This is a genomic window from Helicobacter sp. MIT 01-3238, from assembly GCF_003364135.1.
Classification (GTDB): Bacteria; Campylobacterota; Campylobacteria; order Campylobacterales; family Helicobacteraceae; genus Helicobacter_B.
This window is the reverse complement of the sequence record NZ_NXLN01000020.1, coordinates 1-52,899: the sequence shown is the minus strand read 5'-3', so window position 1 is coordinate 52,899 and position 52,899 is coordinate 1. Positions and strand designations below refer to the sequence as shown.

Annotated in this window: 48 protein-coding genes; 15 read left to right on the top strand and 33 right to left on the bottom strand. The window is 40.7% G+C overall.

The window, feature by feature from the left end; genetic code table 11:
* The first annotated feature begins 133 nt into the window (after positions 1-133).
* Positions 134-688, top strand: a complete 555-nt coding sequence (locus CQA40_RS07755) for a hypothetical protein (RefSeq protein WP_115520311.1) — start codon at positions 134-136, stop codon at positions 686-688.
* Here CQA40_RS07755 and CQA40_RS07750 read toward each other — a convergent pair whose 3' ends face one another.
* The 5 genes from CQA40_RS07750 to CQA40_RS07730 all read right to left on the bottom strand — a co-directional run bounded on the left by CQA40_RS07750 (position 689) and on the right by CQA40_RS07730 (position 6,623).
* Entirely contained in the window at positions 689-1,696 is a 1,008-nt protein-coding gene (locus CQA40_RS07750; RefSeq protein ID WP_115520310.1) for a DNA adenine methylase, read from the bottom strand. It lies immediately after the preceding gene.
* 61 nt (positions 1,697-1,757) lie between these two features.
* A complete protein-coding gene (locus CQA40_RS07745; protein WP_115520309.1) occupies positions 1,758-3,380 on the bottom strand; it encodes an ABC-F family ATP-binding cassette domain-containing protein in 1,623 nt (540 codons plus the stop codon).
* Positions 3,381-3,493: 113 nt separating this feature from the next.
* The gene (locus CQA40_RS07740; protein ID WP_115520308.1) at positions 3,494-4,282 is read right to left on the bottom strand and encodes a methyltransferase domain-containing protein; all 789 of its coding nucleotides are present in this window, start codon (positions 4,280-4,282) and stop codon (positions 3,494-3,496) included.
* A gap of 62 nt (positions 4,283-4,344) precedes the next feature.
* Positions 4,345-5,193, bottom strand: coding sequence for a pimeloyl-ACP methyl esterase BioG family protein (locus tag CQA40_RS07735; protein WP_115520307.1), 849 nt, complete (start codon positions 5,191-5,193; stop codon positions 4,345-4,347).
* A 71-nt stretch (positions 5,194-5,264) separates the two neighbouring features.
* Positions 5,265-6,623 carry an aminotransferase class I/II-fold pyridoxal phosphate-dependent enzyme gene (locus CQA40_RS07730; RefSeq protein ID WP_115520306.1) on the bottom strand — a complete coding sequence of 453 codons (1,359 nt, stop codon included), beginning with the start codon at positions 6,621-6,623 and terminating at the stop codon, positions 5,265-5,267.
* 102 nt (positions 6,624-6,725) lie between these two features.
* On the opposite strand from CQA40_RS07730, the gene CQA40_RS07725 reads away from it, so the two are divergent.
* On the top strand, positions 6,726-8,144 hold the full coding sequence (locus tag CQA40_RS07725) for an adenosylmethionine--8-amino-7-oxononanoate transaminase (protein WP_115520305.1): 1,419 nt from the start codon (positions 6,726-6,728) through the stop codon (positions 8,142-8,144).
* A gap of 711 nt (positions 8,145-8,855) precedes the next feature.
* On the opposite strand, the gene CQA40_RS07720 is transcribed toward CQA40_RS07725, so the two are convergent.
* From CQA40_RS07720 to CQA40_RS07635, 18 genes are all read right to left on the bottom strand, one after another.
* Positions 8,856-9,716 carry a hypothetical protein gene (locus tag CQA40_RS07720; protein ID WP_115520304.1) on the bottom strand — a complete coding sequence of 287 codons (861 nt, stop codon included), beginning with the start codon at positions 9,714-9,716 and terminating at the stop codon, positions 8,856-8,858.
* Entirely contained in the window at positions 9,713-10,252 is a 540-nt protein-coding gene (locus CQA40_RS07715; RefSeq protein ID WP_115520303.1) for a hypothetical protein, read from the bottom strand. The genes CQA40_RS07720 and CQA40_RS07715 overlap by 4 nt, the downstream gene beginning before the upstream one ends.
* A 606-nt stretch (positions 10,253-10,858) precedes the next feature.
* Complete coding sequence (locus tag CQA40_RS07705) at positions 10,859-11,824, bottom strand: thiamine pyrophosphate-dependent enzyme (protein ID WP_115520301.1); 966 nt, start codon at positions 11,822-11,824, stop codon at positions 10,859-10,861.
* A 199-nt stretch (positions 11,825-12,023) separates the two neighbouring features.
* Positions 12,024-13,253 carry a 2-oxoacid:ferredoxin oxidoreductase subunit alpha gene (locus tag CQA40_RS07700; RefSeq protein WP_115520300.1) on the bottom strand — a complete coding sequence of 410 codons (1,230 nt, stop codon included), beginning with the start codon at positions 13,251-13,253 and terminating at the stop codon, positions 12,024-12,026.
* Positions 13,254-13,287: 34 nt separating this feature from the next.
* Positions 13,288-13,686 carry a 4Fe-4S dicluster-binding protein gene (locus tag CQA40_RS07695; protein WP_023928002.1) on the bottom strand — a complete coding sequence of 133 codons (399 nt, stop codon included), beginning with the start codon at positions 13,684-13,686 and terminating at the stop codon, positions 13,288-13,290.
* A gap of 269 nt (positions 13,687-13,955) precedes the next feature.
* Entirely contained in the window at positions 13,956-14,516 is a 561-nt protein-coding gene (locus tag CQA40_RS07690; RefSeq protein ID WP_023928003.1) for a pyruvate flavodoxin oxidoreductase subunit gamma, read from the bottom strand.
* A gap of 395 nt (positions 14,517-14,911) precedes the next feature.
* A complete protein-coding gene (gene truD / locus CQA40_RS07685) occupies positions 14,912-16,243 on the bottom strand; it encodes a tRNA pseudouridine(13) synthase TruD (RefSeq protein ID WP_115520299.1) in 1,332 nt (443 codons plus the stop codon).
* A 4-nt stretch (positions 16,244-16,247) separates the two neighbouring features.
* The gene (locus CQA40_RS07680; RefSeq protein WP_115520298.1) at positions 16,248-17,492 is read right to left on the bottom strand and encodes an alanine racemase; all 1,245 of its coding nucleotides are present in this window, start codon (positions 17,490-17,492) and stop codon (positions 16,248-16,250) included.
* Positions 17,493-17,537: 45 nt separating this feature from the next.
* Positions 17,538-18,122 (bottom strand): c-type cytochrome, encoded by a 585-nt coding sequence (locus CQA40_RS07675; protein ID WP_115520297.1) that lies wholly within the window; start codon positions 18,120-18,122, stop codon positions 17,538-17,540.
* A gap of 231 nt (positions 18,123-18,353) precedes the next feature.
* Complete coding sequence (mrdA, locus tag CQA40_RS07670) at positions 18,354-20,168, bottom strand: penicillin-binding protein 2 (RefSeq protein WP_115520296.1); 1,815 nt, start codon at positions 20,166-20,168, stop codon at positions 18,354-18,356.
* A 107-nt stretch (positions 20,169-20,275) separates the two neighbouring features.
* Entirely contained in the window at positions 20,276-20,776 is a 501-nt protein-coding gene (locus CQA40_RS07665) for a hypothetical protein (protein WP_115520295.1), read from the bottom strand.
* Between the two features lie 242 nt (positions 20,777-21,018).
* Positions 21,019-21,909 (bottom strand): GTP-binding protein, encoded by an 891-nt coding sequence (locus CQA40_RS07660; protein WP_220271904.1) that lies wholly within the window; start codon positions 21,907-21,909, stop codon positions 21,019-21,021.
* 104 nt (positions 21,910-22,013) lie between these two features.
* Positions 22,014-22,541 carry a lipopolysaccharide transport periplasmic protein LptA gene (gene lptA / locus CQA40_RS07655; protein ID WP_115520293.1) on the bottom strand — a complete coding sequence of 176 codons (528 nt, stop codon included), beginning with the start codon at positions 22,539-22,541 and terminating at the stop codon, positions 22,014-22,016.
* A gap of 78 nt (positions 22,542-22,619) precedes the next feature.
* Complete coding sequence (locus CQA40_RS07650; protein WP_115520292.1) at positions 22,620-23,342, bottom strand: hypothetical protein; 723 nt, start codon at positions 23,340-23,342, stop codon at positions 22,620-22,622.
* 15 nt (positions 23,343-23,357) lie between these two features.
* On the bottom strand, positions 23,358-23,876 hold the full coding sequence (locus tag CQA40_RS07645; RefSeq protein WP_023928013.1) for an HAD family hydrolase: 519 nt from the start codon (positions 23,874-23,876) through the stop codon (positions 23,358-23,360).
* A gap of 178 nt (positions 23,877-24,054) precedes the next feature.
* Positions 24,055-24,645, bottom strand: a complete 591-nt coding sequence (gene hisB, locus CQA40_RS07640; RefSeq protein ID WP_115520291.1) for an imidazoleglycerol-phosphate dehydratase HisB — start codon at positions 24,643-24,645, stop codon at positions 24,055-24,057.
* A 297-nt stretch (positions 24,646-24,942) separates the two neighbouring features.
* On the bottom strand, positions 24,943-25,065 hold the full coding sequence (locus tag CQA40_RS11660) for a hypothetical protein (protein WP_258864500.1): 123 nt from the start codon (positions 25,063-25,065) through the stop codon (positions 24,943-24,945).
* A gap of 69 nt (positions 25,066-25,134) precedes the next feature.
* The gene (locus CQA40_RS07635) at positions 25,135-25,461 is read right to left on the bottom strand and encodes a cytochrome c (RefSeq protein WP_115520290.1); all 327 of its coding nucleotides are present in this window, start codon (positions 25,459-25,461) and stop codon (positions 25,135-25,137) included.
* 334 nt (positions 25,462-25,795) lie between these two features.
* On the opposite strand from CQA40_RS07635, the gene CQA40_RS07630 reads away from it, so the two are divergent.
* From CQA40_RS07630 to CQA40_RS11205, 6 genes are all read left to right on the top strand, one after another.
* Positions 25,796-26,977: a flagellar basal body P-ring protein FlgI gene (locus CQA40_RS07630; protein ID WP_023928016.1), complete on the top strand. Its 1,182-nt coding sequence runs from the start codon at positions 25,796-25,798 to the stop codon at positions 26,975-26,977.
* A 50-nt stretch (positions 26,978-27,027) separates the two neighbouring features.
* Positions 27,028-27,408, top strand: coding sequence for a hypothetical protein (locus CQA40_RS07625; protein ID WP_115520289.1), 381 nt, complete (start codon positions 27,028-27,030; stop codon positions 27,406-27,408).
* Between the two features lie 40 nt (positions 27,409-27,448).
* On the top strand, positions 27,449-28,621 hold the full coding sequence (locus CQA40_RS07620; protein ID WP_115520288.1) for a PAS domain-containing sensor histidine kinase: 1,173 nt from the start codon (positions 27,449-27,451) through the stop codon (positions 28,619-28,621).
* 79 nt (positions 28,622-28,700) lie between these two features.
* Entirely contained in the window at positions 28,701-29,915 is a 1,215-nt protein-coding gene (locus CQA40_RS11210; protein WP_181882884.1) for a hypothetical protein, read from the top strand.
* A gap of 416 nt (positions 29,916-30,331) precedes the next feature.
* Positions 30,332-32,824 (top strand): TonB-dependent receptor domain-containing protein, encoded by a 2,493-nt coding sequence (locus CQA40_RS07610; RefSeq protein WP_115520287.1) that lies wholly within the window; start codon positions 30,332-30,334, stop codon positions 32,822-32,824.
* A 93-nt stretch (positions 32,825-32,917) separates the two neighbouring features.
* Entirely contained in the window at positions 32,918-33,058 is a 141-nt protein-coding gene (locus CQA40_RS11205) for a hypothetical protein (RefSeq protein ID WP_181882883.1), read from the top strand.
* A 709-nt stretch (positions 33,059-33,767) separates the two neighbouring features.
* Here CQA40_RS11205 and truA read toward each other — a convergent pair.
* From truA to CQA40_RS07570, 7 genes are all read right to left on the bottom strand, one after another.
* Positions 33,768-34,538, bottom strand: a complete 771-nt coding sequence (gene truA / locus CQA40_RS07600; protein WP_181882882.1) for a tRNA pseudouridine(38-40) synthase TruA — start codon at positions 34,536-34,538, stop codon at positions 33,768-33,770.
* Positions 34,539-34,542: 4 nt separating this feature from the next.
* Positions 34,543-35,559 carry an LptF/LptG family permease gene (locus CQA40_RS07595; protein ID WP_115520284.1) on the bottom strand — a complete coding sequence of 339 codons (1,017 nt, stop codon included), beginning with the start codon at positions 35,557-35,559 and terminating at the stop codon, positions 34,543-34,545.
* A gap of 9 nt (positions 35,560-35,568) precedes the next feature.
* Entirely contained in the window at positions 35,569-36,669 is a 1,101-nt protein-coding gene (locus tag CQA40_RS07590) for a prepilin peptidase (RefSeq protein WP_115520283.1), read from the bottom strand.
* Positions 36,670-36,706: 37 nt separating this feature from the next.
* Complete coding sequence (locus CQA40_RS07585) at positions 36,707-37,477, bottom strand: hypothetical protein (RefSeq protein WP_115520282.1); 771 nt, start codon at positions 37,475-37,477, stop codon at positions 36,707-36,709.
* Positions 37,478-37,871: 394 nt separating this feature from the next.
* On the bottom strand, positions 37,872-38,519 hold the full coding sequence (locus tag CQA40_RS07580; RefSeq protein WP_115520312.1) for a protein-L-isoaspartate(D-aspartate) O-methyltransferase: 648 nt from the start codon (positions 38,517-38,519) through the stop codon (positions 37,872-37,874).
* A gap of 35 nt (positions 38,520-38,554) precedes the next feature.
* Positions 38,555-39,286 carry a carbon-nitrogen hydrolase family protein gene (locus tag CQA40_RS07575; RefSeq protein ID WP_115520281.1) on the bottom strand — a complete coding sequence of 244 codons (732 nt, stop codon included), beginning with the start codon at positions 39,284-39,286 and terminating at the stop codon, positions 38,555-38,557.
* Positions 39,276-40,340 (bottom strand): ribonucleotide-diphosphate reductase subunit beta, encoded by a 1,065-nt coding sequence (locus CQA40_RS07570; protein WP_023928027.1) that lies wholly within the window; start codon positions 40,338-40,340, stop codon positions 39,276-39,278. The genes CQA40_RS07575 and CQA40_RS07570 overlap by 11 nt, the downstream gene beginning before the upstream one ends.
* A gap of 400 nt (positions 40,341-40,740) precedes the next feature.
* Here CQA40_RS07570 and rpmE point away from each other — a divergent pair, with 400 nt between their 5' ends.
* The 5 genes from rpmE to CQA40_RS07545 all read left to right on the top strand — a co-directional run bounded on the left by rpmE (position 40,741) and on the right by CQA40_RS07545 (position 45,215).
* Positions 40,741-40,944: a 50S ribosomal protein L31 gene (gene rpmE, locus CQA40_RS07565; protein WP_023928028.1), complete on the top strand. Its 204-nt coding sequence runs from the start codon at positions 40,741-40,743 to the stop codon at positions 40,942-40,944.
* 22 nt (positions 40,945-40,966) lie between these two features.
* A complete protein-coding gene (gene rsmI, locus CQA40_RS07560; RefSeq protein ID WP_115520280.1) occupies positions 40,967-41,911 on the top strand; it encodes a 16S rRNA (cytidine(1402)-2'-O)-methyltransferase in 945 nt (314 codons plus the stop codon).
* Positions 41,912-41,972: 61 nt separating this feature from the next.
* Positions 41,973-42,878 (top strand): 23S rRNA (guanosine(2251)-2'-O)-methyltransferase RlmB, encoded by a 906-nt coding sequence (gene rlmB, locus CQA40_RS07555; RefSeq protein ID WP_115520279.1) that lies wholly within the window; start codon positions 41,973-41,975, stop codon positions 42,876-42,878.
* A gap of 9 nt (positions 42,879-42,887) precedes the next feature.
* The gene (locus CQA40_RS07550; protein WP_115520278.1) at positions 42,888-44,189 is read left to right on the top strand and encodes a hypothetical protein; all 1,302 of its coding nucleotides are present in this window, start codon (positions 42,888-42,890) and stop codon (positions 44,187-44,189) included.
* Positions 44,190-44,384: 195 nt separating this feature from the next.
* Positions 44,385-45,215 carry a hypothetical protein gene (locus CQA40_RS07545; RefSeq protein ID WP_115520277.1) on the top strand — a complete coding sequence of 277 codons (831 nt, stop codon included), beginning with the start codon at positions 44,385-44,387 and terminating at the stop codon, positions 45,213-45,215.
* A gap of 271 nt (positions 45,216-45,486) precedes the next feature.
* Here CQA40_RS07545 and dnaB read toward each other — a convergent pair whose 3' ends face one another.
* A complete protein-coding gene (gene dnaB / locus CQA40_RS07540) occupies positions 45,487-46,974 on the bottom strand; it encodes a replicative DNA helicase (protein WP_115520276.1) in 1,488 nt (495 codons plus the stop codon).
* Positions 46,975-47,280: 306 nt separating this feature from the next.
* Between dnaB and CQA40_RS07530 the strand changes: the two genes are divergently transcribed.
* Positions 47,281-48,243, top strand: coding sequence for a hypothetical protein (locus tag CQA40_RS07530; RefSeq protein ID WP_147290183.1), 963 nt, complete (start codon positions 47,281-47,283; stop codon positions 48,241-48,243).
* 28 nt (positions 48,244-48,271) lie between these two features.
* Positions 48,272-48,790: a hypothetical protein gene (locus CQA40_RS07525; protein WP_115520273.1), complete on the top strand. Its 519-nt coding sequence runs from the start codon at positions 48,272-48,274 to the stop codon at positions 48,788-48,790.
* 137 nt (positions 48,791-48,927) lie between these two features.
* Here the strand turns inward: CQA40_RS07525 and CQA40_RS07520 are convergent, their stop codons facing one another.
* On the bottom strand, positions 48,928-49,707 hold the full coding sequence (locus CQA40_RS07520) for a UbiX family flavin prenyltransferase (RefSeq protein WP_220271903.1): 780 nt from the start codon (positions 49,705-49,707) through the stop codon (positions 48,928-48,930).
* Positions 49,708-49,832: 125 nt separating this feature from the next.
* Positions 49,833-52,727, bottom strand: a complete 2,895-nt coding sequence (locus CQA40_RS07515) for a phosphoenolpyruvate carboxylase (RefSeq protein WP_115520271.1) — start codon at positions 52,725-52,727, stop codon at positions 49,833-49,835.
* Between the last annotated feature and the right edge of the window lie 172 nt (positions 52,728-52,899).

The following is a 52,899-nucleotide window of genomic DNA, read 5'->3' as shown; positions in this document are numbered from 1 at the left end:
AAGAGATGCTTTGAAATCGATTGATTGGGTAAAGGTTAGCTTTTTAGGCACAAATTCTAGCTTGAATTTGCGAACTTCGCTAATTGAGGAGGCGTTAATTGAAAAAGGGTTTTGTGATAAGGGGCTTTTATAAATGGATATTTTAGAGATTGCAAACGCCGTATTTAGCGAGATAGAGCGCGAAGTAAATGCCACTTCAAAATGGAAAAGCACGAGCAAATACGCGCGGATTCGCCACCTACAAATTGATAAGCGCGGTAGCTTTGGAGAGCGATTGTTGCGTGATATTTTTAGCAAAGAGCGCAATATCTCACTTGCCTATCAGGACGGCGACCAAGGCGATTGGGATATAAAGATTAACGACATTAAGGTTGAGGTAAAAACTTCTAGCCTTGATGTGAATGATAAGTTTCAGAATGAGCATATTAAGGATACGCCAAATTGTGATTTTATCTGCTTTATCGGCGTTGCGCCCGATAATTTATATATGCGACTTGAAAAAATTAGTGAGATTGATTTTAGCAAGTTGCATAATCGTGGTGAGCGTGGCACGGGCGCGGGATACAAATGGGACTTTAAAAAAGAGCAAATGATTGAAGTAAAGACGCGCGAGGAAGTTGTAGCACTTTTTTACACCAAAATGGGAATCGACAAAAAGAGTATAAAGAAAAATTTAAAGAGTAAATAATCAACTTTTCCTCAAAATATGCAAATACTCGATTGTATAGTGTTGCTTTTGGGTGCGGGTAGAATCAGCTTTAAACCGCTGATAGTTTTTATTCACACAGCGATATGTGCCATTTGCCTTAAAAATCCGCTCTATCTCATCAAGCCCCAAAATCCCCTCATCATTATAGCTTAGGAAAATCCACTCAAAATCCGCGCGTTTGATAAGACTCTCTAGCTCATCTGCCACGCGCCCTTTCTTACAAAACGCGCTTTTTTCATACTCGCGTAATCCTGTTTTGCCCTGCGGAGCGAAGTCATCATACAGCGCAATAGTGTTTAGCAAATGATAATTTGCGCCATATTCCCTAGCATTATAGGGTGGGTCAAGGTAGAGTATATCGCCCTTTATGCGCCCTATTAGCTCACTTGCATCGCAGTTATACACCTCATTTGCGTTGTTGCCTACCTCACATTTTGCACCCCTAAACTCCATAGTCTTTAACGCACTCTTTTTAAGTCGCTTCAAAAACGCACCATACACAGAAGCTACATTTGCGACTTTATCAGCGCATTCTAGTAACGAAGCAAGGAGGAAATAATACGCACCCAAATCTATTTCTTTATCGCGCTTTAAATTCTCGATTTTTACACGAATGCTATCGATTTTCATCGCATTTTCATCGCTAAAATATAGCCTTTGGTAGGGCTTATCTTGCGTCCCACCCAAAGAGTAGTGAGAATAAATTTTGCCCATTACGCCTTGCAGACTATCTAGCATAGCCACAAGCGCGTCTAGATTCGCGATTTGTGTGTGATTGGCTATGTAGTTTTGGTTTAGGACAAAGCTATAAAATTCCTTGTCATTTGCGATAATTTTTTTCACTTTGCTTTTAAACGCCCTGCCAACCGCGCCCGTGCCTGCAAACAAATCGCACAGCACGCACTCGCTTAGTGGCTTTTGCACAGCGTTTGTGATATTGCCCACGATAAAATCACACAGCTTTAGCTTCGAGCCTATGTAGTTCATTGATTGAGTATTTTTCTACTGTTAGCCATAATTCCCATCTTAGCTTGCTTGTTTTTGGTCATCACTCGCCCTTGCTTTCCAAATACTCCTCGTAAGTTCCGCGAAAGTCAATGATTTGCGCGGGGAGATTCGCCCCGTTTTTGTCAAATTGTGGCACAAGCTCGATTATGCGGTTTGCGTAGGCGTCTATTAGCTCTCTATCGTGGCTTACGCATATCACATTCCCGCCAAATTTATACAACGCCTCGCCAAGCGCGATGATAGACTCCAAGTCCAAGTGATTTGTAGGCTCATCAAGCACGAGGAAATTCCCACCCTCAAGCATTAGCCGACTTAGCACCATTCGGTGTTTTTCGCCCCCGCTAAGTTTGCTTACCTGCTTTTCTTGCTCCTCCCCGCTAAAAAGCATTCGCCCAAGCGCGTTGCGGATTTCGCCTGCTTCTTTGCGCTTATCAAACGCCCTTAGCCACTCAAAGAGTGTCTCTTCGCCCTTGATTTCCTCGCTCACATTTTGCGGGAAATATCCGCGCTCTATGGTAGCTCCCCACTTCACGCTTCCTGAATCTGGACTTAGGACTTCGACTAAAATCTGCAACAAAGTGCTTTTGCCCACGCCATTTGGTCCGATTAGCGCGATTTTGTCATTTGGCAGGATTTTTAGGCTGACATTTTCTAGCACTTTTTTATCGCCATAGGATTTGGAAATCCCCTCACATTCTAGAGCTTCGTTGCCTATGGTGCGATTGGGCTTAAAGACTATGCTTGGGTCGCGCCGTGAGCTAACTTTGAGCGCGGAAATATCGAGCTTTTCAAGTTGCTTTTGTCGGCTGGTGGCTTGTTTTGCCTTACTCGCATTGGCTGAAAAACGCGCGATAAAGTTCTCTAACTCCTCTTTTTCTTTAAGTTTTTTGTTGCGCTCGGCTTCTTGCTGCTTGGCAATGAGTGTGCTAGCGATATACCAATCATCATAATTCCCGCTAAACTCGCGCACAGAGCCAAAATCCATATCCAAAATGTGCGTGCAAATGGAGTTCAAAAAGTGCCTATCGTGGCTAATGACAACAATTACGCCCTCATAGTGCTTGAGGTTGTTTTCTAGCCACGCGATTGAGGGTAAGTCAAGGTTGTTTGTCGGCTCATCAAGGAGCAAAATCTCTGGCTTTGGGAAAAGCACTTGGGCAAGCAAAATCTTAAACTTATCCCCGCCTGTAAGGCTACTCATAAGGTTTTCGTGCGTGTTTGCGGGGAATCCCAAATCCTCTAAAATCTTTTCAATCACCACTTCGCACTCATAAGTAGGGTCTTCCTCCGCGCAAATCATCTCCAAATCGCCTAGCTCGTTATTGACTTTTTCATCGCTTAAATCGCCGTTTTCATACAGCCATTCTTTGCGTTTCAATGCGTCATAAAGTCGCTTATTGCCGATAAGCACGGCATCTTTTAGGCTTAGGCTCTCATAAGCGTATTGGTCTTGCTTTAGCACACCAAGCCTTGCATTTGGTGCGATGATGACTTCCCCGCTACTTGATTCTGCCTCGCCACTTAGGATTTTTAGCAGTGTGGATTTCCCCGCGCCATTTGCGCCGATAAGCCCGTAGCGTTTGCCACTATCAAGTTTGAGATTGACATTTTCAAAGAGTTTTTTGGTGGGGTAGCGCATCGCTAGATTTATGGTTTGGAGCATTTTTTTGTCCTTTTTTAGAGTTTTGCAGAAAATCTGCTTTTTGGATTTATGAAGTGTGTAGACAAATCAAAAGCCCTATTTTACACTATTTTTTTGAGTTCTTTACAAATGAACTACGCCCTTTTGCGTGCCAAAATATAGATTGGGTGGTAGCTTATACGCCCTCCAAATCGCGCTTGATACTCGCTTAGAAGTTTTTTATTTAGCTTGCTTTGATGAGATTTTAGCCCATTTGCACCACTTTTTTTTATATGCCTAAACACACCAATACTAGAACCAAAATCCAAAGTCTCAATATCCTCTTTTAGCTCCAAAATATCTAGAGATTCTCTTAAGTTTTTTTCTATATCTTTTAGTGTGAGATACTCTAGTGAGATACTAGCTAGTTGGGCTAGCTCGCGCAAGTTTTGCTTACCAAAAGTGCTAAGGCAAAGCAGTGCATTTGGCTTTAGCATTTGGCTTAGTTGTGTCAATATTTGTGGCGTATCTAGCCATTGCAAGCAAGCGTTTGAAGCGATTAAATCAAATCGTTTTTTAAAAATTTCTTGCTTTTGTAAATCGTTCATATCAAAAATTTCCACGCTATCAAATTTTGCAAGTTTTGTAAAATTTATAGCTTGCTTAAAAAGTGTCGATTTTTTTGGATTTGGCAAGCATTGCAGTGGGTTTATATCATTTGCGATATATGTTTTATATGAAAAATTTGCTTGCAAAATCTCGCTAAACTCTCCATTTCCTACGCCAAATTCAAACACTTCACTAAAATGTTTTTGCCCATATTTTTTAAGCATTTCTATAAGGACAAAGCGCATTTTTTCTTGGATAATAGCATTTTGCTTATAAGTGTTTTTTGCTCTTGCAAAGCTACTTGCCACTTGAGTGCTATTTAGGCTATTTTGCATAGATTTTACCTTTTATTTTTGCCTTGATTTTGTTTTTTATTTTGCTTAAAAAATTTTTGATTTTAAGCAATGATTTCTTGCCAATTTCTAAAGCCGACAAAAGCAAAATGTGGCGCGTCTGTATATGCGATTTTGGTGTGATTTTTGTGCGGACTTTGAGTGAAAAACGCTTCACACGCTTGAGGTGGGAAAACCTTATCCGTGCGCGAAATGATAGCTTTATCCCACAAAAAATTATTTGCAAAATCTCGCCCAAAATCTTGCAAGCGATTTTGCATAAGATTTTTAGCAAAAAGCTGCAAGGATTCTAGCTCGTTTTGCATATTTTTTAAATTTGGCAAAGCAAAATCTAAAGAAAAGCGCGAAATAATATCGCGCATAATTTCTAAATTTTCTCCCTGTATTTTAGTATCAAAAAGAGCGTTTCTAAAGGCGTGTGGTTGTATATTTTTTGCTGTGTAGGCAAAGACTTTAGGTGGGATTCCTAGCACTCTATCTATGCCGATATTTGTGCCATTTATAGCCACCTTTTTAGCAAAGATTTTATCACGCTCACCACCTGCTTGATAAGCAAAATCACTTAGCAATGCAGAAGCGACAAAAACCCCCATAGACCACGCAATTAAATAGACATTTTTATACTTTTTGCTAGCATTTATTATCTCTTTTATCTGTGCTTGATGCTGGCTAAAATCGCAATAATCATAAACCATAATCATATCAAAATCCTGCAAAAAAATCTTATCTGTGAATCTATAAAAATGACTAGGCAAGCTAGCAAATCCACTAAAAAATACGACTAAATTCTGGCTAGATTGTTTGCCAAAATCCTCTTGCAAATTTTGCAAAGTAAAATCTGCAAAATCCACTTTAGAATCTTGTGGCAAAATCTTAAAAAAACATATTTTCATATTTTTGCCCTTTTTTATCGCTTTTTGTAGCTATGTTTTTTATGTTTTCTTGCAGTGCTTAGATATTTTTCTTAAGACTTTTTTAGGATAGTTTTTAGGTGTTTTTCTAGCTCCTCTATGACAAATCTTGCTTCATCTAGGGACATACTTGCACTAAGCGAAAAACGGATTCTAGCACTTCCTTTTGGCACGGTTGGAGATTTTATCGCAGGGGCGTATATACCGCTAGATTCTAGCTTTTTGGCAAGGCTTATAGCTAGAGAGTTTTCGCCCAAAATAAGCGAAAAAATATGGCTTTTTCCAAGTGATTTTAGGCAATATTTTTGCGCTATTTGCTCTAATGAAGTTTTAAAAAATTCGCTTAAAAGAGCTAGATTTTCCCTGCGTTTTGTGAAAGATTTTGCAAGTTTTTTCTCTTCTTTACAGCCACCCAAAATCTCAAACACAAAGTAGCTAAACGCCACATTTATCGGTGGCAAAGCACTAGAGTAGATAAGTCCTCGCGCACTATTGACAAAAAAGTCTCTAAAATCCTTGTGGCAAATCACGCACGCCCCCACAGAGCCAATCGCCTTGCCAAATGTAAAAACCAAAAAATCTACACAAGACTCCACCCCCAAAGCCCTCGCTAGCCCAAGCCCGTCATTTTCTATCCCAAAACCACTTAAGTCTTTGCTATATCGCACGCCCTCACTTCTGCCAAACACCCCTACACTATGAGCTTCATCAAGGTATATATACACATTTTTTCCGCGCTTTTTGTGCTCCTCTTTTAGCGCGATGATTTGCTCCAAAAACGCAAAATCCCCCTCCATACTAAACACCCCCTCACTCACAATGAAAATATGCTTATAATTTTTACCCCTAGATTCTAGCAGTTCGCTTAAGTGAGAAATGTCATTATGCCTAAACCGCTTAAAATCCGCACCACCAAGTCGCACGCCATCTATCACGCTAGCGTGTGAATAAAAATCAAGCAAAAATAACGAGCGCGGAAGCTGACTAAGGGCTTGTAAAGTTGATATATTTAGATGATAGCCACTATTAAATAGCAGTGATTTTTTTGGAGAAAATGCAGAATCCAAGTGCGCTTCAAATGCCTCATACACAGGAAATCCCCCGCTAAGTAAGCGCGAAGAAGATGAGCTAAAACGCAAAAATTTTGCAAAATCTTTGTGTGGTGGTTTTGACTTTTTGTTAGATTTTGCGCTCTCTTTAGGTGCTAGAAAACCCTTTTTTTCACACCATTTATAAAACTTCTCCACGATTTTTTCATCACTAGCGATACCTAGATAATCATTGCTTGCTAGATTTAGTAGCTTTACTTCCTTGCTATCTATCAAATACGCACCACAATGCCTAAAATCACGCAATACGCGGTAATTATCCTGCGCTTTTAGAGAGTCTAAAATCTGCTTTATGTGCTGCATTTATTGCCTTTTTTACCTCATAAATATATTTATTTTGTTGGAGTGAAATTGTAGATTTTGGTGTAGTATTTTGCCATAATTTATCGATACAAAGGCACACAAATGGCACAAAAATCACACCAAAAATCAAAATCCTTGAAAGCCCTTGATTTAGCACATATATGGCATCCCTGCACACAGATGAAAGACCACGCTAGCAAAAAAGACAATGGCGAAAATATCCCGCTAATCCCCATAAAAAAAGCAAAAGGCGTGTATTTATACGATTTCGATGGGAAGCGATATATCGACTGCGTAAGCAGCTGGTGGGTAAATCTTTTTGGACATCAAAATCCACTCATAAACAACGCCATAAAAAAGCAGCTAAACACCCTAGAGCATATCATTTTGGCTGGCTTCTCTCATAAGCAAATTATTAGGCTTTCGCACAGGCTTACTAGCCTTTTGCCTAGCAAACTTAGCAAGTGCTTTTATGCAGATAATGGCTCAAGTGCGATAGAAGTCGCCCTAAAAATGAGCTACCAATATCATCAAAATCTAGCGCAAAAGTCCGCACAAAATTTGACAAAATCTAGCCCAAAATCGCTTGCAAAATCAAATAAAAAAACCAAGTTTTTAACCCTAGAAAATGCCTATCACGGAGAGACTTTAGGCGCACTAAGCGTGGGAGATGTCGGGCTTTATAAAGACATTTATAAGCCACTTTTGCTAGAGTGTATCACCACACCTGTGCCAATCCATAGAGCAAAATCTCGCACCTGCCAAAATCCCACAAAATCTAACGACTACCAAAAAGAGCTAGACGCCCTAGAAGCGATTTTGCAAAAAGAGGGGGGGAATATTTGTGCGTTTATTTTGGAGCCACTTATTCAGTGCGCAGGTGGAATGAATATCTATCCTAGCGGGTTTGTCAAAGAAGCGTGTGAAATGGTAAGAAAGCAGGGCATTTTAATAATATTTGATGAAATCGCGGTGGGATTTGGGCGAAGCGGGAGTATGTTTGCATTTCAGCAGTGCGACATAGTGCCTGATTTTTTGTGCCTTAGCAAAGGCATTAGCGGGGGGTATTTGCCACTATCTGTGGTGATAACAAGTGATAAAATCTATAAGGCTTTTTATGATACTTATGAGAGCAATCTAGGATTTTTGCACTCTCATAGCTACACGGGCAATGCCCTTGCTTGCGCGGCTGCAAACGCAGTGCTAGATATTTTTGAGTCTCAAAGCATACTAAGAAAAAACAAAAACTTAAGCGATTTTATAGCCTCACTCTGGGGCAATCTCTCAAAGCTAGAAAATGTCTGCAATGTCCGCTACTGCGGTATGATTTTCGCACTAGATATTGCAAGTAGCAGACACAAGAGGACTGGACTAGAAGTATTTAAGCGTGGGCTAAAAAAGGGGCTACTGCTCCGTCCGCTTGGCAACACAATATACTTTATGCCTCCATATATCATCAGCAAAAAACAAGCGCGATTTGTAGTAGAAAATCTGCGCGAAATCCTAAAAAATCTTGGCTAAAAAAACTAATGCACAAAAACTTCATAATAGAAATATTTAGCTTAAGTATGACAAGAGATAGATTCTCTAGAGATACTTTGCTTAAGTATGGCAAACTACGAAGTTTGCTTCTTTTGAAATCCCTTCCCAAATGATAGAAATGTGGCGGAGGAGTGTTTTTGCCACTTCAAAAAACCCCTCCCTTTGCGGAGGGGGTTTATGGGTTGGTAAGTTTTTGCATAAAAACACATTTTTTCTTGCCTCGCAAAACCAATCACTTATCATACTAAACTAACCACTTGCCATACCGAATGAATCGCTAGCCATACTTAAAGGCTTTTTAGCCTAAAGTATCAAAAACATTTTGTCATACTGAGGTTTGGCACAAACCGAAGTATCTCAAAAAAATATTTTCTAACAACTTGTATTACAACTTGAGATATTTCGCTTACGCTTAATATGACAATAAAAAAAACACAACCACTTGTCATACTGAGGGCGTAGCCCGAAGTATCTCAAAAGATTCTGCAAAACAATGTAAAACAAAAAGAGATATTTCGGTTTCTTACGAAACCTCAATATGACAAATCTACATTGAGATATTTCGCTTTTTGCAAAAGCTCAATATGACAAGTTTGCGTTATTATTGAGATATTTCGCTTACGCTTAAGTATGACAAAAGTAGGTTTAATATTATAAAAATAAAATCTTTAGCACAAGGTGTATTAAATTTTATGGGCGATTAGCGATTATAGATTGAATATAAGATATGATTTGTTTTTCTTCCAAATCTCTCCAACCCCAAATATATTCAAAATCAAAGTCTTTCATATCCTTATCTGCAGGAAAAGTTATCCCTCTACACTCTGCTTCATACTCTTTGACTTCTTGTGAGTTTCTAAAAGCTGTTTGTAGAGGCTCTAATGCTTTTTCTGCAGCTTCTAATGCTTTGCGATATTCTGCCATATACTTATCAAAAGCAGTAGCATATCCTTTCTCGCAACGGTCAAAGTTAACGCAAGAAGGTGGTCTATTAAGAGGTTTTTTTGGTGGTAGACTTGCTAATTTTTTCTTCCTTCTCTCTTCAAATCGTCTTTCAAATTCATACTCTGCTCTTGCTATTCTCTCAAATGCTTTATCGATATCATATACCCCATCTAAGAATAATACACAAGTAGCATCCATTTCTATGTAAAATGGTTTTCTTGCTTCTTTAATATCATTATTAAAATCTTTCATAGCTTCACCTGCATCCGCGTCTTTACATTCTGTTGGCAGATAATCACATTCTCCGTATATTCTCTCTGCTTCTTTATATTCTTTTGAGTTTTTCCATTCTAACCGAATCATTGTATCTTGCCGTCCAATTGCCAAATACTCTTTGTATTCCACACTATTCTTGTATGTATCAGCTAATCTCTTTACATTTTCTAGGAGTGGTTTACATTTATTTTTTAGCTTGATAAATTCCGCAGAGTGTGCTTTGTATTTCTCATATAGTCCCTCCCTGCAATCAACTGCATATCCAACTGTATATCCTACTTCAAGCATTGATACAAATACTATCAATGCGATTTTTACTATATCTCTCATTTTTTCACTCCTTGCGTTTGTTTAAACTGCTTAAAAGTTTGATAGTCCTCTTGTAAGATTTTTTCTTTGATAGTGTTTTCTAAATCTGTTTGTGCATTTTGCAATATATCAAAAACTCTTTTTTGACGCTTAGGACTAGCCTTTTTAAAACCACCTTTTTGAAATTTATCAAATAGAGAGATAAAATTTTGCAACGCCATTTGAAGTGAAAGTGAGTCATCGCGATATGATTTGTATCCATTGTCTATCTTGCTGGTAATACTTTTTAACAACTTTCTATCACAAGAGTTTTTATCGCTATTTTTTGCTATAAACTCTTTTGCTCCGTAGTAGCAAGCAATATGCTGCCATAGCAGATAACAAAAATTTTTACCAGTGCCATTTTTTGTGTTGTATGCTTTTATGCACTCCTTGCAGATTTCAAACCTTAGATTTTCTATCCCCTCTATGCCTAGTCCTCCATCTACGAGGTAAAACTCATTTTGTGGTTTGGACTTTTTGCAGCCTTTGCATTGTAATTTGTCGCTATTTTGCATTTATCGCTCCTAGTTTTTATATGTATTATGCAAGCGATACTACAAAAAAAAAAAAAAAAAACAGAATACTAATGTGGGGAAGCACGAGTGGATTTTGTGAGAATATGTCAAATTGCAAGAGTTTTGAAATGTTTGAAATGTTGTATAGGTAGATTTTGTGCAGAGTATGCTTTGAAGTCTTAGTGCGATGATTTGCAATAGACTTGTGAGATTTTATTAGTTTTTGTGGGTTTTGTCTTGCTTTGCTTTTTATTGTCATACTGAGGCTTTAGCCGAAGTATCTCAAAAAAAAAAAAAAATGCAAATTTACAAGAAGTGCTTTTTTTTTGATATTTCGCTTTTTACAAAAGCTTAATATGACAAATCTGCATTGAGGTATTTCGCTTGCGCTTAAATATGGCAATGAATTTTTTATGCTTTTGAAAGCCCCCTCCCTTGCGGAGGGGGTTTGGGGGTGGGTTCTTTTCCGTCATTGCGAGATTTTGCGTAGCAAAATCGTGGCAATCTACGCCCCCATCGTCATTACTAAAGAAACTTTACTTCGTTCACTAGCAATGACGAAAACATACCCACCCTCAATCCCCTCCACATTATGCCTTGCAGATTCTACCCATTTACCCCTAGCACGATATTGTTTGCTTCCTCAAGCCGTTGGAGGTGCTCCCACCGCTCATCGACTTCTTTTTGAAAAAGCTCGATGATATGGGCATTTTCTGGCTTAAAGAGGTGCTTAAACCGCCCTTGCGCCCCTAGATAGTCCCGCACGGGGATTACATTTTTGGGACGATAAGTGATACGCACTTCACGCCCGCTAATGATTTCAAAAAGCGGGAACACAAGGCTATCCACCGCCAAATCCGAAGTATCAATGGTTTTGTGTGATTCAAACTTCCACTCTGTCGTGCAAGCACTCATCGCGTTGATAAATGTCGGTCCCTCTGTGTCGATTGCTTGCTTGATTTTTTTGTTCATATCTTTCCATTTGTTTGGCGCGACTTGCGCGACATAGGGGCTTCCGTGCGCCGCCATAACAAAGAGAATGTCTTTTTTGCGCTCTTTTTTGCCATAGCTCACACTCCCTGCGGGCGTGGTAGTCGTGCTAGAGCCTATGGGCGTGGAGCTTGACCTCTGCCCCCCTGTGTTTGCATACACTTCGTTATCAAGGCAGATATAAGTCATATCGTGCCCACGCTCAAAGCACCCGCTGATGAACTGAAAGCCAATGTCATAAGTGCTTCCATCGCCACCAAATGCTACAAATTTTGGCTTCTCGCCCTGATATTTGCCCTTTTTGGCAAGCGCGCGATACATCGTCTCCGCGCCCGCTGCGGCGGTGCTTCCGTTTTCAAACCCTATGTGAATCCACGGCACATCCCAGCTCGTGTGCGGATACACGGCGGTGGAGACTTCTAGGCAACCTGTGGAGTTGCCTATCACTAGGGGACCATCGACTGCGTTTAGCACTTCGCGGATAATGATTCCGTGTGCGCAGCCCGGACAGAGGATATGCGCACCTTCAAATTTCTCGGCGGATTTTGAGAATTGTTTGAGGTTTTTGACTTCTTTTACCATTGTTGCTCTCCTATCTTTAATGTTTTTTTCAGAATTTAAATTCTAGAATCCCACGCCCGCAAAATCTAAATTCTAGCATTTGCAGTGGTGCTTTGCGCAATCGCTCCGCTTTGCGAATGAGGTGTATTAGACATACACCGCAGTAAAGCAAGGCGGAGGGATTGCGCGAATTGATTACCCAAAGACGAATTTCCTTGTCTTAAAAAAAGCTCATCTTTGGACCACGCAACCCTACAAACTGCTGCACCGCGTGCGTAATCCTCCCCTCCTTTGCGTCCTTATCAATTTCAGCAAAAATCTCGCCCAAATCCTTTTGCGTCATATCACGCTCGCCCAGCCCATAGATATAGTTGCTAAGCAATGGGCTAGCACCGCCTTTCGCGCTTGCATTATACAACGCCGCGCTTACTTCATTATAAAGCGCGCCCATAGCCCCAGCAGGCAGGCTTTTATCAAGGATTGCTACTGCTTTGCAGTGCTTGAGGGCTTCGCCTACCTCGATGAAAGGAAATGGACGAAAGACTTTTAGGCTTACCACGCCCGCTTTTATGCCATTTTTGCGAGCGTTGCTTGCCGCTACACGCGCGGACTCCACAGTCGTGCCAAGTGCGAGGATTGCCACTTGCGCATCTTGCATATCATAGCATTCTACGATATTGTGCTCCCTGCCTGTGAGGGCTTTAAATTCTGAAAACACGCGCCCTATCACTTCGCTAGATTTCATTAGGGCGTTGTGAAGCTGTGCTTTGTGCTCATAGTGCCACTCCTCCTCTGCCTGCGCTCCGTAAGTAACGGGGTGGGCAAAATCAAAAAGCGGATTTTTGCTCTTATACTCGCCGATAAATTTATACGCCTCCTCATCGCTTAGCGGGCGGACATTTTGGGCGGTGTGGGAGCAGAGGAATCCGTCTTGATTGACTATCACGGGCAAGCGCACGGACATATCTTCGGCGATTTTGAACGCCATTAAATTCAAGTCATACGCATCTTGTGGATTATACGCGCAGAGGTTTATCCAGCCCGCATCGCGCCCTAGATACATATCGCTATGGTCGCCGTGAATGTTTAGAGGCGAAGCAAGTGCGCGATTTACGAGATTTAGCACGATAGGCAAGCGCATACCAGAGGCTTGATAAAGCACCTCCACCATAAGCGCAAACCCCTGCGAGCTAGTCGCAGTCGCCACGCGCCCGCCAGCCGCCGCAGCCCCCACGCACGCACTCATCGCGGCGTGCTCTGATTCGACAAGCAAAAACTCCCCATCAATGTAGCCATTGCTTGTGAAAGTCCCATAGTTTTGCACGATAGGCGTGGAGGGCGTGATAGGATAGGCTGCGACTACATCGATTTGGGCTTGGCGCATAGCTTGGCAGGCTGCCATATTGCCATCCCACACGACTACTTTGTCTAGTTCCATTACTTTTGGCATATTCTCTCCTTATGTTGTATTCTAGTCGCTAGATTTACTCGCTAGCGGGCTTTTTGGGCTCTTTTTGGGGCCAGTTTCCTAGCGCGACTTCGTTGCTTTCGTTGTTATCAAACATTAGCAGGGATTTTGGGTTTGTGGGGCACACGCTCACGCACACGCCACAGCCTTTGCAGTGCTGATAATCCACGCCACGCATTTTTTCCTCGCGCACAAGTATGGCAGCATCGGGGCAATACACCCAGCAGTTAAAGCAGTTTATGCAAATATCCACATTATGCACGGGCTTATCCACGCGCCAATGCGCCACGCTCGTGCCATAAGAGCTTTCTTTGGTGTAGCTTCGCTCGTTGTTGTGCTCCCTTAGGGCTTCTCTGCCATCCTCTGCAAATGGGAAAAGCACCGAGCCGATTTCAAGTTCGCTCCAATCTTTCATTGTCGCCTCCTTTGTTGTTGATTTTTGGCTTTGCATTCTAGAATCTAGAGTGCTAAAGCATTTTTTTTGGCTAAAATCCGCGTTTTGGATTTCTCTTAAACTTTTCTTACACTTCCTTGCGCTTTTGTTTATTCTTTTTTGCGCTTCCTTTGTGCTTCCTTAAGGCTTTTTTTTATACTTTCTCGCGCCTTCCTCACACTTTTACACTTTTTCGCGCTTTCTCACGCTTTCTTAAAGCCCTTAAAAAGTGCCGTGTTTTTTGCGCTTGCCTACCTCACTTCGTTATACGCACGCTCAATAGCCTGCATATTTGCATCGATGATATTTTGCGGGAGCTTTTTGCCAAGTACTTTTGTAAAAGCCTTTTTGAAATACTCCAACTCTAGACTTTGAGAGATTTTGATAAACGCCCCTAGCATCGGTGTATTTGGGATAGGCTTGCCGATAGTGTTGAGCGCGATTTTTATGCAATCAAGCACATAGAGCTCTTTGCCCGCTAGCTCGGGCTTTTTTGCCACGAGTTCATCTTTGCTTAAGTGCGTGGTGATGATATACTTGGTGTCAGGCTTGTCATTGGCGCAAATATCGGTGATAAAGACAATCCCGGGGTCAATCACAAGCACATAATCTGGTTCCATATACTTCTCGTGATTGAGGATAGGCGTATCATCGATTCTATCATACGCACTCATCGCCGCACCGCGCTTAGCAGAGCCATACAGCGCAAAGGCTTGGACTTCTTTGCCCGTGCTAGCAAAGACATCTGCTAGCCCTTTTGCACCCGTTACCGCACCCTGCCCCGCACGAGAATGCCATCTAATCTCTAGCATCGTTTCTCCTTATTTTTAATTTTTCTTTATGTAAACTGACTTACCAAAGATTAAAAAAAATTTTACCATTTTTTTATTAAAAAGATGATTAACTTGAGAACCTAAGCAAGCAAGAATGCACCAAAAATTGACATTTACGACAAAAAAGAGACAAAAAGAGTGTATTTTCTTTTTATTTTTTGTGTAGATTTTGTAGATTTTTTATATATTGTCGCACATTAGGCGATTTTGGAAGTCATAGATTTTAAATTTGTGCTAGATTTGTGAGGGATTTTTTAAGCATTTTGACAAAAGTTTTGATAAAAATTTTATCGCTTTTTAGCAAGACCTTTTAGCATTGTAAAGTCGATTTAACGCAAGAAAATATCACGCAAATTATTACAAAAATATGTCGCTTATAGCTCTTTGCCTGCGATTTGCTCAAGCATTGTGGTGGCATACGCCCCACTTGGCAAGCTAAAGTGTAGCTCCATTTGTGCTTTGCTCTCCTTGTAGCTAGACTCACACTCGCTAGCCCACACCCACGCATATCGCCTGCTCCCACCACTACGACAATCCACCTCCAAAAACGGCGATTCTAGCAAGGAAGCTATGCCTGTGGCTTGCTTTAGATTTTCTCCATTTAGCGCACCTGTGGGGGCAAACTCCCCTGCTTGAAATCTATCTATCTGCTTAGAATCCACCCCCTCTAGCACAAAAAATCTACCATACGGATAGTGGCAGCAAATATCTCCATTTAGTAGCCCAAAAGGCATTTTTTGATTTTGTAGATTTTCATAGATTTCACGCAGATTTTGCCTAGATAAACTAAAAAGATTTGCAAAAGCCTTGTTTTGTAGCGTGTCCAAAAAATCTAACTCACTAGATTGCTCTTTTGATTCTTGCTCTTTAGATTTTTGCCATATATGTTTTCGCTCTTTTACTTCCCTGATAGCCTCTATAAATTCGCCAAACCCAAACTCCCCAAATCGCCCTAGAAGTAATCGCACACAAAGCCATTCATTGAAAAGATAGCTTTGCAAACTTGAGCGCAAAAAATCCCGCATTTTTTTATTTTTTGGTATTTTTGTTTGGATTTTTGGTTTGCAAGACTTAAGCGCAAAATCATTCAAATCCTCCCCTTTCAAATCCCCATTTTCAAAACTCTCTCTTGCCAAACTCCCCCTTGTCAAATCCACATTTGCCAAATCAAATCCAAGTTTGTAATTATCCCCACCAAGCCCAAATCTCTGAAATCCAAAAAAATTTGCAAAACCAAAATTTTGCATTATTTTTAGGCTAGATTCTATCTTTTTGGCATTTATAGGCGTTACCTTTTTTAGACGGATAAAAAAGCGATTGCCCTTTAGGTGTCCTATTTTTATTTTATTGTTGTGCAGTGTTGTAGAAAGTAGTTTTATGTCATATTGCTTAGATATTGCCTCAAAGCAAGATTGTATATCTTTTTGCTTGAAGTAGATTTTTGGGATTGAGAGGTATTGGGTGGTGGTGGCGTTTTTGTCTTTTAGCCCTGCATAGCCTATGCTTTTGGCCGGGCAAGCGATATACGAGCTCAAAATTTTGACTAGCTCAAATGTGCTTAAGCCTTTTTTGCGAATTTGCAAGATTTGGTGCTCTCCACTTCCGCTAAACTCATAAAGTGGGATTTCACTCACTACAAAATCTCTAGGCGAGTGGGCGAAGTGAAAATCCGCACTTAAGTTTGGATAGCTAAAGATTTTTGGCATTTTTTTAGCGCGTAATCACGCGCGGGATAAATGGCGATAAATGAGTCAAAATCACATAAGGTATCGTCCCAAACACTCGCGCAAACTCGCCCACATCGCTAAACACGCAGATTTCATCCCTCTCACTCTCACAGCTAAAGCAATCCATACTCATCACAGGCAATATCTCCTCCCCACTAGCGCAATGCAGTTTTGGCATATCTTTGCCAAGCCGAAACAGCCCATCTCCATAGCCCACATCATAGGTGCTAAACGCACTATCTTTGCCTACCACACTTACCCCACCATAGCCGATTTTATCGCCTTTGTGCAGATTTTGCGTAGCGATTTTGGACGCCCAAAGACTTAGCACGGGTTTTAGATGAATCTCAAGCGGAATTTCAGCGGTATGGTAGCCATACGCACCAATACCAATCCGCACGATTGTATCGCACAATTCTAACTCGCATTTTTCTAGGCTAGATTTTTGTGTTTTGTTTCGCAAAGCCCCTGTGGTGCTAAGAGAGTGGAATCTAGGCAAAGGGATTTGCAAAGTATTACAAAAATCCATCACTTGCCTTTTTATCTCATAAAAATTTGCTTGAGATTTTGCAAAATCTAGTGCTTCTTCTCCTCCATTGTCACCATAACCATTATGCGCAAAAATTCCAATAAGCCTGATTTCCCCCTCCCTTATAAGTCGTGCCAAAATCTCAAATGCTTTATCTAAATCGCTTTTTTGGATTCCATTGCGATTCATTCCTATGTTGCATTTTAGCTCAATCCCTAGTGGCAAATTTTTCTTTTTAGGAAAATCTTGTAAATCTTTCTCTAGCTTTTTTAAAGACTCTAGCGAAGCAATAGAGCGATAAATATTGCTAGGACAATCAAGCGGGGCTTCGCCATAAAGAATGGTAATATGTGAAAAAATCCCTTGCAAAGCCAACGCTTCATCATAGTTTTTGACAAACACACAATCTATGTCATTCTCTTTTGCAAGCTGTGCGATTTGTAGCAGTCCGTGCCCATAGGCATTGTCTTTCATCACAAGGGCGATTTGTGGCAAGATAGATTTTGCAGTAGGTTCGGGGGTAGATTTGTGTGATGATTTTGCTAGGGATTCTAGTGTAGATTCTGCAGTGGATTTGGGAGTAGATTTAGGAAGTTGCTTTGTAGAGTTTGGGATAAAATTTATGTTGTTTTTTAGAGCTTGTGCTATTGCGTTTATATTATGACAAAAAGCCTTAGAATCTAGGCGAATCTGTGCCATTTTTGCTCTTTTGGCTTAATTAGCAGGATTTATTGGCAAAATCAATTATTTAGGTAGTTTTGAAATATATTCTGCTAAGGCTTGTATGTCATTTTGACTTAGACTTTTTGCTTGTTCCTGCATAATGGCTTTTGTCCCGCCTTTGTTGCCTACTTGGCGTTTGTAGGCTTGCAAGTCGCCAATGATTTTGTATCGTGGAAGCCCTGCGATAGTTATATCCCCACGCGCACCGGGCGCGGACTTTTTGCCGTCATTTCCGTGGCAAGCAGCACATTTTTTGTAAGTCTTTGATGAGGGGCTTTGTGCAAAATGCTCTAAATCTTTAGTAGAACTTTGCGTAGAATCTTGTGCTAAAAAATCGGGCAAATCCTCCCACAAAAAGCGTTTTTGCGTGGATTTTGATGAAGTGCTCGCATAAGCGTTTGTAGAAATTTTTGTCGCTTTGTCTGCCAAACTTTGCGCTAAGGCTTGGCTAAAAAACAAACTTACAAATAAGCAAAAAACACCCAATACCAAACAAAATCCAGCGCAAAACCTAGCATAAGATATTTTGTTTTTGGTAGCGATTTTTTGGGCTGTGCTAATAGCTTTGTAAATCGCGGTAGAAACGACTAAAGTGGCTGTTTTCATTTATACTCTCCTAAATGTGTTTTGCCTAATGTGTGTTGCGCATTTTGGCTATTTGATTTTATGACTTTGCCTTGCTATCTTTCTTTTTACTTTTCTCTAACTTTCTCTAGCTTTAGGACTTAAATTGACTTAAAAATTTACTAGAGAGATTCTACATATTTAAAGTTTATAAATGGATAAAATATGCAAAAACTTATATCAAAATCTTATGCCAAATTTTTGCACCAAAATCTAGCGACTAATATAGCCTAGCTTTAGCAATTCATTTACGATACGAACCATTATAGGACCAGCATTCCCGCCACTTTGTCCGTGCTCTACTAGAATCGTTACTGCGTATTTTGGATTTTCTGCAGGGACAAATCCCGTCATCCAGCCGTGAGAGCGTCTAAAATAATCTAGCTCACTCTCTTTTATCCGCGTCTTTACATCTTGGGCGATAGCTGTTACTTGGGCAGTGCCTGTTTTGCAGCCTATCTTTGCTTTTGCTGCTAGTAAGCGCATATAGCCCGTGCCACCGGGGACATTGCAGGCTTCTACCATTCCTTTTTGTAGCACCCATAGTTTTCCTTTTTGAAAATCATTTAGCACATCTTTTGACTCAAAGGTAATATTTGCCACACTTTGTTGATTGGCGTTTTGCTGCTTGATAAAATGTGGTGTAGGTAGCTTACCAGAAGCGATAAGCGCGGTATATCTCACAATCTGCATAGGTGTAGTAAGGAAATATCCCTGCCCGATAGAAGTCTGCACCGTATCCCCAGCATACCACGCTGCGCCGTGTCGCTGCGCTTTCCAATACGGAGTTGGCAAAATCCCGCTAGATTCGCCCGGGAAATCTAGCCCACTTTTTTGTCCAAATCCCATTTGGGCAAGCACTTGCCCCATTCGCTCTATGCCTACGACTTGAGATAGTTTATAAAAATACACATCCACAGATTCTCTTATCGCCTTGAAAGTATCTGCACTTCCGTGCCCGCCAGCTTTCCAATCGCGAAAATGATGATTCCCAATCGTTATAGAATATGGTGTAGCGATTTTGGTATTTTCATCGACATTTCCATATTCCAAAATCGACATTGCGATGCCCATTTTGATGACAGAGCCCGGTGGATACTGCCCGTTTATAAAGCGATTGATAAGTGGCTTGTGTGGATTATCTCTTAGCGCGTTCCACTTTATAGAGCTTATGCCACCTACGAAATCATTTAAATCATATTCAGGATAGCTCCCCGCAGCCAAAATCTCTCCACTATGCACATCCATTACGATTGCAGAGCCGTTTTTCTCGCCAAACCCATATTCCTCATCAATAGCCCTTTGTAGCCTCGCATCAATAGTAAGCGTAATGTCATTTTGCACTTGTGGAAGCGTCTCTTCGGCTTTGGATACTTTTTGGTTAAAGGCATTTACAATGCTAGAGCGAGAGCCTAGCTGCCCTTGCAAAACCGTATTGTATTGTCGCTCTATGCCCTCCTTGCCGATGATTCCCGTGTGCTTGCTTATAGGGTCTACAAAGACATCGTTTTTATCTGCTGCGCCCACATAGCCTATGATATGCGAAGCAAGCTCCCTATTTGGATAATATCTCTTAAAAATAGGCTTGACAGAAATATTTTCTTGCTGATTTAGCAAGGCGTACACGGCTTGCATTTCATCATAGCTCACATAATCAATGACTTTTATAGGCTCGTGATTATAAGCAGAATTTTGCTTATTATAAGTTTCTGCCAAAGTCTCAATATCCACACCTTGTAGATTTTCTGCAATTTTTTTGATTGCACTTTGTAGCTCATCTTCTCTCAAAAGTGGCTTCAAAAACACCCCAAAAAACAAATCATTTACCGCCAAAGGCTCGCCCTGCCTATCAAGTATAAGCCCTCGTGCAGGCACTAGCACTTCTTGCTTAAACATATTGCGCCTAGCCACTTCAGCATAGTGGTCATACCTCACAATCGATATGATAGATAGCTTCAAAATAAGCAAAATCCACACTAAACCAAAAACGATAAATGTGATTCTAAAAGGTAGGGGGATATTTTTCATTCTTTGCCTTTTTTAAGTAAATATGCGCATATAAATTCGTGAGTGTATTATATGCGAGTGTGGGTTTTTGTGCCTATATTTTAGGAGTTTTGATTTTTGGATTTTTGCTACCATTTTTTGCGCTTCCATTTTATCTGCTCATAGATAAGCATAAGAGATGATTCTATGATGAAATAATAGATAAAAATCGCACTTAGAGAAAAATTTACCCCCGCGCCAAACATTTTGATGATATAAAGTGCCAAAAAATACACACCATAAACCGCGATAATATACCAAAAAACAAAAAGTGCATTATGTCCAAAAATGATATTAAATCGCTCGACAATGAGGTAATTTACCACCACAAACACGATAGGCAAAGTCCCAAGCGGAAGTTGCTTTTCGCTCTCATAGATGATGAGGCAAAGCACGATTGTAACCACTGCGGTGGTGTTTTTTTTGGAATAAAACTCCATAAAAAGAATAAAAAGCACCCCAATCATAGGAGGCAAAAACAAAAATATACTTCCAAGCAAAGTCCAAAGAAAAAATGCTATGCAAGTAAGTGTGGCTAGAGCGATTTTTTTGAAACTTTTGTCAGGAGTTGGCTGGGATAGAAGCTGCATTTTTACGACTCTTTTTAGTGGTTTTTTTTATAAGGATTTTTGCCAAGCGTTTGTTAAAAGTTTGTCAAAATTCTTGTAAGACTTTCTTGCAAAACTTTTGACAAACTTTTAACAAAAATCTTTAGCAAAATCTTGGATTATTAAAATTTGTGGCTAAAGCTTTTGCTTTGCCAAAACTAAAATGTGGCAAGCAAAATATGGCAAAATTTCTAGTTTCTAGCTTTTTAGATTTTAGCTCTCTGCTAGATTTTTTGTGTAGAAATTTTTGGTGGAGATATTTTTGGCGAGATTTTTAAGTCCGCACCTTTTTTAGACGAAGCACAAATCCCCAAAACTCCATCAAATATGGCTTCTCTCAAAACCTCTTTGCCACCATATTTTTTTGGTATTTTGTCGTTATAAGCCATAATTATAGCGTTATTTTGGCTATTTTTTTGGTGCAATTTCGCCAAATCATTCTTGCTTAGTTTGTCAGCTTTGGTAAAAACTTGCAAATACTGCTGGTCGGCATTTAGTAGTGAAAGGATACTATTTTTTAGGGCAAAATCTATCGCCAAATCCGTATGCCTAGAATCAATCAAATGTAAAAAAAGTTTGATACTTTTTCGCTCATTTATAAATCGCCATAGATTTTGTTGCCATTGCTTTAGCTCGGTTTTGGATACTTTGGCATAGCCAATCCCGGGCAAATCTATGAGGCAAAACTCAAGCACTTGAGGATAATCCACGCTAGAATCTGTGCTAGATTTTTCACTAAAATTTACGCTAGATTCACAGCCAAAATCTAGTGCAGATTTTGGCTGTGATTCCACGCCTGATTTTGCATCTGTTTTTGCAAAATCCACACTAGATTTCGAGATTGATTTTATAAAATCTGCTTTTTGCTCTGTGCTAGATTTTGCCTGCACTCTATTGCAATCCCTAACCCACTGCGTAGTAAAAAAATTGATAAGTTTTGTTTTGCCGGGGGTTGAAGAGCTTTTGGCGAGATTTGATTCTAGGATTTCATTGATTAGTGTGCTTTTGCCGACATTGCTACGACCCAAAAAAGCTACCTCGCTATGCAAAGGTGGGGGGGCATTTTTTGTGCTACTTGCAGAGGTTAGAAATTTGCTAAAGCGCGTGCGTATCATCAATCTATCCTCTTCTGTCCCATACATATACTCTTTGTGCTTAAGATTTTAGAATCAGACTTCTTTAGAGTGCAAAAAGTCCAAAATCTCGCCACCACAAAATCTCACTTCTTTTGTTGTATATCATTCAAATCAATTATCACGCGCACAGGGGCATCGCCCTCACTTTGGACATTTGCGAAATTCTCTTTATTATTAAATATGATTCTCTCACCCTTTAGATAGTTTGGCTTGCCAATCTCGCGTGCTTCTGCCCTGCCGATAAGCTGATATTCGCTTTGCTCGATTAGATATATAAGCGTATCGCTCTTTCCTTTTAGCTCTCGCCCATCTTCAGTGAAAATATGAAAATCCACATTGCCAATCGCTTCAAATTTGAATGGTTTGCGCTCTTTGCTCATATATACATTGACTTTATCAGCATTTAGCGTGTCGCGCTCCTTTGTGATATGCACGCTTCCCTCCGCACTTGTTATACCCCGCTTCTCATCGGCAAATACCTGCTTAGCATCAATAAGTAGCTCATCACCCCAAGCAACACTACAAAGCGCAAAAATCCCCACAAGCAGGTAAAGTTGTAGCCAAACACGACAACCCGCAAAAACACTACAAACACTGCCAAATATTTTCATCTCTTTTATTTTCCTTACCCTTTTGCCTTTCCTACCTTTTTTTTTGCCTTTCTTGCCTTGTGCTTTTGCCTAAAGCTCTCATTCTTTAGCTTTTTTATTGTTTGTGTCTAGATAGATTTTTGCTTGGACATTTTGTGCACTCATTGTGCCTTCTTTTTGTTTGTAGAGGATATTTTCCCCGTCCAAATCCCCACTCAAAGACACCGCCCAAAATCTCCCCACTCCACGAAAAACACCATTTTTCATATCATAGATTCCTCTCTCACTCCAAAAGCTCTCCCCACTATCTTTTGCATACACTCCACCTTTGTTAAACGCATACTCATTATCCACGCGCCTTACTTCCTCGCCATATATGTAGGAAATAGATTGCGCTTTTTTGTCGCTTTTGTTTGACACTATGGTTTCATACCCTACCTCATATTCGGCAAACCGCAATGCTCTTTGCCCTTGCAAACTTGACTTAATGTAGTCCTTATCCGCGTCATAGATTTGGTAGTCCTCTAGCTCAATGATTGGCATTTGCTCACGCTTTTTTAGAATCTCTTGCGTATCTTTGGCTGAAATCTTGATAAACACAAGCATAGCCACAAGCAACACCCAAAAAAACCAATGCACCAAAAAAGAGAGCGAAAAATACGAAACGACAATATTAGTAGCCTTTAGAGTAAAAAACCGCACAATCTCTTTTGGGCTAAGAGTGCCCTCCTCATATTGCCCTGCTAGGTAGATTTCCTCTCTTTTGCGTAGTTGTAGCTCTCTAGCAAACTTGATATAAATATATGCCAAAAACCGATTCATACTAGATTCTTTAAGCTAGATTTTGTGATATAAAGCTAAAAATTCTGCTTGCTCTTTTTCATCACGCGAGATGATAAAATCTATCATCTCTCTTACCGCACCCTCGCCACCACGAGAGTTCAGCACTATATCAGCGTGCTTTTTTATCTGCATATTTGCATCTGCAGGTGCGAAGCGCAAGCCACTTTGAGAAAACATCGCCAAATCATTGACATCATCGCCTATGCAGGCAACTTCGTTTTTTTGCACCTCTAGTCCAGACATTATCTTGCGTGCTGTGCTTGCTTTGTCCTCTACGCCCAAAAACACCCGCGTAATGCCTAGCTCCTCTGCTCTAGCACGCGTGCTAGGGGACTCTCTCCCAGAAATGAGGGCGACTTCTTTGCCCATCTTTAGCCACGCCACGATTCCTAAGCCGTCTTTTATGTTGAAACTTTTTGATTCCATTATGGAGTTTGTCTGCGGATTTTCTATAAGCGTGATTTTGCCATCTGTGAGTGTGCCATCGACATCGATAAGAAGTAGTTTAATCATAAATATCCTTTGTTTTAGTGGGATTATTGCTGTGCTAGATTTTGGTGTGAAATTCTTAGCGCGAAATCACTAGAATCGCTAAGTGTCCTCAAACTAGATTTTGATTTGCGCAAAATCTTTTATTTGCAATGATTTGCAAAATCTTAGATTCACAAACATTTCACAACTTAACTAATAACTACAAACAACCCTTTGTGCTTGGAATCTCTACGCGTGGATTTTTTACCAATGCCCTGCGAAGCGCAAGCGCAAAGGATTTAAACACCGCTTCTGTGATATGGTGCAAGTTTTTGCCTCGCTTTATAGAGATATGCACCGTTATGTTTGCATTAAAACACACAGCGCGAAGCCACTCCTCCACTAGCTCAATGTCAAAATCCAAAATCTTGCCACGATACTCACAAGCACTTGTATCAAACACCAAAAACGCTCGATTGCTAATGTCTAAATCACACTCTACGCACGCCTCATCCATTGCCACCGCGCCATTGCCAAATCGCTCGATATTTTGCACAGGATAGATACTTTGTGCCAAAAGTTTGCCGATGACTATCCCGCAGTCCTCCACACTATGATGAAAATCCACCTCCACATCGCCCTTGCACTCTAGCTCCAAGTCAAAAAGCGCGTGCTTGGCAAACGCCTCTAGCATATGGTCAAAAAATCCTATGCTTGTGTGGATTTTGGATTTTCCACTGCCATAAATATCTAGCTTTGCGTTGATTTGTGTTTCTTTGGTGTTGCGAGTAAGGGTGTTTTGTGCTTTCATCTAAGTCCTTAAAAAGTTTTTGTAAAGTGATTTTTGCGAAGTTTTTGCTTTTTGATTCTTTAATCTTTGCTTACTCTTAAATCACGGAAAGCAAAATGTAAAACGCGTTGCCTTAAAAATTTGCAAAGATTTTTCAAAAGTTTTAATAAAATCCTGTGATTTTGCTAGATTTTGCAATCTAAGCACAAAATCTTTAGAAAAAAGTCAAATAAAAGTCAAATTGTAGCATTTCTTTGTAATTGTTTGCAATGTAGAAGTGGGGTTTTAGCAAAAAAGAGTTACTTAGTAAGCGTTTTTTTAGCCATTTAGTGAAGCATTTGCCAAACATAAATCATACAAATCTAGCCCAAAACTAGCCTTATATAGTGATTTTGGCTTCTTTATCAGGGATTCTACGCGTTTTTTGAGAAAGGCAAGCATAAACAACGCCCCGCCCTCTCTATCCCTCTCAAATCCCCCCTAATACACCGCATACAGCTTAAAGCAATTTTACTTGCCTTTAAGTGTTGGGATATACTTAGATAGTGCGTCTATGTCCTCTGCGCTAAGGGAGGCTGCTTGTCCCCACATAGTCGCACCTAGCCCAAATGTATTTAGCGTCTTTGCCTTGTAGCCTAGAAGTGAAGTTTTGATTTGCTCTGGTGTGAGTGTGTTTGTGATTTTACTTTTGCCAAGTGCTTGTTTCTCCATTTTTGGTCCGTGGCAGGACTGACATCTCTGCTTGATGATAGTAGCTGGGTCAGCTGCGTTTGTGATAGCCACCACCCCTAGTGATAAAGCACCTAGTGCAAACGCTTTTTGAAGTGTATTCTTCATTTTTCTCTCCTTTGGTTGTTGTGATTTCTTTAGGTGATTTTGGGGCAAATCTCACTAAAGCAAGCATATTATATTCCCAAAAAGCCAACAGAAATGAGATAAAATCACAAAACGCAAAAATGCTATACAAAAGTAGCACGACACACCACCCCAAACTATGTCAAAACACCACACAAGCGTAGCGCACAAAATAACGCAAAAACAACGCAAAATCTCTATCCGCCAAATTGCCAAGAAAATGCCAAAAATCACAAAAATGGAATCTCTTTTGCTTCAATCAAAGCCATACCAAATCGCCAAAAGCACATTTTACACGCGCAATTAAGGAGAATATATGCGAGCAAAGCAAACAAAGGACTTTTTCAAAAGCTGGGATTTTTATGCTAGCTGGGGGAGTAGCACCGCTAGCTTTAGTGCCAAGCAGCCAAAATCTAGCCCAAATCTAAAAAAAACATTCAAAAACATAATATGTGGCTATGGAGCTAGAGTAATCGTAGCAGTGCTACTAGGTAGCGTAGCAATCGGTGTGCTTACCCCCGCAAAAGCCGAAAAAATCGGCGAAATAGCCAATGTCGTAGGCGTGCGCAACAACCAACTAATCGGCTATGGACTTGTCATCGGGCTAAATGGCACGGGGGATAAGACAAGCTCACGCTTCACAATGCAATCTATCGCAAATATGCTTGAGAGTGTAAATGTCAAAGTCGATGCAGAATCTATCAAATCCAAAAATGTCGCTGCCGTGCTTGTAACGGCTGATTTGCCACCATTTGCAAGGCAGGGCGACAAACTAGATGTCAAAATCTCCTCCATAGGCGATGCCAAATCACTAGAATCTGGGATTTTGGTGATGACACCACTTAGCGCGGTAGATGGCAATATCTACGCCGTAGCACAAGGAGGCGTAACCACAGGAACTTCAAGCAACCTACTAAGCGCACAAGTCGCGCAAGGTGCAGTCGTAGAGCGCGAAGTCCCTTACAATCTCTTTAGCCAAGATAATATCACGCTAAGCCTAAAATCTAGCAATTTCCAAAATGCCGTGAAAATCCAAGAATCCCTAAACAAAATCTTTGGCGAGCAAACAGCTTTAGCGATTGATTCTCGCACCATAAAGGTAAGCAAGCCCCAAGACATAACGCCTGTGGAATTTGTCGCACTTATCCAAGAAGTGCAAATCGACTACTCCCAAGCAAACAAAATCATCATTGATGAAAAATCTGGCACAATCGTAGCGGGCATAGATATTCCTGTGCGTCCTGTTGTCGTTACTAGCGGAAATATCACGCTAAAAATCACAAACGAGCCTCTAGAGGGCGAAAATCTAGAGCAACTAGATGCTACAAGTAGTTTTGATGAGGGGGCTGGCACGATAAGCGCGAGCGAAAAATCCACAACTATATCAACCGTAGTCAAAGCACTGCAAAAAATGGGAGCTAGCCCAAAAAATATGATTTCTATCCTAGAAGCTATGAGACAAAGTGGCGCAATCGCCACCCCCATAGAGGTTATTTAGACAGAAATTATGCAAGTAAAAAATATTTAACAAAGCAAAGGAGTGTCCAAATGAAAATCGATAGCACAAATGCCCTAAACCAATACCAAGCACTAAAAATTCAAAGCCTAGAATCTAGCCTAAGTGGCAAGGCAAAATCCACGCTTCACCACCAAGCAAACGCCCTAAAAGACAATCCCACCCAAAAGAGCCAAAACACTCAAAGCAAAGAGGACGCCACGCTAAAAGAGCAAACCGATGCGTTTGAAGCGATTTTGCTAAAATTTATGCTTGATAACGCACTAAAGCTAGAATACCCACTTTTCCCAAAGCAGCCCGGCACAGACATTTATCATAGTATGTATAAAGAATCATTATCTGAGCAGCTATCAGGTAGTTTTGGGTATTCAAAAGCATTGTATGATTGGCTAAAAGAGCAAGGCAAAGCCTAAAGTAATAAATCTTGCCAAATCTTGCAAACAAAGTCTATAAATGCCAAAAAACACCAAAACACCAGCGGATAAAAAAATCTCAAACCAAAACCCACCAAGCGAGATTTTGCCAAATGAAATTTTGCCAAACGACATTCTGCAAGGCGAAAATCTGCCAAATGATTTCCTAAAAGACAATCCCCAAAATATCAAAGCATTGCTAGAGGAATTTATCCGCATTTCATACAGCTACGAAAAAGAAGTCAAAGACGCAAAAGCCCTCTATGAGCGACTTATCGAGACACTCCCCGAAGCGATATGGGTATATAATCCAAATGGAAGTTTTTTTTATCAAAACAAGTTAGCCAAAGATTTAAGCGCGATTTTAGACAAGCTAGAATCGCTAAAATACCACAAAGATTTACAAAGCAAAAAATCCGCACCAAAATCCACCCAAGAAGAAATCACCCACCAAAACAAAATCTACCTTATCCAAACAAACTATGTCAAAGCCAATGATACCGATGAGACACAATGGAACACCCTAATCACTGCCACAGACATCACAAGCCAAAAGCGACAAGATAGGCTTGCTTCTATGGGGCAAATCTCTGCCCACCTAGCACACGAGATACGCAACCCCATAGGCTCTATTTCACTGCTTATCTCTACCCTTGCCAAGCGTGCCACACAGGAGCAAAAACCCCTCATTAGCGAACTTCAAAAAAGCATTTTTCGTGTAGAGCGAATCATCAAAGCCACGCTACTTTTTTCCAAAGGCATAAGCGCAAATCGCTCGCCCAACAAAATCTCTTCTTTGCGTGATGAATTATGCGACACGCTTGCGTATTATAGCTTTAGCAAGGATATAGATTTTGAGTTTGACTTTGTCGATAAAGTCGCGCTTTTTGACAAAGATTTGCTATTTATCGCGTTGCAAAATTTCCTTTTTAATGCCATTGATGCGATTGAGGAGGGGGAAGCACAAAGAGGGAAAATCGCCCTAAAAGCACAGCTAGAAGGCGAGGAACTTATCTTTAGCATACAAGATAATGGCAAGCCCTTTGATGAGGTGTTTGATGAAGTCGCGCTTTTTGAGCCATTTGTCAGCACCAAGCTAAAGGGAAATGGCTTAGGGCTAGCCCTCTCAAAGCAAATCATAGAATCTCATCAAGGCACTATCACGCTAAATGCAAACCAAAAGCTATTTATCGTGCGGATAAAGCGGGCATAAGATTTTGTAGGCAATATTTTGCAAGCAAATTTTACAAGCAAAATAGTTTAAGGTATAAATTTAGGTTTTGGCAGACATTATGCGTATAAAAAATATTAGCTTCTTTGCGCTATTTGCGCTATTTTTGGTGTTTTTTGGCTTTTGCTACTCTAGCGAGGATTTTAGTGAGAACTTTGGCATAAATTCTAGTGCGGATTTTAGCGTGGATTTTGACAAATCCTCGCAGGTCTTTGCGCTTAGCAACTTTGATAAAAAGCTACTAGAAAATGGCTCACTTCAAGGATATGTGGTAAGTGAAAAGCTTGATGGCGTGCGAGCACTATGGGACGGAGTAAACCTAAAAAGCAGAAGTGGCAAAGCCTTTAGCCCACCAAAATGCTGGGTAGAAAATCTGCCAGACTTCGCCCTTGATGGCGAGCTTTTCATCGCTAGAGGGAAGTTTGAAGAAGTGCTAAGCGTGGTAAGCAAAGGCGATAGCCAATGTGAGAAATGCAAGTGCGAGGAGTGGAGCAAGGTGGGGTATTTCATCTTTGATGTCCCCCAAGCAAATCAAAAATCAAATACAAAATCTAGTGCGGATTCAAGCACAGAATCTAGCGCGAAATCCTACACACTCTTAGAGCGACTAGCCCTACTAGAGAGTTGGCTAGAAAATCGTGCAAACAAAACAAATCAAGCAAAAACCACAGAGGACAAAAATAGCGCGGATTTAGATAGCAAAAAAGATGGCAAAAATCCTATCTTGCATATTATCCCCCAAGAGAGTGTGCCTAGCCAAGAAGCCTTGCAAAAAAAGCTAAAAGAGGTTGAAAAGCTCGGTGGCGAGGGGCTTGTTATCCGCAAAAATAATGCACCTTATGAGAGATTTCGCACGACAAATGCGATGAAGCTAAAATCATACAGCGACACCGAATGCGTAGTAGTAGCCCACAATCAAGGCAAGGGTAAGTTTTCTCACGCGCTAGGCTCGCTTACTTGCGAAAGCCTGCCACTAACTAGCAGTGCCACTACAAAAAGCGCGAAAAATACAAAAAATGCGGATTCCACACAGTCCACCTCCATAGATTCTGCACAACCCAAGAAAATTAAGGATTCCACAGATTCAGCGCAATCCACACCGCTTACATTCCCCACACATTCGCGCAAAATCCGCTTCAAAATCGGCAGTGGCTTTAGCGACAAAGACAGAGCAGCCCCTCCGCCAATCGGCACAACTATTACCTACAAATACTACGGGCTTACCAAAAACGGGCTACCAAGATTCCCTGTTTTTCTTAGAGTCTACTCACCTTAAATAGCCTAAATCGCACTCCCTCCACTTTCTAGCCACTACTTCATTGCAAATTTACAAACAAGCATAGCCCAAGTAAAGTCTAACCAAGTGTGGCAAAAAACAAACAAATGCAAACAAGCACAGCAAAGCCTCTTTGATAAAACACTTTTTTATCATCATTTTTTATCATTTTTATCATTGCTTTTTATTATTTCCCTTTGTCATCGCGATAGCAAAATCCAAAATGCCTAGCCCCTTAAATTCCCATTTATGCTTTATTTTTGAGAGTATCCATTCTCATTATGCCTTTCTTTTTGATAACTTTTAGAAATAATTACCATTTTGTAAAAAATTAAGATTTTTTTAAGAGTTTTTGCATTATTATCGCGTTCGTTTTTTAGCCCACTAGGGCAAATATCTAATCAAAAGGACACCAAATGCAAACTCCACGCAAACTATCTGCAAACTTATCAAGTAATCGACTTAAAAATCAAAGCTATTCACGCAAGCCACTTACACAAGGGACTTTTAGACGAAATATCGCTATATCAGCCATAGCTTTCCTAAGCCTATCTAGCACACTAAATGCCAACCCAAATGAGATTAACTTACAGGGGGGGGGGGCAGCACAAAATGAACTAAAAAATCAAGTAGAAAGTGCAATAGAAAGTGAAGTCAAAAACGAGCTAGATTCTACACAAAATTCCTCCCAAGATTCCCTCATAGATTCTCTGCAAAATCCTCAAACCACATCGCAAGATTCCACCCAAAATCCACATAAGTATGACAAAAAGTCCAAACGCTATAACAAGCTGATAAAAAACGAAAGTAAATATGACGACCTCCAAGCAAAGCAGCTTGATAGAGTAGTAGTAAGTGCTAGTGGCTATGAGCAAGACATAAAAAACGCTCCAGCCTCCATTAGCATTATCCCAAAAGAAGAGATTATGACTCGTCCTATACGCGATTTGGGCGATGCAGTGCAAGATACGCCCGGTGTGTATGTCGAGGCAAACAAAACAGGAGGCAACACCATTTCTATGCGTGGCTTTGGCTCTGCTTATACGCTTATTTTGATTGATGGCAAACGGCAAAATGTCGCGCAGGGCTTTGATAGCTCTGGCTTTGCAAATGGGACATACTCGTCTTTTATGCCCCCGCTTAGTGCTATTGAGCGAATCGAAGTGATTCGCGGTCCTGCAAGCACGATTTATGGCTCGGATGCTATGGGCGGGGGTATCAATGTCATCACAAAGAAAAACCCCGATAAACTCACCTCATCTATCCAGCTAGAGTCCCGCTTTAGCGAAAATCCAAATCAATTTGGCAACACTTATGGTGGGAATTTCTACATTGCAAGTCCATTGAAAAAGGATTTGCTTAGCTTTAACTTACGCGGAAACTACCGCGTAGGAGAGCAAAATAGCTTTCTAAAGCCTAGCAATCTGCAAGGCGACACTTCCACAAACAAATTCGCCACTTGGTCGCCCACAGGATTTACCACTTGGAATTTCGGCGGTAGGCTAAACTACACGCCCGATAAGCACAATACTTTGTATTTCGATTCGGAAGTGTATTTTGCGCGGACAGGTTCGCTAAACTCATCGCGCAATTCCGTAACCGCAATCCGTGATTATTATAAATTCAACGAAGTGCTAAGCCACACGGCGGATTATTCGTGGGGGAAAATCGATAGCTATGTCCAATACTCCCACACTATGTGGGGTCCCCACGAAAATGTCCCAATCGGTGGCTCAAAAGGCGATAGAGTCCTTTGGGGCAACAATGGCAATGGCAAAAACAATATCGATGTCATCTTTCAAAGCGCGTATAACAACAACTTCGACTTAGGCAACGCAGGAGTGATAATCTTTAATGGCGGATTGTATTATCTATGGGAGCAACTAAAATTCTACAACACAACCCCTGCGAATCGCTCCACTATGTCAGCCCACCAAGTGGCACTTTTTGGCGAGGGCGAATATATCATCAACGAATACATAAGCACTACTTTGGGTTTGCGCCTAAATTATAGTGATAAGTTTAACTCTCTAGCCGTGCCAAATCCGCGCTTTTATGTCAATGTCAATCCCACGCAATGGCTGACATTTAAAGGTGGCGTTACAAGTGGCGTGCTTATCCCACAGCTAAGCTATCTATATGAGGGATTCACGCTTAACAATAACAGTAATGCTTTGTATGGAAACAAAAATCTAAAGCCAGAGCAAAGCTGGAACTACGAACTAAGCGCGATAGTGGATACAAACTATGCAATGTTTATCGCTACGGGATATTTCACCGATTTTCGTAGCAAGATTCAAGGAATCGGTGTCAATCAAGGCGAAACAAACAGCGGACAAACTTGCGATGCGCAAGGCGCAACTACTTGCACATTTTATCGCAATTTAGACCGCTCTATCGCTGCGGGTGCGGAAGTAGGATTTAAGCTAAAGCCAATATATGGATTTTCACTTGATGCAAATTATGCCTTTACCTACACAAAAGTGCTATCAGATTCAAACACGCCATATCTAAAAGGTGAGCCAATCTCACAAGTGCCACTGCATAAATTCACACTTACGCCACGATATGCCTACAAAGGATTTGAGGTGTATCTACGATATAGTGGGAATTTCCGCACGATGACACCCACGCCCAATCCAAGCGATACACAAGGTGGACAAAACACCGTGCGCGGTGCTATCGGCAAATACTACAAAGACTATATGCTACTTGATTTGGGGCTAAGCCAAAAATTTGCTGATAACAAAATCACAGCAACCTTTGCGATAAATAACTTGCTAGATGTGAATTTTATCGATTGGGCTTTGTATGCTTCGGGTAATACGGCAAATGGCGCATATACAAACCGCTATCAACGAATCCTACCTAGCCGAAGCTATTGGCTGACATTGAGATATGATTTTTAGAAAATTATAAGCGCGAATCGTGGATTTATTGCGATTGCAACAGTGTGGAATTGTGGCAATCTATACACTCATTGTCATTGCGAGGCGTTGAAAATGCCAAAGCAATCCACGAATCGGCGTAGCGTGAATCGGCGTGGCAATCTATCCCACGATTCGTCATTGCGAGATTTTACTAAAGAAACTTCACTTCGTTTGTTTTGCGAAAGCAAAATCGTGGCAATCCAAATTCATTGAAAGAATCACTTAGTGTTCATAGAAACACACTAATCGTCATTGCGAGGGCTTTAGCCCGAAGCAATCTATTTCCCCCTCCCTTAACGAGGGGGACTAAGGGGGTGGGTTCTTTTTCGTCATTGCAAGCAAGTCGCAAGACTTGCGTGGTAATCTAAAGAAAAAAAAAAAAAATAGAGAAAAAGAATAAATTGCCACGAGAATCCTTGCAGATTCTCTCGCAATGACGATTGGGCGTGGATTGCCACGCAAATGCTAACACAAATTCTCGCAATGACGAATTTTTCCGCGTTTTTGTTCAAGCAAAAGATACCCACCCCCAAACCCCCTCCGCAAAGGGAGGGGGCTTTTAAAAAGCCAAACACGGTTACTCTAAGGAAGGGGGCTTTTGAAGTCTCAAACACCCTATGCTAGAATTTTATAATTTAGGGAAGCTCAAAAAGATTTTCCACAAACCAAGTTGTTTTTATCATATTATAAAAACATTTGTCATACTTAAGAGCGTAGCCCGAAGTGTCTAAAGCAAACTTTGCTTGAGATACTTAGGTTTGGCACAAACCGAAGTATCTCAAAAAAAAGATTCCAAATAGATTTTACAAATCTGCTGTCTTGCAATATTGTATGATTCTTTGAGATATTTCGCTTACGCTCAATATGACAAGATAATCAATAAAACAAAAACAACTTAACAAAAATCTAAAACTATAAACTCCTAATACCACACTTTGGCAAAATATAGCCCATTTGCACTCACAGGCTCTCGCCACGCAGGCTTTTCTCCGCGCAGTTGGGAGAGGAAATCGCTAAACTCCACTTCCCCCCTTGATACTGCTAGGCTAGCCCCTATCATTAGTCGCACCTGCGTGCGCAAAAATCCGTCTCCCTCAATATAGATTCCAAAGCACTCATTGCCCCCCCATCTAGATAAGCAAATTCTCTTTAGCCTAGTCGCATAAATCGTGCGTGTGGTTGTTTTGGCACTTGAGTTTGATTTCCTAAATAGCGCAAAATTGTGCGTCCCCACAAATGCGTGTAAGCACTTTTGTAGCTTATCTACCTGCCCTACCCGCTCTAGCGCAACAAATGGCGCAAGAAATGGGCTTTGAAAATGTGGGGAAAAAAGATACAAATACGCGCGTTTTTTGGCGTCTTTTATCGGGCAAAAGCTAGAATCCACTTCTTTTAAAGAGCGGATTTTGATATGAGGATAGATTTTGGGGGCTAGGATTTTTGCTAGCTTAGATTCTTTCCAAAAGCTAGGTGCGTAAAACCGCACAACCATTCCTAGTGAATGCACGCCCTTATCGGTGCGTCCAGCTCCTAGCACACTAGAATCTATACCCATACTTTGCAGTGCTTCGCCTATTTTTTCACTCACGCTTATGATATTGAGTGATTTTTGTGGGGCAAATCCACTAAACGCACCGCCGTTATACGCGATTTTTAGCGCGAAAGTTTTTTGCAGATTTTGCAGTGTTTGCATTAGCCTAATATCGCCTAAAAATAAATCTCCGATACAGCACATAAGAGCCCACAAGCCAAACCAAAGGTAGCGCGATAGTCCCTATAAGTGGTGCATTTTGGCTCAAAACATACATAGCCACAAAATCCCCCGCCACACTCACAAGCAAATACACATAGCTAAGATTTCTTTGAAATCGTGGATTTGCCACGCCAAAAAGCACGACCAAAAACACACTAGCGATAGGAAAAAGCGAAGCAAGCACCGCTTGGGCAAACCGCCTTGCTTGCGAGCTATTTCCCTCAAAAGCACTGCTCCAATACTCTATCAAATCATAAGAGCTAAGGTTTATGTCTTCTGTTTTGGAGTTTAGTCTCATTTTGGCAAAATCTGCTTTTTGCACCTCATCAGGCTTAGCAAAATAAGCACTTCCACTAGAAAGTAACAGGCTAAATACGCCATCTTCGTTGGTAAGCTCCCCCTCTTTTGCTGTGATAAAGATTTCGTTATTTTCTATCGCACTAGAAAATAACACCAAGCCTTTATAATGTCTATTGTTTGCTTCATCTGCATACACGAGCCAATCCCCAAGCCTTTGACCAAATTCACCCGCTTTTATGTTTATGTTGACTTCGGCTTTTTTTTGATTGGCAAAGCTAGTGTATGCCGAGCGCGTGATAGGGATAAGTGCTAGCGAAAACACAAGCAGCACTACGCTTACAAATCCACTTATCCACACAAATGAGCGCAAAATCTTGCGCGGGGAAATCCCAAGTGAGAAAAACACTAGCAATTCATAATCATAAGAAAGTCTTGATAGCCCAAGCACGCACGCACAAAAAAAAGTAATAGGGATAACAAAAAAAATCGCATTTGGAATCGCATAAGAAAAAAGCTGTAACAAATCAAAAATGTTGATTTTTATCGCCTGCGTAGCAGCAGAGAGTGAGATAAGTAGCACAATAGAAGCCACAAAAAATAGCACCAAAAAAAACGGCATAAAAATCTGCCCCACAGCATAAAAAAGGTAACGTTTCATCATTTTTGTGCCTTATACTGCTAGATAGATGCCTTTTGCTATGCCACCTAGCACGACAAAAGGAATAAGCGGAATGCGACTAAAAAACTCCAAAGATTTTTTAGAATCCAAAAACTTATGCAAGCCAAGTGTGCTTAAAAAATCGCTTTTTGATTTTGCTGATTTTTTGGATTTTGTGTGTTTTGGGTAGTTTTTAGCGATTAGTCCAAGTGAAATCTTAGCACAAATAAATGCAACGCTAGCCAACACACAGCCCCAAAAAATACTACCAATCAAAAATGTAAATCCAAATAACCCACCAAAGCCAGCGCAAAAAATAATATCCCCCTCGCCCAAAATCTCTTTGCCCCTTAAAAGGACTTTGCCAAGTAGTAGCGCAAGAGATAGTAGCCCAGCAGCGCACAGCGCGTGAAGTAGCACTTGGATAAAGTCATAAAACAAGCCATAAAAACTATGCGACATAAAAAACACCTTGCAAAGACAAAGTGCCAAAAACGCGACATTGTGCCAATCAAGCACAGCTAAATACTTACAATCAAAAGCGCAAAGCACAAACATAAATCCAAACAACGCACAAACATACACAAAAGCTAGAATCCTAATCAAATCATTGCCAAAGCCACTTTGCCACTCGCCAAAACCACTGCCAAAAATCTCATAACGATATGGCACAAAATCTTGCAAATAAAACAAATAAGAATCAAAAATCTCTTTGTAAGAAAAAATATAGGGATAAAAATCCAACTTGCCAAACACCATAAACAAACACCCCGCGAAAAATGCCAAGAAAAAACGGAGATGATTTTTAGACAAAAAAGTTATTAAGATTTTTGAGATTTTGCTAGGGGATTTGAAAAATTTTTTATATTTTTTGTGTTTGTGCTTTTGGGATTTTATGCGAGAGTTTGTGAGAAAATCTATGAGAGAATTTGTGCGAAATTTTGCGTGGTATTTTTTGTTAGATTTTTGGATAGGTTTTGAAGTATTTGCACTCTCATATATATGCTCATCTAGCGAGTTATCAAACATTTGTCTTGCAAACATTTGCCTTGTGAGGCAATACACAAGCAAAAATACAAGCCCGCCACCCAAAATCACATAAAAACTCTCCACCTAAAACCTACCTAAATCCACACAAAATCCAAAAAATCTAAAATCCAAACCCAAGCTCTACCCCAGCCAAAAAATTATCACTCTTAGGGTAGTGCCACGCGTTTATGGGGCTTGACTCCCCAAGCGATTCATATCGCAGATTTGTCCGCATATAGTAGTGAAATCGCTTCAATATACGATAAGAAAACCCGACATACCCACCAAGTGCGTAGCTATACGCGCTTATGGTAGAATCTTTTTTGTCCTTATCTGCACTAAATCCATAATATCCATTTACCACCACATCATAGCCCACCCCGTATTCTAAGCGGATTTTGCGGCTAAGCGGGACTCTGCCCTCTACTTCTACTCCTATATACTGAAGCATTCTAGAAAATCCACGCTTGCCGCTAATATCGCTAAGGTAAGAATCAAGTGTGTAGAGGACATTTAGATAGATAGGCGAAGTGGCTTTGTAAGTATTTGCGCCAAATTTCACGCGCATTTGCGTGCCGAAGTTTGTAGCGTTTACCTCTATGTCGCTTGGTAAAAAGCTCGCTTTCATATCGTTTTTTAGATTGCTTTTGCCAAAGCCTAAATTCAAATCCCCCACAAGCTGAATTTGCCCATTTGCAGGTGCGATTCTGCCGTGAATAGTGATAAACCCACCAGCATTTTCATTGATATTTTGTGGAGAGTCGGCTCTAGGCGATAAATGCGTGTAGTAAAATCCGCCACCACCAAAGCGGACATTCTCTCCCTTTCTCTCGCAAAACTCTCCACCACCTTGCAATAAGCACGAAATCAAAAGGGTAGGCAAAAACGACATACAAACTCCTTAACTTAAATTTATAAAAGATTTTAGGATAAAGCATTGTATCAAAGCAAAATAAAGCAAAACCTAGTAAGGCAAATTTTAGCAAAGCAAAAATTAGTAGAGTGAAATCTAGTGAAGCAAAAATCAGTAAAATCAAACGCAACACTGCAAGAAAACCACAAAAATCAAACAAAAACAATGCCATATCTCATTAACTATACCAAATCAAAGCCAAATCAAAATGGCTACCAAAAAATACTTTTGCGAAAGCTTCGCGCTAGCTAAATTTGGGATTTTGATTTTGCTATGGCTAAAAAAATTGACTTTGCTTGGCTTGGCTTGATTTTGCTTGCTTGATTTTAGTTGCTAGGGGCTTGCCGCTTGACTTGCCTAACTACTTGGCTTACTACTGCATCGTCCCTTTTACAATCGGCACAAAAAGACAATCTTCTAGCACCTCCTCATCTACAAGCCTACCACTATTTTTCAAAAATCGCTTGATGACTTGCCTTTGCTCCACTTTGCCACTTGGTGTGGTGCGCTCTTCAAGTATGGGTGCAAGTAGGATTCCCCCCTCCTCTAGCTGCTCGATAAGCGCACTAGGGACGCTATCCTCTAAGCACGCAGAGAGTAAAATCCTATCATAAGGCGCATACTCTGCCCAGCCACTTTGCCCATCGCCAAACTTCGTGTTGATATTTAGCGTCCCACTTGCGCGGATTTTTTCTCGTGCTTGCAGCAAAAGCCTCTCAATCCGCTCTATGCTAAAAACACGGCGAAATCCAGCCTTTGCAAGCACCATAGCTTGATAGCCACTACCTAGCCCCACCTCTAGCACGCTATCTCCCTGCCCTAGATATTGCGTCATTTTTGCCACTGTGAGAGGCGAGCTGATAAACTGCGCTCCTTGTATTGGCAAAGGATTTAGCTCATAAGCCAAATGGCTAAAATCACTCACAAAATCAATTCTATTGACACTCATTAGGGCTTCTCTTACCCACGATTCTAGCTCTAGATTTTGATGGGCAAACGCTTTTGCAATGTCATCACACATAGATTCTAGTTGACGGATTTGGGCTAGCCTCTCTATCACTGCGTAAGCCTTATATTTATGTATTTTCGCATTTTTTCGACTTCATCTAGCTCGATTGTGTGGCTTATGACTTGGGCTTCATCATCGGCATAGACTTTGCCATAGGGCGTGATAATCGCACTAGATTTTGCCATTTGCAAGTTTGCACCACCACTTGCGACGACAAAGCATTGATTGGCTATGGCTAGGGCTTTACAAAGTGTCTCAAAATGCTCTTTTCTAGCTTTGCCCCATTGAGCTGGCACGAAAATCACCTCAACCCCACTTAGTCGCTTCCACAAGTCAATGAAACGCAGCTCAAAGCAGATAAGCGCACCACAAGTGATATTGCCGATTTTAAATGGAATCATCTCATTTAGCCCACCACTTGCGAAATGCAGATGCTCATCGCCTAGCAAAAATAGCTCGTGCTTTGCCTGCTTGTGGATAAGCTCGCCATTGCAAAAGACTTTTAGGTTGTTATAAAACTTGTGGTTTTTCTTTTCTATCATCGTAGTGATTATCGTGCGTCCGCCTAGACTTGCCTCTAGTAGCTCTTGGGTAGCGAGCTTGCTAAACTCATCTGCTTTGTCCATTTTTTGGTAGCAAAACCCACTTAGCGCAAGCTCGGGCGTGAGTATCACGCTACCCTCATCACTAGATTTTGCCACCTCCAAGATTGCTTGTAGATTTTGACTAAAATCCTGCTTTGTTTTGATTTGCAATGAATAGATTTTCTTAGAAGTCATCAAATTTTACACTCCCTTTTTGATAGTTGGTTACCTTTGCTTCAAAGAAGTTTGTTTTTTGGTCGTTAAATTTTGCAAAATTATCAACCCACTTGATAGGATTTGTAGCATTATAGATTGGCTTAAACCCAACCTTTGCTAGTCGCTCATCTGCGAGGGATTTTATGTATTGTGAGATAATATCACTTGTAAGCCCCAAAATCTGCCCCTGAGTGATATAATCACCCCAAGCAGATTCTATCTCTACGGCTTTTTTAAACATTTCAATGACTTCTTCTTCTAGACTAGGGGTAAACAAATCCGCTCTTTCTTTTCTCAAAGAATTGATAAGCTGCTGAAACAAATACAAATGCGTAACCTCATCTCGCTGTATAAAGCGAATCATTTGCGAGCTTCCTAGCATTTTGCCACTTCTTGCAAGCGTATAAAAATAGCAAAATCCGCTATAAAAATAAATCCCCTCCAAAATCTGATTGGCAAACATTGCCTTTAGGACATTTCGCTCTGTGGGATTGCTTGCTAGCTCCATATACACTTGAGCGATATAGTCGTTTTTGCTTCTTAGCTGCATATCTACTCGCCACATATCATAGATTTCATCGGTGTTTGCACTGATAGATTCTACCATTACAGCATAGCTTTGAGAGTGCAAAGCCTCCTCATAAGCTTGGCGCACCAAGATTAGATTGATTTCAGGGCTTGTTATGTAGGGATTTACATTGTCGATTAGGTTGTTTGTCTGCAAAGAATCCATAAAGATAAGTTGTGCCAACGCCCTATCATAGCCGATTTTTTCTTGTGGAGTAAGCGTGCTTTCATAATCTTTTTTATCGGGATTCATATTTACTTCTTCGGGAAACCAAGTGTTTGCAAGCATTGTTTTCCATAGATTGTATGCCCATTGGTATTTGATTTTGTTTAAATCAAAAATACTCGTAGGGTCGCCTCCAAAAATCCGTCTTTCATTTACGCTTTTTTCGGTGGAATTTGGGTTGTAGATTTTTTTGCGTTTGACTATGGTATCGCCTGTTTTAAATGTGTCGTTGCTTGTCATTGGCTATCCTTTGCTTACGAAGTGGTTGAAGTATGAAGCAAAATCTAATACTGCTAAATCTAGTCAAAATCTCTGCACTAGCAAAAAGCTAGCAAATAATGCTAGCAAGGGAAGCTAACACAAAAAACTAGCGAGAAATTCTTGCAATAAATTCTCAACAGCAAAGATTTAAAAAAACAATTTGGAAGTATAACAACAAAAGACTTAAAACCTAATAATAAGCCAAGACATTTTTAGAAAAATTACACAAAAATTTTGTAGATTTTTGTGTGCTAATTATCTATTCATTGTCAAATATTTTTTATGTGAAATTTATCACAAAAATGCAGAAAAATTAAACTTTTTTTTATGATAGTTTTGCTAGAATCACGCCTTTTATACTCTAAATAAAGGCAATGCAATGAAAAAAGGAATCCACCCAGAATATGTCCCTTGCAAAGTTACTTGCGTAACAAGTGGCAAACAAATCGAAGTGCTAAGCACCAAGCCAGAAATCCGCATAGATATTTCTAGCTTTTGCCACCCATTCTACACAGGAAGCGACAAAATCGCTGACACCACAGGACGAGTAGAAAAGTTCCGTCAAAAATACAATATGAAATAGCCCTTAGGCTATTGCCACTTCTGTGCTTACGCTTATCCCCACTCCGCTAGGCAATCTAAAAGACATAACCATTCGGGCTTTGGAGCACCTAGCCAGAGCTGAAGTCGTGCTATGTGAGGATACGCGTGTAGCCAAAAGTCTTTTTAAAAATCTCTTTGATAGGTTTGAAAATAGATTTGAGTGTAAAATCACAGACAATCTTGTATGCAAATGCGATTCTCCAAAAATTCCCCTAGATTCCACCACAAATCCAAAAACCCTAAATCCAAAATCTAAGCAATTTATCTCCTTGCATTCTCACAACGAGCAAGATTTCCTATCCACTATCACACCTGATTTTTTCTCCCAAGAAGTCATCTACATAAGCGATGCAGGTATGCCAAGTATCTGCGACCCGGGCGCACTACTTGTCAAATACGCACAAAAGCACAATCTCCCTTACAATGTGCTTGTGGGTGGCTGTGCGCTAAGTGCTGCATTTTGCTTTAGCGGATTTGCCTCTCAAGGCTTTGTATTTGGTGGATTTTTGCCACACAAAAGCAAAGAGCGCGTAGCCAAACTCCAAGAATGCGCCATATCAAGCCTCCCTACGATTTGGTATGAAAGCCCTCACAGAATCCTAGATTCCCTGTGCGACATTGATAAACACCTGCCAGATATTCACATTTTTGCTATAAAAGAGATTAGCAAACTTCATCAGCGACACTTTAGTGGCAAAGCAAGCGAGATTTTATCTGCGCTTAGCCCAAGCAATGCGAGCAAAAAAAATAGCAATGATGATAGCAAAATCTTGCAAGGCGAATGGGTGCTTATCCTAGAGCCTAGCAGTGCTAAACTCCCTTGCCTTACACTATATGAGAGCGACATTATCTCCCTAGAGATTCCCCCCAAAGCAAAAGCTAAGCTACTATCCACACTCACAGGCAAAGATGCAAAAACCATTTATGCCTCCCTCACAAAAGCCTAGCAAAATCACAAAAAAAACAAAAGCTAAAAATATCTAAACAAAATCTCTAAGGATAAGCAAAATGCCAACTAAAAATCCACACTCCAAACACCCTCAAACTGATTCTAAGGCTTCCAAAAATCCGCAAGATTCCTCACAAAATCTTTTGCAAAATCACTCACAAAATCCACCCAAAACTTCGCACAAAGCCCCGCAAAACTTCCTGCAAAATTTCTCGCAAAACAACTCGCAAGATTCCCTAATCATCTATGGCAAGCAGATTTTGCTCTCCCTCATCACTCATCACAGCGACAAAATCGAGCAAATCTACCTCTCAAAAGACATAGACAAATCCACCTTTGCCCATCTAAAATCAGCCAACAAGCCCATAATAAAAATTGATAACAAAAAAGCCCAAGCCCTCGCACGCGGCGGGAATCATCAAGGATTTTTAGCTTCTATTTCGCCCCTCACACCCCTAAGCCTAAAAGAAATAAAACGATATGACAAAATCATCGTGCTTTGCGGACTAAATGATATGGGAAATATCGGTGGGATTTTTCGTAGCGCGTATTGCTTAGGAGTAGATGCAATCATTTTGGCGGATTCATTTAGTGATTTTGCTACCAAACTCACTGCCAAATCCGCACAAAAATTTGCAACCATTGCACGCTCTTCGGTAGGTGCGGCGTTTGATATGCCTTTTTGCATTGTCCCTAGTGCGCTAGAAATCATTAGTGAGCTAAAAGAGGCGGGATTTATGCTACTTGGCACAGCACCACAAGGCGAAAATATCAAAGATTTTAGAGAATCCAAAAACTACCAAAAAAATAAATGGGCATTATTTTTAGGCAGTGAAGAGAATGGATTATGCGCAAAAATAACAAAAAAATTTGATAAAATTCTAAGCGTAAAAATGCACCGCGATTTTAACTCGCTCAATGTAAGCGTAGCAGCGGGGATTGTTATGTCATATCTATTAAATTAAGGAGTTAGAATGGATGAAAATATCCAAAAATTACAGCAAATCGGCATTAAAGAGATTTCCAAGCAGACAAGGATTTCTAGCTCTCGTCTAAAAAACATTTTTGAATATAATTTCGCTAATTTCAAGCGCGTGCATTTGGTGGGCTTTTTGCAGATTTTGGAGCGCGAATACAAAATGGACTTATCAAGCGTCTTAGAAGCCTATGATAGATTTGGCGAAAATGACGGAATGCAAGTCCCTTATGATGAGGATTTGCAAGATGAATTTTACCAAGCAAAATCCACTGCCAAACCCACAAAACACCAAGAAGCCAAAGAGCACACACCTAGCCACTCCGCACAGCAAGAACCCAAAAAATCACAAGAACAAATCACTTCTTTTGACTTCGGCGTAGCTGATACAGATAGTCAGCCAAAGCAAAAAAAAGAGATTCCACACATTGACTTGCGACTTGATATTGATGAACCCAAAAAAGAAAGCCAAGCAGATACAGCAGACATAAAAGAGGGCAAGTCAAAAGATGAAAAGCCTGCAAAAATCCTGCAAAAATCAAAAGAGCCAAAATCTCCAAAAGAAAGAAAATCAATCCACAACGAAACGAGCTTTGACACACAAAAAAGACGGTATGACTCCATAGACACACGCAAAAAAGAAGCTATCTCAAAGCAGAGATTCTACCTAACTATTGTTTGCACAATCATCGCTGTGCTTATCTACCTCATCTACCAAAATCTCTCCGCCCAAAAGCAAATCAACCAAACAGACAATGACTTGATAATCCCTGAAGAAACAGATAGAAGCTATGAAGCGCAATCTATTGAGCAAAATCCACAAAATGGACAAAGCGAAGCGAGCGAACAAGCCCAAGAAAACGCCCAAGATGCCCAAGATGAAGAAGCTACAAAAGAAAATACCCAAGAGGGTAGCACAGATACGCAAGCACTAGATTCCACTCAAGCAAGTGCCACAAACCAAAATCTACAATCCCTCCAGCCCACACAGCCTGCCCCACAAATCGCAGGTAAAATGGTGCTAAAAGCAGAAACTATGCTATGGTTTGATATTGTGGATTTGGATACAAATAGACGCAAATATCAAGGCGTAACAAGCGACACTTACTCTATCGACAAAGATGACAACCATAGGTGGCTACTTGCATTTGGGCATAGCAACTTTAGCCTAAGTATGAATGGTGCGTCCGTAGATGTCCCCCGCTTAGATGTGCCACTATACTTTATCTATGAGCCTGCGAGCGGATTTAAGCGCATAGATAATGTAACTTATAAGCGACTATCCGACCAAGCACGCTAGTAATTTGGCAAAAATAGTAGAAGTAGTAAAGGTGGTAGAATCTTTACTAAAACATTAAAGATTTTTGCTTTGCCCTAGGTTTTTGATTTTATCTCTATCCCTGCATAAATCAAATCTAGGGCTACCGCAAATCTATACAAAAACTAAAAATCTAAAATTCCACACGCCTCATAAAGTCAAACAAAAAGGCAAACAATGAAAATCCTGCGACAATTCTTTTTTTATCTCCTTTGTGCCACACTTTTTTGCACTCCTAGCCTTGCTGATATAGTCGATGACAAAGTCCAAGAAATCATAGGCGAAAGCTCATACAACCAAAACAAAGCATTTATAGCCAAAATATTTCAAAACAAAGCCCGCTTTGTCATCTCTGGCACAGAGCGCGTAAATATCGCCCTGCTTCTAAAAGAATTGCGCGATAATGGATTATTGCAGCTAAAATTCCCAACCCCACTAGAGCTAAAAGCCCGCTTTGTCTCTGAAGCCTCGCCCGTGTTATTAAGCTACACGCTAAATAATGTCCTCTCCTCCATTGGCTATTCATTTTTCATCACTTCAAAATCTGCCAAAATCAAAAACTTCTCTATGATAGAGTTTTCACTCATTACCGAGCACGCGCTTGACCCGATGATACTCATAGGCGAGCTACAAAGGCGTGGATTTCGCTTAAATGATATAAAAAAGCTCTCCATAAACGAGTGGGAATACTACATAGGCGCGACAAATCCACAGCTTTTCAATGCCAAGCCGATAAGCGTGGGCAACACACTTATTTTGCGCGAAGTAAGCGGGCAATATTGGCTAAACACCATTTCAAAAGGCACGCTAAATATCATCGCAAATGCGAAGTGGATTCCCCGCGTAGTGTGCTATGACAAAAATCTAGAAATCATAAACCTAGTAGTAGCCACCGCCCCACAAGCCCGACTAAGCCTAAAAATCGATAGCAAGACTGCCTTTGTGATGATAACCGATGCGCAAAATCCAACGATGATTAAGCAAATCGACATTGCATTTTCGTTTTAGTCTATTTAAGATTTTAGGTTTTTGATTTTTACTAAAATCTAGCTTTTTTATTTTTTTATTTTGCCAAATCGCTTTTTACGCACATTTGCAGGGTTTGCAAGCAAATCTTGCGATGACGATAGAGATTCCCCCTCTCCTTTCTGCGAAGGGAGCTAGTGGGTGTAATATTTCCCTTAAATCTCAAGCAAAGCTAAGAGCTGTTAATAGCGCAAATACCCCTCGTCATTGTGAGCAAATCGCAAGGATTGTGTAGCAATCAAAAAAGCAAAATCTAAATCTGCACCACATCAATACTATCAGGACTATCTGGCAAATCCATTTTGGTATTTGTAGGCTGATAGGAAGTTTCTCTCTCACTTGCCCTATCTTCAAACCTCACAAAAGGCGCGTTAAACTGCACTTTGACTTCGTCAATCTCGCCATTGCGATTTTTGGCGATGATGATTTCAGCTGTTTCTATGACATTTTCTTCGCGCTTTTCTTTGCGCTCTTGCTCAAGCTTGCGCACTTCATCATCTTTTTTGCCCTCTTGCCTTGCCTTAGCGATTTTGGCACGCAGTGCCCTATCAACATAGACAAACTCCCTATACAAAAACAAAATAATATCCGCATCCTGCTCTATCGCCCCACTCTCGCGCAAATCAGAAAGCATAGGGCGTTTGTCATCGCGAGATTCTAGTGAGCGGTTTAGTTGAGATAGAGCCAAAATAGGGATTTCCAAATCCCTGGCAAGTGTTTTTAGTCCGCGTGAGATTTCGCTTATCTCCTCTTGCCTTGCGCCATCTCCCCTCCTTGTGCCACTCCCACGCATAAGCTGCAAATAATCAATAACCGCGAAAGACACACTATCATCTTGACTTTTTAGTTTGCGAAGTTTTGAGCGCAGCTGCGCTATACTCAAATCACTACTATCATCGATATATAGTGGCTTTTGTGAGATGCTTTGAGCTACGCGGGTAAATTCACTCATCTCATTGTCATTCATTTTGCCGATGATTAAATCCTGCAAGGCAATGTTTGAAAGCGAGGCAAACATTCTAAACATTAGCTGTTCTGCTGGCATTTCTAGGCTAAATATCGCAGCACCTTTGCCACTATTTAGCACGCTTTGGACAAATGCTAAGCAAAGCGCGGTTTTGCCCATAGATGGTCTAGCACCTAGCACGATTAGCTCGCCTTTTTTAAACCCCGCCGTGAAGTGATTTAGCCTAGCAAATCCCGTGTTTAGCCCCACAAGCACGGTATTTCCCCTCTCTTTGCGCTCTTTTATGAGATTGATAGTATGCTCTACGACTTCTTTACTCCCCCTAAAGCTAGTTTCCGCACCTTGTGAAGAAATATCATAGATTCCCTTTTCTATCTCATCTAAAATCTCAATCCCCTTTAGCGCACTATTGCCCGTCTTATCCGCGATAAGCATAGCAAATTTATTTAGCTGTCGCTTGATAGAAGCGTCTTTTATCTCTGCGATATAGCCTTGTATATTGGCGATAGGCGAAGTAGCGATAATCTCACTAAACTCCGCTTGAGAGACAAAATACGCCCCCTCTAGCCTGCTTAGCACAAATTCTGGCGTGATAGGAATCCCTTGAGAATGCAGGCTCTTGCACACATCAAAAATCTTTCTATGCGAAGTGTGCAAAAAATCATTACCACTTAGCACATCTGCTATCTCGCTAAATGTCTCACTATCAAAGAGAATGCTAGCAATAAGCGTGCTTTCAATGCTAATGATTTGGGGAGTGTGGTTTGTAGGCATTTATCTATCCTTAGAGGTTTTATGGATATTTTTATCGCAAAGTTTAGCAAATAGTTTTTTATCATAAGCAAATCTAAAGCCACACCAAAAATGCCTAAATTTTACTTTGATAAATGTTTCATAAAAATTTGCAAAATCTCTGCACGATTTTGATTTCTTAAAATGTGTAGAAACGATACTGTTCATATAGAAATTTTGCAAAAAATGCCTAAAATTTGCAATTTTTTGCAAAAGCAAACCAAAAAAAAAAAAAAAACAGCGTTAAAATGCTTATTTGCAAAATCTACACCACAAAAAGGACACAAAATGAAATCAACCAAACTTCCCTCTTGTTTATTTTTTGCGACATTTGCATTTGCCCTGCTAGGAAGCACAGCACTTGCCCAAAACACGATAGATGACATCGAAAAAGAAATCCAAATGCTAGAGAAGCAAAAGAAACTCTTAGAGCTAAAAAGGCAAAATAGGGCATTGCAAAAAGAGCTAGAGCAAACCCCACAGCAAAGCAAAGCGCAGCAAAGTAAAAAGCAAAATCCACAAAATCAAGCCCCCTACTATCCACAAAATAACCAAAATGCGCAAAATCAGCAAAACGCACCATACTACCCTAGCGACAATTCTAGTGCGGCAACTTATGATGAAGCATATCAGCAAAGCTACAAAAAAGCCTACCAAGAAGAAAAAACCTCTCAAGGCTACATTCGCCTAGAGGGAAGCTATGGGACTGCGCTTGTAGCCTCACCTATACACTATGCTAGCGATGTCTCTGTGAGGACAAATCTATGGCAAGCAAATGTCGAGTTTGGCAAGCAGCTTGGCGGACTTGCACGCGCATATCTTGGCACTAGCTTTATGGAGTATAGCTACAAAGAAGCAGATACTGATGCGGCAGGGAAATTTGATGGACAATACATTACGCTACATTTTGGCACGGATTGGATTCCAAAATTTGGCAAAACTCCACTGCGAGGTGTGCTAGGTGCGTATTTAGGATTTGTCTATGCAGAGTTTCAAGACAAACTAGAAGCTGTAAGTGATAGACTGCAACAAACAACAGGCATAAAATCCGTAAGCTTTAGCTCCAAAGGCTTTGGCACTACGCTAGGGATACGACTAGGGCTTGCGCTTGATTTGGGCAAACACGCACAGCTAGAAGTAGGTGGCAGAGTGGGATATAATCTTTTGTTTGGCTCTAGTGTGGGCTACCTTTCTACCTACCCTTACGCGCTATATGTCAATGGCTATGGCGCGATTACATTTTTGTTTTAGTTGATTTTATGTTTTTTAAGGATTTTGTATGAATGCTCGTTTGGTAATTATTTTTGGCGTGGTGGTAAGCGCGTTTTTTATGAGTGCTTGCGCCCCTATGCCAAATCAGCTAGTATATGGAGCGCAAGATAGCGCGTATCTTGGATTTAACATAGAGGGTAACTCTAGGCTTTCAAACCCACCAAGCGATAGAGCTAGAATCTACTTTGGCAGGGCTTCTAGCTTCATAGGTGTAGCCATAAGCTACAAAGCATACTTCGCGTATAATCCACCTGCAAATGGACTTGGTGGCTACCGCATAAGCAAAGATATGGCACAAGGTAGCTTTGGTGAGCTAAGCAGTGGGGCGAAGTTTGTCGCAGATGTGGGGGGTGGCACACCTCTAGTGGTCTTTGGCAATACAGAGGAGATAAGCTATCTTGTTTTCACACCTATGGCTGGGAGAGTGTATTGCATAGAGGGCGAAGTCATAGCGGGGAATTTCATCGGGCGTCCAAATCTAAAATTTGTCGATAGAATGCGCTGTGAAGTGCTATTTGGCAAATAAAAATCATAAATTTTACTTTTGCTTGGGACAAAAAAGAAATAAAATAGTGTGGCAAAAAAAGGGGATAAAATAGTGCAAAATCAAAAATAATGTGTGAAAAACTTAAGAGATTTTGTCTTTTTTTATTTTGTCTATTTTTATCTCTCTCCCCAGCGGGTAAAAAGCTCATTTGGTATTCCTAAAATGTCCAGCCACTTGCCATAGATGAAGTTTTCCATTTCCTCTAAGTCTTTGGGGTAACTATAATACGCAATGATAGGTGGCGCGATGATGACACCAAGTGCGGCTAGCTTTTGCATTTGCTCGCAAACTATCGCATTTAGTGGCATTTCGCGCGGTGCTAGCAGTAGCGTGCGCCTCTCCTTTATCATCACGCTCGCCGCGCGCGTAAGTAGCGTATCGCTAATCCCACACGCGATTTTTGCCAAACAATCCATACTCGTTGGGATTATCGCCATAGCTTGCGCTTCAAAGCTCCCAGAAGCCACAGGTGCGCCTATCTCACTATCCTCATAAATATAGGCTTTGCAATCCTTGCTAGCTAGATTTTGACTAGCAAAACTTTGGCTAGAATCAAAATCCATAAATTCACTAGATTTTATCTTGCTATGTCGCATTTGGCTAGAATCTGCGTTGCTAGATTTTGCCTTATTTGCTTTTGTTTGGCTTGATTTTTGAGTAGATTTTACTTGGCTAGAGGTGGTTTGGCAAGATTCCAAAAGATATGCTTTTAGCTCGCTTTCATCACATTTTAGCTCATATTTTGCGCACTCTAGCGCACCTTTTGAGATAATGATATGCGCCTCAAAATCTTGGGCAATATGTCGCAAAAACCCCTTAGCTAGCTTTACCCCACTAGCCCCGCTAATCCCCAAAATAAACCTCTTTGGCAAAATCCTTTTTGGCACAAAATCCATATTTTCTCCATTTATTTGCATTAAAATATCTTAAAATCCAAGCAAAACACAACCAAAACACTGCTTAAAAAACCCCACCATAAAATCTATAAAATCCTCCACAAAAATAAGCACAAAGCACGAAATCAACCTGTGTTGCGAAGTCCTTGTGCTATGCCGATGATAGTAGAGTGGATTTGCTCCATAAGGCGAGATTTTTGCGCATCATAAGTAGCGTTATTATATTTTTTGATAAGCTCAATTTGAAGTAGATTTAGCATCATCACAGAATTATTGCGCAAAAGGATAGATTTTTGCAAAGTAGGCTCGCTATCTAGTAGTCGCTCCTCCCCTCTTATGCCTACAAGCGCATTCATCGTGCGCTCATATTCTAGACAGATTTTTTGCCAAATATTTTGTCTCACTTCATCATCTTGCACGAAAAAATTATATTGTGCCGAGATAGACAAATCCACTTTCAAAAATGCTTGAGAAATATTGCTAATCGTAGCGGCAAAAAACTCACTCTCCTCATAGCACTCCCTTAGCCTAGCAATATCCCTGATAGATTCTAGCCCACTTCCTAGCCCATACCACGCGGGCAATATCGCCCGATTTTGCGTCCAAGCAAACACCCACGGAATCGCACGCAAATCCTCCACTCTAGTAGTATCTCGCCGTTTGCTTGGGCGTGAGCCTAGATTTAGCTGCTGGATAAACGCTATGGGCGTAGCGGATTTAAAAAATTCGATAAACCCATCGCTTTCATACACCAAATCGCGATAGACTTTGTGTGATACGCTTGAGATTTGCTTCATCAAGTCTTGGTGTGGATTGCTTATGGAGCATTTGATAGTGGATTTTACGAAATCTACGCTTGGTTTATTTGCGATTTTTTCATCGCTTTTGTTATTTACCCCTAGATTTAGCTCCCCTGCACAAAAAGAATCATAGCTTGATTTTTTTAGTAGCGCACTCATTGTGGAGGATAAGAAAAACTGCGCACTTGAGCGGTTTAGGTATTTTGAGCTTATCATCTCGCCTTGTTCGGTGGTTTTTAGAAATCCCTGCACGCTTTTGGGTGGGGAAGCAAGTAGGGCTGATTCTAGCGTGCCACCACCGCGCGAGACACTTCCACCACGCCCGTGAAATAGCACAAAATCAATGCCGATTTGCTCTTCTAATTTTTTCAGTGATTCAATAGCGACATAAAGACTATAATTGCTAGTAAAGATTCCGCCATCTTTGCTAGAGTCTGAATAACCCACCATTATTTCTTGTCGCATACCTATATCACGCAAATAGTGCGCATAGTGCTTGTTTGCCACAAGAGTTTGCATAATGCTACCTGCCCTCTCTAAGTCATCTATGGTTTCAAATAGTGGCGTGATAGCGATTCTAGCGCGAGATTTGGTAGATTTTGTGGAGTATTTTTGATTGCTAGATTTTGCGCTTGTTTGCTCTAGGGAATCTAGCAAATTTGGCTCTTTGCTTTCTTTGCTTGGCTTCCATAGATTTGTATGCTTAGCAAACCACAGCACGATAAGCAAATCACTCGCTTCAGTCGTCATAGACAAAATAAAAGTGCGCAAAACATTTTCGCCGATATATTTTTTGCCCCACGCGATGCGCATAAATATTTCTACCACCACTTGCGTTTTTTCGCTTAGTTTTTCAGCTAGACTTCCTAGCTCGATTTTAGACATCTCTAGTGCTTTATCAAGTATTTCTAGCTTTTTGGATTCTGCATAAGTCATAAAGTCATTATCACAAATCCCTAGCAAGCAAAAAATCTCGCTAATAGCGTTGATAAAGACATCTTTGTGCTCTCTAAAATCTAGCTGCATAAGATGAAATCCACCAAGCAATACAAATCGTCTAAATTGTCGCAAATACTTGCTTGAGACGCTATCAAGGCATTCTATTAGCATTTCGACATCTTCTAGTAGCTCGCTAGGTGTGGTGTATGTCTGGCTCACACTATCTGGGGCATTGACAAAGATAAGGCGATTATTTAGCTTTTTTATCATTATGTGGATTTTGGCTCGAAATGGCTCATTTGCATAAGTAGCAAGCGTTTTTTCACTCAAAATATGACTTTCTTTTTGGAGGGATTTTTTTAGCTTAGGAGAAATCTCGCTAGAATCTAGACTGATTGACATTTCGCGCTCTAGTCGCTCTAGTCGCCTTATGTAGTAGTTTATGATAAATTTGTGCTGGATTTTCATCACTTCTGTCATAAGCTCATTTGTTACAAAAGGATTGCCATCTCTATCGCCACCTATCCAGCTTCCTAGATGTATGGGCGAGCTAGGCAGTGGCTTTTTTAGCATTTTTTCGATATACCAAAGGACTTTTTGACTAGCGGGCAATATCGAGCTTTCCACGATAAAGAGTAGATTATCAAGCTCAAAAAGCACTTCGATTTTTTGCGTGCGCACAAGATTTGTCAGCCACAAAAGTCGCAAGCGGTATTGGATATGCTCTTTTGCCTTTAGCTCGCCTATCTCAAATAGCTTATACAAATCCTGCGTGATTTCGCTATGCGCTTCCAAAAAAGTGCGCCGTCTAGATTCTGTGGGATGAGCAGTAAAGACAGGATAAAAGCAGATAGATTCTAGCACTTTATCCAAATCCCCTCTATCAAATCCATCTCTTAGCAGTCCCTCATAAGTCGCCTTTATGCGCTCTAGGCTTTTATCCGAATCAATATTGAACCGCTCCTCTACGATATTTATCAAAATATTATACAGCGAAAAAGCCTTGATGATTTCGGGCGTTTTGCCTGATTGGGAGATTTTCTCTAGCTCGGTTTTTAGCCTTTTTAGGGAATCCTCATCAATCGTGTTTGAGCTAGAGTATTTGTCTTTTTTAGCACTTTTTTGCCTTGTTTGGTTGCCATTTTCTAGCAAAATCTTATTTAGATTCAAAAAATACTCTCTCACTTCACTATCGACTTCCTTTAGCATATCTAGCATAATATCCAAAATAAAGCGCACTTCATTATCTAACGCTTGCCAATTATATTTTGTAGAATCCATTTTATTCCTTTATGTCATTATTATCTCATTGTGCTTGATATTTTAAGCCTTTTTACTAGATTTATACCCTAGCATTGCAAAAAACATTTGTCTTTTTTACCAAAATCCTTACTACGATATAGCCCACGCTAAATCCTGCAAATAGCACACTCATCGTGCAATCTGGCAATAT

What these genes read in the sequence shown, in the direction of transcription:
- CQA40_RS07755 (WP_115520311.1), top strand. Translation starts at nt 134, where the DNA reads ATGGATATTTTAGAGATTGCAAACGCCGTATTTAGCGAGATAGAGCGC.
- CQA40_RS07750 (WP_115520310.1), bottom strand. Translation starts at nt 1,696, where the DNA reads ATGAACTACATAGGCTCGAAGCTAAAGCTGTGTGATTTTATCGTGGGC.
- CQA40_RS07745 (WP_115520309.1), bottom strand. Translation starts at nt 3,380, where the DNA reads ATGCTCCAAACCATAAATCTAGCGATGCGCTACCCCACCAAAAAACTC.
- CQA40_RS07740 (WP_115520308.1), bottom strand. Translation starts at nt 4,282, where the DNA reads ATGCAAAATAGCCTAAATAGCACTCAAGTGGCAAGTAGCTTTGCAAGA.
- CQA40_RS07735 (WP_115520307.1), bottom strand. Translation starts at nt 5,193, where the DNA reads ATGAAAATATGTTTTTTTAAGATTTTGCCACAAGATTCTAAAGTGGAT.
- CQA40_RS07730 (WP_115520306.1), bottom strand. Translation starts at nt 6,623, where the DNA reads ATGCAGCACATAAAGCAGATTTTAGACTCTCTAAAAGCGCAGGATAAT.
- CQA40_RS07725 (WP_115520305.1), top strand. Translation starts at nt 6,726, where the DNA reads ATGGCACAAAAATCACACCAAAAATCAAAATCCTTGAAAGCCCTTGAT.
- CQA40_RS07720 (WP_115520304.1), bottom strand. Translation starts at nt 9,716, where the DNA reads ATGAGAGATATAGTAAAAATCGCATTGATAGTATTTGTATCAATGCTT.
- CQA40_RS07715 (WP_115520303.1), bottom strand. Translation starts at nt 10,252, where the DNA reads ATGCAAAATAGCGACAAATTACAATGCAAAGGCTGCAAAAAGTCCAAA.
- CQA40_RS07705 (WP_115520301.1), bottom strand. Translation starts at nt 11,824, where the DNA reads ATGGTAAAAGAAGTCAAAAACCTCAAACAATTCTCAAAATCCGCCGAG.
- CQA40_RS07700 (WP_115520300.1), bottom strand. Translation starts at nt 13,253, where the DNA reads ATGCCAAAAGTAATGGAACTAGACAAAGTAGTCGTGTGGGATGGCAAT.
- CQA40_RS07695 (WP_023928002.1), bottom strand. Translation starts at nt 13,686, where the DNA reads ATGAAAGATTGGAGCGAACTTGAAATCGGCTCGGTGCTTTTCCCATTT.
- CQA40_RS07690 (WP_023928003.1), bottom strand. Translation starts at nt 14,516, where the DNA reads ATGCTAGAGATTAGATGGCATTCTCGTGCGGGGCAGGGTGCGGTAACG.
- truD (WP_115520299.1), bottom strand. Translation starts at nt 16,243, where the DNA reads ATGCCAAAAATCTTTAGCTATCCAAACTTAAGTGCGGATTTTCACTTC.
- CQA40_RS07680 (WP_115520298.1), bottom strand. Translation starts at nt 17,492, where the DNA reads ATGGCACAGATTCGCCTAGATTCTAAGGCTTTTTGTCATAATATAAAC.
- CQA40_RS07675 (WP_115520297.1), bottom strand. Translation starts at nt 18,122, where the DNA reads ATGAAAACAGCCACTTTAGTCGTTTCTACCGCGATTTACAAAGCTATT.
- mrdA (WP_115520296.1), bottom strand. Translation starts at nt 20,168, where the DNA reads ATGAAAAATATCCCCCTACCTTTTAGAATCACATTTATCGTTTTTGGT.
- CQA40_RS07665 (WP_115520295.1), bottom strand. Translation starts at nt 20,776, where the DNA reads ATGCAGCTTCTATCCCAGCCAACTCCTGACAAAAGTTTCAAAAAAATC.
- CQA40_RS07660 (WP_220271904.1), bottom strand. Translation starts at nt 21,909, where the DNA reads ATGATACGCACGCGCTTTAGCAAATTTCTAACCTCTGCAAGTAGCACA.
- lptA (WP_115520293.1), bottom strand. Translation starts at nt 22,541, where the DNA reads ATGAAAATATTTGGCAGTGTTTGTAGTGTTTTTGCGGGTTGTCGTGTT.
- CQA40_RS07650 (WP_115520292.1), bottom strand. Translation starts at nt 23,342, where the DNA reads ATGAATCGGTTTTTGGCATATATTTATATCAAGTTTGCTAGAGAGCTA.
- CQA40_RS07645 (WP_023928013.1), bottom strand. Translation starts at nt 23,876, where the DNA reads ATGATTAAACTACTTCTTATCGATGTCGATGGCACACTCACAGATGGC.
- hisB (WP_115520291.1), bottom strand. Translation starts at nt 24,645, where the DNA reads ATGAAAGCACAAAACACCCTTACTCGCAACACCAAAGAAACACAAATC.
- CQA40_RS11660 (WP_258864500.1), bottom strand. Translation starts at nt 25,065, where the DNA reads ATGCTTGCCTTTCTCAAAAAACGCGTAGAATCCCTGATAAAGAAGCCA.
- CQA40_RS07635 (WP_115520290.1), bottom strand. Translation starts at nt 25,461, where the DNA reads ATGAAGAATACACTTCAAAAAGCGTTTGCACTAGGTGCTTTATCACTA.
- CQA40_RS07630 (WP_023928016.1), top strand. Translation starts at nt 25,796, where the DNA reads ATGCGAGCAAAGCAAACAAAGGACTTTTTCAAAAGCTGGGATTTTTAT.
- CQA40_RS07625 (WP_115520289.1), top strand. Translation starts at nt 27,028, where the DNA reads ATGAAAATCGATAGCACAAATGCCCTAAACCAATACCAAGCACTAAAA.
- CQA40_RS07620 (WP_115520288.1), top strand. Translation starts at nt 27,449, where the DNA reads ATGCCAAAAAACACCAAAACACCAGCGGATAAAAAAATCTCAAACCAA.
- CQA40_RS11210 (WP_181882884.1), top strand. Translation starts at nt 28,701, where the DNA reads ATGCGTATAAAAAATATTAGCTTCTTTGCGCTATTTGCGCTATTTTTG.
- CQA40_RS07610 (WP_115520287.1), top strand. Translation starts at nt 30,332, where the DNA reads ATGCAAACTCCACGCAAACTATCTGCAAACTTATCAAGTAATCGACTT.
- CQA40_RS11205 (WP_181882883.1), top strand. Translation starts at nt 32,918, where the DNA reads ATGCCAAAGCAATCCACGAATCGGCGTAGCGTGAATCGGCGTGGCAAT.
- truA (WP_181882882.1), bottom strand. Translation starts at nt 34,538, where the DNA reads ATGCAAACACTGCAAAATCTGCAAAAAACTTTCGCGCTAAAAATCGCG.
- CQA40_RS07595 (WP_115520284.1), bottom strand. Translation starts at nt 35,559, where the DNA reads ATGATGAAACGTTACCTTTTTTATGCTGTGGGGCAGATTTTTATGCCG.
- CQA40_RS07585 (WP_115520282.1), bottom strand. Translation starts at nt 37,477, where the DNA reads ATGTCGTTTTTGCCTACCCTTTTGATTTCGTGCTTATTGCAAGGTGGT.
- CQA40_RS07580 (WP_115520312.1), bottom strand. Translation starts at nt 38,519, where the DNA reads ATGTGTGATGACATTGCAAAAGCGTTTGCCCATCAAAATCTAGAGCTA.
- CQA40_RS07575 (WP_115520281.1), bottom strand. Translation starts at nt 39,286, where the DNA reads ATGACTTCTAAGAAAATCTATTCATTGCAAATCAAAACAAAGCAGGAT.
- CQA40_RS07570 (WP_023928027.1), bottom strand. Translation starts at nt 40,340, where the DNA reads ATGACAAGCAACGACACATTTAAAACAGGCGATACCATAGTCAAACGC.
- rpmE (WP_023928028.1), top strand. Translation starts at nt 40,741, where the DNA reads ATGAAAAAAGGAATCCACCCAGAATATGTCCCTTGCAAAGTTACTTGC.
- rlmB (WP_115520279.1), top strand. Translation starts at nt 41,973, where the DNA reads ATGCCAACTAAAAATCCACACTCCAAACACCCTCAAACTGATTCTAAG.
- CQA40_RS07550 (WP_115520278.1), top strand. Translation starts at nt 42,888, where the DNA reads ATGGATGAAAATATCCAAAAATTACAGCAAATCGGCATTAAAGAGATT.
- CQA40_RS07545 (WP_115520277.1), top strand. Translation starts at nt 44,385, where the DNA reads ATGAAAATCCTGCGACAATTCTTTTTTTATCTCCTTTGTGCCACACTT.
- dnaB (WP_115520276.1), bottom strand. Translation starts at nt 46,974, where the DNA reads ATGCCTACAAACCACACTCCCCAAATCATTAGCATTGAAAGCACGCTT.
- CQA40_RS07530 (WP_147290183.1), top strand. Translation starts at nt 47,281, where the DNA reads ATGAAATCAACCAAACTTCCCTCTTGTTTATTTTTTGCGACATTTGCA.
- CQA40_RS07525 (WP_115520273.1), top strand. Translation starts at nt 48,272, where the DNA reads ATGAATGCTCGTTTGGTAATTATTTTTGGCGTGGTGGTAAGCGCGTTT.
- CQA40_RS07520 (WP_220271903.1), bottom strand. Translation starts at nt 49,707, where the DNA reads ATGGATTTTGTGCCAAAAAGGATTTTGCCAAAGAGGTTTATTTTGGGG.
- CQA40_RS07515 (WP_115520271.1), bottom strand. Translation starts at nt 52,727, where the DNA reads ATGGATTCTACAAAATATAATTGGCAAGCGTTAGATAATGAAGTGCGC.